Source organism: Hymenobacter sp. B1770 (genome assembly GCF_049896385.1).
Taxonomy (GTDB): Bacteria; Bacteroidota; Bacteroidia; order Cytophagales; family Hymenobacteraceae; genus Hymenobacter.
In genome coordinates, this window is sequence record NZ_JAFCUF010000003.1 from 57,268 (window position 1) to 114,938 (window position 57,671).

At 56.9% G+C, this 57,671-nt stretch carries 47 protein-coding genes (2 of these 47 only partly in view); 28 read left to right on the top strand and 19 right to left on the bottom strand.

From position 1 onward, the window contains the following. From ACP7AJ_RS07150 to ACP7AJ_RS07180, 7 genes are all read left to right on the top strand, one after another. Positions 1-723, top strand: the 3' portion of a protein-coding gene (locus ACP7AJ_RS07150) for a bifunctional riboflavin kinase/FAD synthetase (protein WP_426059901.1). The gene continues 225 nt to the left of window position 1, outside the view; only the last 723 of its 948 coding nucleotides appear in the window; its start codon lies beyond the left edge, outside the window; its stop codon occupies positions 721-723. 32 nt (positions 724-755) lie between these two features. Continuing rightward, entirely contained in the window at positions 756-2,027 is a 1,272-nt protein-coding gene (locus ACP7AJ_RS07155) for a carboxypeptidase-like regulatory domain-containing protein (RefSeq protein WP_426059509.1), read from the top strand. 222 nt (positions 2,028-2,249) lie between these two features. After that, a complete protein-coding gene (locus tag ACP7AJ_RS07160) occupies positions 2,250-3,470 on the top strand; it encodes a carboxypeptidase-like regulatory domain-containing protein (RefSeq protein WP_426059510.1) in 1,221 nt (406 codons plus the stop codon). Next, positions 3,467-4,162: a CoA transferase subunit A gene (locus ACP7AJ_RS07165; protein WP_092677411.1), complete on the top strand. Its 696-nt coding sequence runs from the start codon at positions 3,467-3,469 to the stop codon at positions 4,160-4,162. The genes ACP7AJ_RS07160 and ACP7AJ_RS07165 overlap by 4 nt, the downstream gene beginning before the upstream one ends. Positions 4,163-4,218: 56 nt before the next feature. Further along, on the top strand, positions 4,219-5,550 hold the full coding sequence (locus tag ACP7AJ_RS07170) for a serine hydrolase domain-containing protein (RefSeq protein ID WP_426059511.1): 1,332 nt from the start codon (positions 4,219-4,221) through the stop codon (positions 5,548-5,550). Between the two features lie 78 nt (positions 5,551-5,628). After that, positions 5,629-6,285 (top strand): CoA transferase subunit B, encoded by a 657-nt coding sequence (locus tag ACP7AJ_RS07175; RefSeq protein WP_426059512.1) that lies wholly within the window; start codon positions 5,629-5,631, stop codon positions 6,283-6,285. 259 nt (positions 6,286-6,544) lie between these two features. Continuing rightward, the gene (locus ACP7AJ_RS07180; RefSeq protein WP_426059513.1) at positions 6,545-7,048 is read left to right on the top strand and encodes a hypothetical protein; all 504 of its coding nucleotides are present in this window, start codon (positions 6,545-6,547) and stop codon (positions 7,046-7,048) included. A 71-nt stretch (positions 7,049-7,119) separates the two neighbouring features. Here the strand turns inward: ACP7AJ_RS07180 and ACP7AJ_RS07185 are convergent, their stop codons facing one another. After that, positions 7,120-7,725, bottom strand: a complete 606-nt coding sequence (locus tag ACP7AJ_RS07185) for a hypothetical protein (protein ID WP_426059514.1) — start codon at positions 7,723-7,725, stop codon at positions 7,120-7,122. A gap of 123 nt (positions 7,726-7,848) precedes the next feature. On the opposite strand from ACP7AJ_RS07185, the gene ACP7AJ_RS07190 reads away from it, so the two are divergent. The 4 genes from ACP7AJ_RS07190 to ACP7AJ_RS07205 all read left to right on the top strand — a co-directional run bounded on the left by ACP7AJ_RS07190 (position 7,849) and on the right by ACP7AJ_RS07205 (position 12,808). Continuing rightward, positions 7,849-9,009, top strand: coding sequence for a hypothetical protein (locus ACP7AJ_RS07190; RefSeq protein WP_426059515.1), 1,161 nt, complete (start codon positions 7,849-7,851; stop codon positions 9,007-9,009). 133 nt (positions 9,010-9,142) lie between these two features. After that, the gene (locus ACP7AJ_RS07195) at positions 9,143-10,009 is read left to right on the top strand and encodes a hypothetical protein (protein WP_426059516.1); all 867 of its coding nucleotides are present in this window, start codon (positions 9,143-9,145) and stop codon (positions 10,007-10,009) included. A 261-nt stretch (positions 10,010-10,270) separates the two neighbouring features. Further along, entirely contained in the window at positions 10,271-11,908 is a 1,638-nt protein-coding gene (locus ACP7AJ_RS07200; protein WP_426059902.1) for a GNAT family N-acetyltransferase, read from the top strand. Positions 11,909-12,076: 168 nt separating this feature from the next. Continuing rightward, on the top strand, positions 12,077-12,808 hold the full coding sequence (locus ACP7AJ_RS07205; protein ID WP_426059517.1) for an energy transducer TonB: 732 nt from the start codon (positions 12,077-12,079) through the stop codon (positions 12,806-12,808). Positions 12,809-12,851: 43 nt separating this feature from the next. Here ACP7AJ_RS07205 and ACP7AJ_RS07210 read toward each other — a convergent pair whose 3' ends face one another. Further along, positions 12,852-13,382 (bottom strand): GNAT family N-acetyltransferase, encoded by a 531-nt coding sequence (locus ACP7AJ_RS07210; RefSeq protein WP_426059518.1) that lies wholly within the window; start codon positions 13,380-13,382, stop codon positions 12,852-12,854. Between the two features lie 240 nt (positions 13,383-13,622). Between ACP7AJ_RS07210 and ACP7AJ_RS07215 the strand changes: the two genes are divergently transcribed. The 4 genes from ACP7AJ_RS07215 to ACP7AJ_RS07230 all read left to right on the top strand — a co-directional run bounded on the left by ACP7AJ_RS07215 (position 13,623) and on the right by ACP7AJ_RS07230 (position 21,859). Next, positions 13,623-14,336 (top strand): SDR family oxidoreductase, encoded by a 714-nt coding sequence (locus ACP7AJ_RS07215; RefSeq protein ID WP_426059519.1) that lies wholly within the window; start codon positions 13,623-13,625, stop codon positions 14,334-14,336. A gap of 599 nt (positions 14,337-14,935) precedes the next feature. Continuing rightward, positions 14,936-18,100, top strand: a complete 3,165-nt coding sequence (locus ACP7AJ_RS07220) for a SusC/RagA family TonB-linked outer membrane protein (RefSeq protein ID WP_426059520.1) — start codon at positions 14,936-14,938, stop codon at positions 18,098-18,100. A gap of 25 nt (positions 18,101-18,125) precedes the next feature. Continuing rightward, the gene (locus ACP7AJ_RS07225; protein ID WP_426059521.1) at positions 18,126-19,619 is read left to right on the top strand and encodes a RagB/SusD family nutrient uptake outer membrane protein; all 1,494 of its coding nucleotides are present in this window, start codon (positions 18,126-18,128) and stop codon (positions 19,617-19,619) included. Between the two features lie 251 nt (positions 19,620-19,870). Beyond that, complete coding sequence (locus tag ACP7AJ_RS07230) at positions 19,871-21,859, top strand: DUF4394 domain-containing protein (protein ID WP_426059522.1); 1,989 nt, start codon at positions 19,871-19,873, stop codon at positions 21,857-21,859. A gap of 73 nt (positions 21,860-21,932) precedes the next feature. Here the strand turns inward: ACP7AJ_RS07230 and ACP7AJ_RS07235 are convergent, their stop codons facing one another. Then, positions 21,933-22,664 (bottom strand): RDD family protein, encoded by a 732-nt coding sequence (locus tag ACP7AJ_RS07235; RefSeq protein ID WP_426059523.1) that lies wholly within the window; start codon positions 22,662-22,664, stop codon positions 21,933-21,935. A 174-nt stretch (positions 22,665-22,838) separates the two neighbouring features. Here ACP7AJ_RS07235 and ACP7AJ_RS07240 point away from each other — a divergent pair, with 174 nt between their 5' ends. From ACP7AJ_RS07240 to ACP7AJ_RS07295, 12 genes are all read left to right on the top strand, one after another. Further along, positions 22,839-23,795 (top strand): stage II sporulation protein M, encoded by a 957-nt coding sequence (locus tag ACP7AJ_RS07240; RefSeq protein ID WP_426059524.1) that lies wholly within the window; start codon positions 22,839-22,841, stop codon positions 23,793-23,795. 32 nt (positions 23,796-23,827) lie between these two features. Continuing rightward, complete coding sequence (locus ACP7AJ_RS07245) at positions 23,828-24,778, top strand: hypothetical protein (RefSeq protein ID WP_426059525.1); 951 nt, start codon at positions 23,828-23,830, stop codon at positions 24,776-24,778. Between the two features lie 127 nt (positions 24,779-24,905). After that, on the top strand, positions 24,906-25,751 hold the full coding sequence (locus tag ACP7AJ_RS07250; protein WP_426059526.1) for a DUF4129 domain-containing protein: 846 nt from the start codon (positions 24,906-24,908) through the stop codon (positions 25,749-25,751). A gap of 96 nt (positions 25,752-25,847) precedes the next feature. After that, a complete protein-coding gene (locus ACP7AJ_RS07255; RefSeq protein WP_426059527.1) occupies positions 25,848-27,179 on the top strand; it encodes a DUF4350 domain-containing protein in 1,332 nt (443 codons plus the stop codon). A 133-nt stretch (positions 27,180-27,312) separates the two neighbouring features. Next, the gene (locus tag ACP7AJ_RS07260; RefSeq protein WP_426059528.1) at positions 27,313-27,576 is read left to right on the top strand and encodes a hypothetical protein; all 264 of its coding nucleotides are present in this window, start codon (positions 27,313-27,315) and stop codon (positions 27,574-27,576) included. A 78-nt stretch (positions 27,577-27,654) separates the two neighbouring features. After that, positions 27,655-28,614: an AAA family ATPase gene (locus ACP7AJ_RS07265; protein ID WP_426059903.1), complete on the top strand. Its 960-nt coding sequence runs from the start codon at positions 27,655-27,657 to the stop codon at positions 28,612-28,614. Between the two features lie 27 nt (positions 28,615-28,641). Further along, positions 28,642-29,094 (top strand): hypothetical protein, encoded by a 453-nt coding sequence (locus tag ACP7AJ_RS07270; protein ID WP_426059529.1) that lies wholly within the window; start codon positions 28,642-28,644, stop codon positions 29,092-29,094. A gap of 51 nt (positions 29,095-29,145) precedes the next feature. Next, positions 29,146-30,495 carry a DUF58 domain-containing protein gene (locus ACP7AJ_RS07275; protein ID WP_426059530.1) on the top strand — a complete coding sequence of 450 codons (1,350 nt, stop codon included), beginning with the start codon at positions 29,146-29,148 and terminating at the stop codon, positions 30,493-30,495. Next, positions 30,492-32,546, top strand: a complete 2,055-nt coding sequence (locus ACP7AJ_RS07280; RefSeq protein WP_426059531.1) for a beta-N-acetylhexosaminidase — start codon at positions 30,492-30,494, stop codon at positions 32,544-32,546. Before ACP7AJ_RS07275 ends, ACP7AJ_RS07280 begins: the two co-directional genes overlap by 4 nt. 183 nt (positions 32,547-32,729) lie before the next feature. Next, entirely contained in the window at positions 32,730-34,181 is a 1,452-nt protein-coding gene (locus ACP7AJ_RS07285) for a hypothetical protein (RefSeq protein ID WP_426059532.1), read from the top strand. 48 nt (positions 34,182-34,229) lie between these two features. Then, positions 34,230-34,841: a 3'-5' exonuclease gene (locus ACP7AJ_RS07290; RefSeq protein WP_426059533.1), complete on the top strand. Its 612-nt coding sequence runs from the start codon at positions 34,230-34,232 to the stop codon at positions 34,839-34,841. Between the two features lie 122 nt (positions 34,842-34,963). Next, on the top strand, positions 34,964-35,938 hold the full coding sequence (locus tag ACP7AJ_RS07295) for a hypothetical protein (protein ID WP_426059534.1): 975 nt from the start codon (positions 34,964-34,966) through the stop codon (positions 35,936-35,938). A gap of 9 nt (positions 35,939-35,947) precedes the next feature. Here the strand turns inward: ACP7AJ_RS07295 and ACP7AJ_RS07300 are convergent, their stop codons facing one another. After that, positions 35,948-39,769, bottom strand: a complete 3,822-nt coding sequence (locus tag ACP7AJ_RS07300) for a hypothetical protein (protein WP_426059535.1) — start codon at positions 39,767-39,769, stop codon at positions 35,948-35,950. Positions 39,770-40,063: 294 nt separating this feature from the next. Here ACP7AJ_RS07300 and ACP7AJ_RS07305 point away from each other — a divergent pair, with 294 nt between their 5' ends. Next, positions 40,064-41,629 (top strand): T9SS type A sorting domain-containing protein, encoded by a 1,566-nt coding sequence (locus tag ACP7AJ_RS07305; RefSeq protein ID WP_426059536.1) that lies wholly within the window; start codon positions 40,064-40,066, stop codon positions 41,627-41,629. Between the two features lie 74 nt (positions 41,630-41,703). Here ACP7AJ_RS07305 and ACP7AJ_RS07310 read toward each other — a convergent pair whose 3' ends face one another. The 15 genes from ACP7AJ_RS07310 to nrfD form a co-directional block, all read right to left on the bottom strand. Then, positions 41,704-45,588: a sensor histidine kinase gene (locus ACP7AJ_RS07310; protein WP_426059537.1), complete on the bottom strand. Its 3,885-nt coding sequence runs from the start codon at positions 45,586-45,588 to the stop codon at positions 41,704-41,706. A 379-nt stretch (positions 45,589-45,967) separates the two neighbouring features. Then, complete coding sequence (locus ACP7AJ_RS07315; RefSeq protein ID WP_426059538.1) at positions 45,968-46,225, bottom strand: hypothetical protein; 258 nt, start codon at positions 46,223-46,225, stop codon at positions 45,968-45,970. 66 nt (positions 46,226-46,291) lie between these two features. Next, positions 46,292-46,861 (bottom strand): DUF420 domain-containing protein, encoded by a 570-nt coding sequence (locus ACP7AJ_RS07320; protein WP_426059539.1) that lies wholly within the window; start codon positions 46,859-46,861, stop codon positions 46,292-46,294. Further along, entirely contained in the window at positions 46,845-47,519 is a 675-nt protein-coding gene (locus ACP7AJ_RS07325) for an SCO family protein (RefSeq protein WP_426059540.1), read from the bottom strand. Before ACP7AJ_RS07325 ends, ACP7AJ_RS07320 begins: the two co-directional genes overlap by 17 nt. Positions 47,520-47,522: 3 nt before the next feature. After that, on the bottom strand, positions 47,523-47,864 hold the full coding sequence (locus ACP7AJ_RS07330; RefSeq protein WP_426059541.1) for a cytochrome C oxidase subunit IV family protein: 342 nt from the start codon (positions 47,862-47,864) through the stop codon (positions 47,523-47,525). Between the two features lie 98 nt (positions 47,865-47,962). Then, a complete protein-coding gene (locus ACP7AJ_RS07335; protein ID WP_426059542.1) occupies positions 47,963-48,733 on the bottom strand; it encodes a cytochrome c oxidase subunit 3 in 771 nt (256 codons plus the stop codon). Between the two features lie 21 nt (positions 48,734-48,754). Continuing rightward, positions 48,755-49,342 carry a cytochrome c oxidase subunit 3 gene (locus ACP7AJ_RS07340; RefSeq protein ID WP_426059543.1) on the bottom strand — a complete coding sequence of 196 codons (588 nt, stop codon included), beginning with the start codon at positions 49,340-49,342 and terminating at the stop codon, positions 48,755-48,757. A gap of 93 nt (positions 49,343-49,435) precedes the next feature. Then, complete coding sequence (gene cyoE / locus ACP7AJ_RS07345; protein WP_426059544.1) at positions 49,436-50,287, bottom strand: heme o synthase; 852 nt, start codon at positions 50,285-50,287, stop codon at positions 49,436-49,438. A gap of 66 nt (positions 50,288-50,353) precedes the next feature. Then, positions 50,354-51,499: a COX15/CtaA family protein gene (locus ACP7AJ_RS07350; protein WP_426059545.1), complete on the bottom strand. Its 1,146-nt coding sequence runs from the start codon at positions 51,497-51,499 to the stop codon at positions 50,354-50,356. 122 nt (positions 51,500-51,621) lie between these two features. Beyond that, positions 51,622-53,502, bottom strand: coding sequence for a cytochrome c oxidase subunit I (locus tag ACP7AJ_RS07355; protein ID WP_426059546.1), 1,881 nt, complete (start codon positions 53,500-53,502; stop codon positions 51,622-51,624). 32 nt (positions 53,503-53,534) lie between these two features. Continuing rightward, positions 53,535-54,608 carry a cytochrome c oxidase subunit II gene (locus ACP7AJ_RS07360; protein WP_426059547.1) on the bottom strand — a complete coding sequence of 358 codons (1,074 nt, stop codon included), beginning with the start codon at positions 54,606-54,608 and terminating at the stop codon, positions 53,535-53,537. Positions 54,609-54,702: 94 nt separating this feature from the next. Then, positions 54,703-56,037: a quinol:cytochrome C oxidoreductase gene (locus tag ACP7AJ_RS07365; RefSeq protein WP_426059548.1), complete on the bottom strand. Its 1,335-nt coding sequence runs from the start codon at positions 56,035-56,037 to the stop codon at positions 54,703-54,705. Positions 56,038-56,040: 3 nt separating this feature from the next. Next, entirely contained in the window at positions 56,041-56,835 is a 795-nt protein-coding gene (locus tag ACP7AJ_RS07370; RefSeq protein ID WP_426059549.1) for a c-type cytochrome, read from the bottom strand. After that, positions 56,835-57,362 (bottom strand): DUF3341 domain-containing protein, encoded by a 528-nt coding sequence (locus ACP7AJ_RS07375; protein WP_426059550.1) that lies wholly within the window; start codon positions 57,360-57,362, stop codon positions 56,835-56,837. Before ACP7AJ_RS07375 ends, ACP7AJ_RS07370 begins: the two co-directional genes overlap by 1 nt. Next, on the bottom strand, positions 57,355-57,671 hold the 3' end of the coding sequence (nrfD, locus tag ACP7AJ_RS07380) for an NrfD/PsrC family molybdoenzyme membrane anchor subunit (protein ID WP_234795171.1). The gene runs 1,144 nt beyond the window's last position; only the last 317 of its 1,461 coding nucleotides appear in the window; its start codon lies beyond the right edge, outside the window; the stop codon is at positions 57,355-57,357. Before nrfD ends, ACP7AJ_RS07375 begins: the two co-directional genes overlap by 8 nt.

Consider the following 57,671-nt stretch of genomic DNA (forward strand, 5'->3'; position numbering starts at 1 on the left):
CTCAACACGCTGGACGAGCGGATAGCCAAGCTGGCAAACATGGGGGTCGACTACCTGCTGATTGTGCCCTTCACCAGGGAATTTGCGCAGTGGACATCGGAAGAGTACATTCAAAACCTGCTGCTGAAAACCGTAGGCACCAAGCAGCTGGTGATTGGCTACGACCACCGGTTTGGCAAAAACCGGGAGGGCGGCTTCGACTATCTCAGCCAACACGCCGACCGCTACGGCCTGACCGTGGAAGAAATTCCGCGTGAGGACGTGGATGCCGTGGGCGTGAGCAGTACCCGCATTCGCCAGGCCCTGCGGCAGGGCGACATCGCCACCGCCAACCGCTACCTCGGCTACCTCTACCCCCTCACCGGATTGGTGGTGCACGGCCAAAAGCTGGGCCGCACCATTGGCTACCCCACGGCCAACCTGGTCACGACCGAAGCGCTGAAGCTGGTGCCGGCCCGCGGCATCTATGCTGTGTGGGCCACCACGGTGGCGGGCACCCGGCACCTGGCCATGCTGAGCATCGGCGTGCGGCCCACCATTGGCCAAGATTTGGAACAAACGATTGAGGTGAACCTGCTGGATTTCAGCGGTGATTTATACGACCAGGAACTGACCCTGGAGTTTGTGGCCTGGCTGCGGGGCGAAGAAAAATACGATGGCTTGGACGCGCTAACGGCCCAATTGGCGTTAGATGCACAAGCCACGCGTGCTGCGCTAGGCTAATCCGATTTCCTTTTTATCATAAGTCGCTATTAATGAACCACTCACGAATATTTCTAATTTGCTGCCTCTGGGTGGGCGCCCTGAGTGCGGCGCAAGCGCAGGGCAAACTGAAGGGAGTAGCCCTGGACTCGGTCACGCGGCAGCCACTCGCGTTTGCCAGTGTGTTTCTGGCCAACACCACCCTGGGCGTGACCACCACCGAACAAGGGCAATTTGAGTTTCCGAAAGTTCCGGCTGGCACCTACGATGTGGTGGGTTCTTACGTGGGCTACCGCCTGGCCAAGCAATCCGTCACCGTGGGCCCTACCAACCCGGAGATAAAGCTGTATCTGGCCCCCACCGGCAACCAACTGGACGAAGTTGTGGTGAAGCCCGCTCCCAACAAGCCGGAAGAATACGAGAAATTCGCCAGGCTATTTGTGGGCGGCACCACGTTTTCGGAGCAGTGCCGCATCAGCAATCCCGACCAGGTGCGAGTGCTTTACGACGACTCCACCAAGGAGCTCACCGTTCGGGCCAAAGAGTTTGTGCAGATTGACAACGAGGCACTGGGCTACCGCCTGAAGTATTACGGACTGGATTTCAACTTCGATGAAGAATCTGGCTCCATTTCATACTACGGCCAGCCCGTATTTGAGGAAATGAAGCCGCGCGACGAGAAGCAGCGGCGCCAGTGGGCCGCCAACCGCGCCACGGCGTACAGGGGCTCGTTTATGCACTTTCTGCGTAGCCTGTACACCAACCGGATGCAGGCCGAAGGCTTTATGGCGCAGCAGGTGAGGGTGGTATATCACCCGCAATACGAGCGCGCCCAAGAACTGCGCCGCACCTTAATAGAAAACAAGCCGGATGGCCCGTTCACGGCGGCCGAGGAGGATTCGCTGTCCCGATGGGACGCAATGGCTCCGGTATCGGCAACGCTAAATCCGGCTCCGCTGCCCATTGACAGTGTGCGCCGGATATCGGCTGATGGGCGCCGCACCTACCTGCGTTTCACGGGGGAGCTGCAGGTGGCCTACTTCGGCGAAGCCCCCGACCCGCGTTACAAAAAGCCAATGTCGCCGCTGGGCTATTCCCGCACGCCCTACCCCGCCAAGCGCCAGGTATCGCGCTTGAAGCTGCGTGGCCGCCAAGCTGAGATTCAGGCCAATGGCTCTTTGATGAATCCGCTGGATGCTTACAATGGCGAGTACTGGGGCTTCGAGCGCATCGGCGAATTCCTGCCCGTCGACTACGTGCCGCCTACCTCTGCCGGGGCGGCGCCCGCCTCTTCGGCTCCGCCCGCAAGAGCCAGCAGCAAATAAATTCTGCTGCCTACCCCAACGGCTGTCTGGCTGAGCAGGTGAAGTGCCATTCAACGCTGCAATATCCGTAGCTAAAATGGACTGCTTTGCCCGCCAACCGGACAGCCGTTGGCTTTACCGCAGGCGTGTGCAACGGCAGTCATTACTTTTGAATCGCTTGTCCATACACAGCGGTCCCCGTTTATGCGCCTTTTGCGATTTTGCTTACTACTAGGCTGGGGATTGATAATCGGCAATGCGGTCCTTGCTCAAGGCAAATTGAGCGGCGTGGTGCTGGATTCGGTGACACGGCAGCCGCTGCCGTTTGCCAGCGTGTTTCTGGCCAACACCACTTTTGGGGCCACCACTACCGAACAGGGGCAATTTATGTTTCCCAATGTGCCGGCTGGCACCTATACAGTGGTAGGCTCCTACGTGGGCTACCGCTTGGCCAGGCAGGAAGTGGTGGTGGGAGCAGCGCCCCAACAGCTTACGCTGCAACTGGGGCCATCGGCCAACCGGCTCGGCGAGGTAGTGGTGCGCGCCGACCCCAACCGCCTTCACAATTACCGGACTTTCGTTGATTTATTTCTTGGGCGCACCTCGTTTTCGCGCGCTTGCCGCATCCGCAACCCCGACGATGTACTGATTGATTTTGATGTCGATAAAAACACGCTAACGGCCTCCGCCGCCAAGTTTCTGCAGGTCGACAATCAAGCCTTAGGCTACCGCATCAAGTATTTCGGGCTCCGATTTTCCTGCAACTTCACCGAGCAAGTGCTTCTTTTTTATGGCGAGCCGGTGTTTGAAGAAATGACTCCGCGCAACAAAGGCCAGCAGCGCCGCTGGGTAGCCAACCGCGAACAGGCATATTGGGGTTCGCTTACGCATTTCTTAAAAAGTGTATACGACAACCAAGTAGCTGCCAATGGTTTCCTGGTGCAGCACCTGCGCATGGTTCCTAATCCCAACTTTGGCCGTGTCGACAGCCTGAAGCGCGCGCTGGTTAAAAAACGGTATTTGCAGGAAATGCCCACGGCTGAACGAGACTCCTTAGACCGCTGGCGCCAGGTGCCCCGCACCTTCTCCATCCTATACACGCCTGCACGGCCCATCGACAGCCTGCGCCGACTTTCGGGCGATGGACGTACGTTCCTGCGTTTTACCGACTATTTGCAGGTGACTTACCTACGAGAGCGCCCCGACCCGGAGTACCTCAGAATCCTTGCTGCTAGGCCCGCTACGGATGGTTTGGCAGTTGACATGCGAGCTTTGGAGAAACGCCAGATATCACGGCTCTCCTTGCGGATGCCCGAAAACGAGATTCAACCCAATGGCCACCTCGTGGACCCGCTGGCCGTATTCACCGACGAATACTGGGGGTTCGAAAAAATGGGTGAATTTTTACCCCTGAATTACCAACCGCCGACTACGGGGCCCAGCCCCCAACCTCCCACCCAATGATAGACAAAACCGTTCCCAACGCCCAGGAAGCCCTGCAGGGCATCGCCGATGGCATGACCCTGATGCTCGGCGGCTTCGGCCTCTGCGGCATTCCCGAAAACTCAATTCAGGAGCTGCTTCGCCTGGGCGTCAAAAACCTGACCTGCATCAGCAACAACGCGGGCGTCGACGATTTCGGCATTGGCCTGCTGCTGCAAACCAAGCAGGTGAAAAAGATGATTTCCAGCTACGTGGGCGAAAACGCCGAGTTTGAGCGCCAGCTGCTGAGCGGCGAGCTGGAAGTGGAACTGATTCCGCAGGGCACCCTGGCCGAGCGCTGCCGAGCGGGCGGCGCGGGCATTCCGGCTTTCTTCACCCCTGCCGGCTACGGCACCGAGGTTGGCGAAGGCAAAGAAAGCCGCGAGTTCAACGGCAAAATGTACCTGCTGGAAACCGGCCTCATTGCCGATTTTGCCTTCGTCAAAGCCTGGAAGGGCGACACGGCTGGCAACCTGATTTACAAAGGCACGGCCCGCAACTTCAACCCCATGATGGCCACGGCCGGCAAAATCACAGTGGCCGAGGTGGAAGAACTGGTGCCCGCTGGCGAGCTCGACCCCAACCAGATTCATACGCCGGGCATATTCGTGCAGCGCATTTACCAAGGCGAGCGCTACGAGAAGCGGATAGAGCAGCGCACGGTGCGCAGCTAGTTGCTGCGGTGCGGATAATTGAGGCCGCTTTCTGAATAATTCTACTTCCTTTTGCTATGAAAAAAACTTCCATTGCCTTCTTGCTGCTGCTGAGTGGCTACAGTGCAGTAGCTCAGGTAGCAACCCCAGCGCCAAAGGCACGGCGCCCGACTGCCTCGCGTGTTGCAGCAAAGCCGGCAGATGCTCAGCGCCTCGACCAGCTGCTGCAGGAATACACGGCCGATGGCCGCGTGCCCGGCACCATAGCGCTGGTGATGCGCGACGGCAAAGTGCTGTACCGAAAAGCTTTTGGCGTTGATGACATGGCAGCCAAAACTCCGCTGCGCTCCGACGCCATCATGCGGATTGCCTCACAAACCAAAGCCGTGACCAGCGTAGGCCTGATGTTGCTGTACGAAGAAGGCAAGTTTCAGCTCGATGACCCCGTTTCGAAATACCTGCCGGCTTTTGCTAACCCCAAGGTGCTGGCTACTTTCAATGAGAAGGACTCGACCTACACCACCGTGCCGGCTAAGAGCGAAATCACCATTCGGCAGCTGTTTACCCACACGTCGGGCATCAGCTACCCCGTAATCGGCACCAAGGAAGCCAAGGCCATTTATGCCAAAGCGGGTATTCCCAGCGGCATCGGCACGCCAGGGGGCTCGTTGGCCAAGTCCATGGATGCGCTGGGGCTTCTTCCGCTCATGCACCAGCCGGGCGAGCGGTTCACCTACGGGCTGAGCGTGGATGTGCTGGGCCGCCTGATTGAAGTACTCTCGGGCCAGTCGCTGGACCAGTACCTGCGCACCCGCCTTTTTGAGCCACTAGGCATGAAGGATACTTGGTTCTACTTACCTGCCGACAAGCAGGCACGGCTGGCCAAGCTCTATACCGAGGACGCCGCCAAAAACACCGTGCCGATGGGCCCGCGCGACGGCATGATTCCCGATTACCCCAAGGCGCCGGGCACTTATTTCTCGGGTGGAGCGGGTTTGTCGTCGACCATCGACGACTACGCGACCTTCCTGCAGATGATGCTGAACAACGGTAGTCACAATGGGCGGCGCCTGCTCAAGCCTGCCACCGTGGCCCTCATTACCCAGAACCAAATGGGCGAGGTCAGCCAAGGAAACAACAAATTTGGCCTGGGCTTCAGCATCACCACGGCCCAAAGCGCGGCCGCCAGGCAGCCGGGCCTCTCCGAAGGCTCCTACGAGTGGGGGGGCATTTTCGGCACTACCTACTGGGTCGACCCTAAGCAAAAGCTAGTGGCCCTCATTTATACCCAGAAATACCCCAGCGGCACAGCCCGCGACTTGGCCGACAAGTTTAAGACGGCGGTATATCAGACATTCCTACCGCAGCAAGCAGCCGCAGCCAGCTCCGCAACGCCGGCTGCCAAATAACATCCCACCTCTCTCATTTCCCACCCACAAAATCCGCGAAGTCCGCTAAATCCGGATGAATCCGTGGTTCCGACAATCATGCTTGACAAACACGGCATCGCCCGACGCATCGCCCAGGAAGTAAAAGACGGCTCCTACGTTAACCTCGGCATTGGCATTCCCACGCTGGTGGCCAACTACATACCGGCCGGTATCAACGTGGAGCTACAGTCCGAAAATGGCTTGCTCGGCATGGGCCCTTTCCCCACCGAAGACCAGGTTGACCCAGACCTCATCAACGCCGGGAAGCAGACGGTGACCACCCTGCCCGGCTCCAGCCTCTTCTCCTCGGCCGACTCGTTTGGTATGATTCGCGGCGAGCACGTGGACCTGACCATCCTCGGCGCCATGGAAGTTTCGGAGAACGGCGACATCGCCAACTGGAAAATTCCCGGCAAGATGGTGAAAGGCATGGGCGGCGCCATGGACCTGGTGGCCTCCGCTAAAAACATCATCGTGGCCATGCAGCACGTGGCTCGCGACGGTTCGAGCAAGTTGCTGCCCAAGTGCACCCTGCCCATTACGGGCCTGCACTGCGTGAAGAAGATTGTGACCGAGTTGGCGGTGCTCGACGTGACGCCCGACGGCTTTGTGCTGCGCGAGCGCGCCCCGGGTGTGAGCGTGGAGCAGATTGTGGCCGCTACGGCCGGGAAACTGGTAATCCCCGAAGGCGAGGTCCCGGAAATGGCGCTGTAAGCCAGCCTCTTTGTCAATTGGACTACTTGGGTCAGGCACGACCCGCGTGCGCGGACTGAGTTCGGCTTTTTTAGGCGCCGGTGCCCTCATGGGCCGTAGTTTTTTGGCAGTTTGGGTGGCGCTGCTCACCGTCACCACGGCCTCAGGCTAAGTCAGGCGGCGCGTGGCTCGGAAGTATTTGCGCCTGCACACCGTCTGTGATGCAACCTTGGGGCAAAGCGGACGGTCAACCAGGCACGCACACTTTGTTACCCAGCCCATGAAAAATAGTATTCTTTATACGGCTTTATCCACAAGCTTGCTGCTGGGCGTTGGCTGCCAGACCAAAGAATATTCCGTTTGGCCGCTTGATGAAGTGTGTTCAGTTGAGTTCCCAATTCTCGATAAAGCCGATGCCAAAGCCGCTTTGCTTGGCGATTGGCAGTGGCAGCAAACTCGGTATCCGGGCCAAAGCCGATTGACGGGCGTTGTGCCCACCGAAACGCCGCGCTCGACGGGTCACCAGCTACTGTTCCGTTTTACCGCTGACCGGTACCTCATCCTGAAAGACGGAAATGTGGTACAGGATTTACCTTACGAAGTGAGGTATTGGGGAGAAGGCACCAATACGGTGGACCCAATTTTGCTCGTGCGCACCTACCAAGCGGCAACTGGTTTTTCGGGGGGCAGCATACTGCGCATCGACCCAGGCAAGCAGTGCCTGCAACTTGTCAACTCTTACGGCGACGCAGGCGGAGACCTAAGCTTGAAAAAAACCAAATAAAACTAACGGCTAACCGAGCCGCTGGGCGGCTGGCGGTTAGTTGCGTGGAGTCTTGGTGGCTTTCTGTTTTATCATCGCAGCCGGTAACCCAATCCCACGCCGTAAATGGAGCTTTGTCCGGCCCGTTCCAAGCTCGCGAATTTGAGCTTGGCACTCGCTAGCAATCGTTCTGTGAAAGCGTGCTCGTACTCAACCAGCACGTTGAAGCCGTAGTTGAACTCCTTTACGGAAACCCAATTTATCTGCACGTTTGTCACACTGCCATCCGATAATACGGTGTAGCGAGAAGGCCCCATCAGTTCGTCCTGCCGGTACCAAAGCGAGGGTCCCGCCCCCAGCCGGAGGGCATGACGCGAGTGACTGATAAAATCAAATGCGAAGGTTGCGTCAGTAGTCAGCCGCTCGCGTCGTTTGCCTCTTACGTAAACATTATTTGTTAGCGGAAGATACCTGCTGTTGGGCGCATTTACGTAGCCAAAATCGCCTATTAGCACAAGGCGGTCGTTACGAAAGTGCCTCGCGTAGCGCAATAGATAGCGGTTGCCAGTGGCATCCGGTCCGTCAAGTCCGACGCGCTCAAAGCCGATGCCAAGGGAATTCCGATAAATGGAATTTTGGGCCTGCGCGCCGAAAGCCAGCAACATGATAAAAATGAGGGAATAGAGTAGAGCTTTCACTATAAAAATAGTTTAAATCACCTATTACGGGCTATACAAATGTAGCTTCTTTATAAGCTGAAGTCGTTGTAATTGTGGGGGCCACCTACGCGTATATTCGTAGTCCTTCCCTACCCTGTATCTATGCGTCTGACCTTTATTCTCCTGTTGCTGGCTGCCGCTCCCGCACTGGCCCAGAATTCACCAATTATCGACCGGACCGACATGCCGGCTCCCACCACTGCGGCTCCGCTCGATACTTTGCGCTTGAGCACCGCCAGCAATGCGCTCCCGGCCTCTGCCCCTCCACCAAGCCAGCGCGGCGCCAACCAAACCTGGAACTATGCGGGGTTAGTGGCTACTTCCCAACGCCTGGAGCAGTTTGTGACCGTGGCTACCGTTACGGCCACCGCCCCCGTTTATGCACTGGTGTTTGGCCAGTTTGGCGGCGCGAACCGAGCCACCGTGGCTTCTCCGCAAGCCCTGCCCTTGCCTCCCGCATTTCCCATCCCCCTCACCGATACATACCAGTTTTTTGCTACTTCGGCAGCCACTGCGTCCGCTCAGGACTTTCGCTCTGTAGGGTATGGGGGCTCACTGTCGGGCGTGGCCGTGCCGGTTACCTACGCCAGCCAGGCGCAGCAAGACATCATCTACCGCTTTCCGCTGAGCTTTGCCAGCCAACCCGACTCCAGCAACTCGTTTCTATCTACTCCGGCCGCAGTGGCCAGCACCGGCTATTTCAGCCAAAAGCGCAAGCGCGTGAATTGGCCGGATGCCTGGGGCGCACTCACTACGCCCTTTGGCACCTTCAACACGGTACGTGTGGTGACAACCTTGATGGACCACGACAGCATTTCGCTCAACGGTTTCAACCAAGGCTTCGACCTGCCGCTGACCCGCGAATACAAGTGGCTGGCCAAATCGCAGCGCGTGCCGCTACTCACCATCACCACCCAAATGCTTGCGGGCACCGAGGTAATCACCAGCGTACAGTACCGTGACATCTACCGCCGCATGGTGCGCCTGGCAACCCGCGATGCGGCCACAAATGCCGCCCTGGCTACTTACCCCAACCCTTCGGCCGCGGGCAGCCCACTCAGCCTTATCGTGCCTTTGGGCAGCGGGCTCCTCACGGTGTCGGCTACCGATGTAGTGGGCCGGCAGCTGTTCCAGCGCAGTATGAATGGTAGTTCGGGCACAATCAGTCTGGCGGCTGAGGATTTTGGCACGTTTCGGGGAGTGGCGTTGCTCACCGTGACCACGGCCCGAGGCACGACCACCCGGCGGGTGGTGCGGGAGTAAGGCTTTTTCATTCAGTCGTCGGGGAAATAAGGGTTTTTGCCAAGTTGCAACCCTTGCGATGTGCAATCAGCCGTGGCGTGGCATCAGGAAGGCAGCTGATTATTGCTACCTGTGCCGTAAGCTCCTGGCGAACATGAAAATCCTGCTTCTTCTATTGCTTTTGTTGCTGCAGCTACCGGCCAATGCCAGTCAGATTGTAGTAGGCCTGCGTTCCGATAACCTTATTAGCTGGAGTGTTTGGGAACGGGAGGGCAGTTCCCTGAAACATTATTTGCTGCTCTACAACAAAACTCCTCAAGAGCTGGACATAAGAGCGCTGCTTAAGCGTTTTAAGTCAGTCAGTACCAACTTCGAGGTAGTTCCGACCAGCCGAACGCTTTTCCATGTCCCTTTGGCTGCACATACGTTAGTGCGGTTGCGTTACCCGAAGCACGACACTGGCCTCGACTTCATGGAGTATTTCGAAAACGGCGCGGGCATCGGCTTGCTACCCTTTAATAATGCACGGCCCGATGCTGTTGCTTTATATGGCCTTCAAAATCGGTTCTACTCAAATGAGGGCATGAACAATGGCCTTGCTGGCTATTGGCTGGGCCTTGAAACCATTTATAGCACTCCCACTCAGGTGCAAGCCCTAATAGAACCAACTAATTGTTCTTTTGGCGGTTATCAGTTGCTGAAGATTTGTGCTACTGATGAAGACGCACAGCACCAAGCTGGCAAACTAGACTCCCTGACTGGCGAAGATTCTTCAATCAGGAGGCTTGACAGTACCCACTGGAGTGCCGAAGTACCGGTTCGGCCACTTCGAGCCAATATTGCCACGCCCAATGTGTCAGTATTGGTTCTGCTAATGGACCGGGTGGAAATCATCTCCTGTTACGATGAGAACAGACGCCCAGTATCAGAGAAATCCATCGGCGGAAGCATTCATTTCTTTCCCGTTTTTCACCTTGACAAAAAACACAGCAACAAGAAATGGATGAGGGCCTGCCAGTGAGCGGATGCTTTGTGGGAAGGGCTAATTTTAACGGTATTGCACCGTTCTGATAAGATTTTCGTTTACTTACCCGTTGGCGACGCACGCCAACGGTTTTTTTAATGGGTGACATTCGCGAATTGGCTACTTATCCATCGGGGTAGGCCTGCATTTCGCTTATTTTCTAGCAGCTTCGTTTTCAGCATTATGGCTACTTCTTCCAACGGCAAAACCGCTCCCAGCGGCGGTCACGCCAAAAAGGTGGGCAAACCCAGTCCGGCAATGGCCGGGCTAGAACTTCTCACACCTACTGCCGTGCCGGCCCACAAGCTGGTGCTGCGCACGCTGCGCCGCTCCGATTTTAAGGCGGTAAAACAAATCATGGACAAGGTGTACTCCAACATGGAGGGTGCCTGGGCGGCCGACGAGTTTGCGGCCCTGCTCAAGAAGTTTCCCGAAGGCCAGATTGGCATCGAGGATAACGGCCGCTTAGTGGCGGCCGCGCTGGCCATTATTGTGCAATACAGCGACTTCGGCGACAAGCACACCTACGCCAAGATAACGGGGCACGGCAAGTTCGACACTCACAACGACAACGGCGATACCCTGTACGGCGTCGACGTTTTTGTAGACCCCGAGTACCGCTCCCTGCGCCTGGGCCGCCGCCTCTACGACGCTCGCAAGGAGCTGTGCGAAAACCTGAACCTGCGCGCCATGGTGGCCGGCGGCCGCATTCCCGGCTACGCGGCCTACGCCAGTGAGATGACCCCGGCCAAGTACGTGGAGATGGTGCGCAACAAGGAGGTGGTCGACCCCATCCTCACCTTCCAGCTCTCCAACGAGTTTCACGTGCGGAAAATCATCCGCGGCTACCTGCCCTATGACTCCGAGAGCAAGGCCTTTGCCACGCTGCTGGAGTGGATTAATGTGTACTACGAGGAAGAGGAGAAGCTCATTGGCAACACTAAATCCAACGTCCGCATCGGCATTGTGCAGTGGCAGATGCGCGCCACCCGGAGCCTCGAAGACTTGCTGCAGCAGATTGAGTTCTTTGTAGACACGGTATCGGGCTACAAGTCGGACTGCGTAATGTTCCCCGAGTTTTTCAACGCCCCCCTCATGGCGCTGACCAATGAGGATTCGCCAGCGGTGGCCATCCGGGCCATGGCGGCATTCACCGAGCCCATCAAGGCCAAGATGATGGAGCTGGCGGTGAGCTACAACATCAACATCGTGGCCGGCTCAATGCCGGTGTACGAAAACGAGAAGCTGCACAACGTGGCCTACCTCTGCCGCCGCGACGGCACCGTGGACGAGCAATACAAGCTGCACGTGACCCCCGACGAAGCCAGCTACTGGGGCATGCGCGGCGGCGACAAGCTTAAGTGCTTCGACACCGACTTCGGTAAAATCGGCATTCTGGTGTGCTACGATGTGGAGTTCCCCGAGCTGGCCCGCATGCTGAGCGAGGAGGGCGTAAAAATCCTGTTCGTGCCCTTCTGGACCGATACCAAAAACGCCTACCAGCGTGTGCGCATCTGCGCCCAGGCCCGGGCCATTGAGAACGAGTGCTACGTGGCCATCACCGGCTCGGTGGGCAACCTGCCGCGGGTTGAGAACATGGACATTCAGTACTCCCAGAGCGCCGTGTTCAGCCCGTCAGACTTTGCCTTCCCCCACGATGCCATCGTGGCCGAGGCCACGCCCAACACGGAGATGACTCTCATTGCCGACCTTGACCTCGACCTGCTCAAAGACTTGAACACCAGCGGCGCCGTGCGCAACCTACGCGACCGCCGCCGCGACCTGTACTCGCTGAGCTGGACTATTAAGAAAACCGAGCGTGACGAGGAATTGCTGGAGCAGGGCGTGGAGCGCATGCCGCGCACCAGCCGCCGCAAGGCTATTGCAGCCGGCTAAGTGCCCGCAACCTGAGTAGCCCTTAAAAAAACAAGCCCTGCATTTTCATAATGCAGGGCTTGTTTTTTTGAGGGCGAAAACTGACATAACCAGAGAGTACGAGCACCTTATATTTGTCTCGCAGCCTTACGAGCTTGCTTAATTCATGCGCCCTCTGCCGCTCTTCTCATGAAGCTCCTCTTACTTCTACTAACCGCTTTCTGCTTTATTTTTAGTACTGCTGAAGCGCAGAAAAAACCCGCCAAGTCACAGGATGCTCATCGCCCGGTACTAGAGCAGGGCGCAACAACGCCCGATGGCAAGCGAATTGGCAAATGGAATTTCTATACTCGAAATCAGGAGTTGGAATTGACTTTCGATTACGACTCAAGCCGTATCTCCTTTATGCAAGCCGATACTACCCGCTACTTGGTGCGGGTGGGAGAAGAATGGCAACTGAAACGCATGGCCCGAGTCCCGCATCTGCTGGGCAGCACCGACCATCGCCTGCTGGAACTGACGCGCAACCTGCGCTACCCGGTGAGTGCCCTGCAGCGGCAGTTGCAAGGCACCGTCATAATCGGCTATACCGTGGACGTTAATGGGCATTCCCGGGACTATACAGTTGAAAACAGCATGAGTCCGGACTGCGACCAGGAGGTATGGCGGGCCTTGCAGAAGCTGCCCGACAACTGGATACCCGCTGTCTATCTGAACCGCCCCACAGCTACCCGGTTTTACTTAGCCGTCAAGTTTATGATTACTGATGAAGCAGCCCTGAGGCGCGAACAGCAGCGAAGCACCGAAGCACCAGCGGGTTTGGCTGCGGTGCCAAGCAAGTCGCGCTATGCCCATGAGGTGATTGTTACTGCCATGGCCGTAGAGCGGCAAACCCGCATCGAGCAGCGCCCATCCCGGTAGGTTTGGTTTTTACAATTTGCTTCAATGTTTAGGCTGACTATCCTCAAGCATTGAGCACTTTATAGTAAATTACGGTGGTGTGCAGCGTACCATCGCCGCTCTGAGCATACTTTGGAATAGCTCCGGCCACCTGGTAATCTAGGGATTGGTAGAGCAATTCAGCAGCATCGCCCTGTCGGGTGTCGAGGACCAGCGTGGTGCGGCCCAGCTCAGCCGCTTTAGCTTCGAGGGCGCGCAGAAGCTCTCGGCCTATGCCCAGGCGACGTGCTTTTCGGTGCACCATCATTTTGGCAACATCGGCCCGATGGCTGCCATTGCTTTGCGGGGCCAATACCAGCTGCACGGTGCCCACTATTTCCTGGCTACTCCCGTGGTAAGCCACAAACAAAGCCACTGTACCGGCCCGAACGCCTTCCTGTACGCGCTGCCAGAAGCTGCTGGCCTCCTCCGTGGAAAGCGGGGGCACAAAACCCAGCGCGGCCCCCGAGGCAATGGCGTCTTGAAACAAAGTAATGAGTTGTGGCAATGCTTCCTCGATTTGTTCGGGGGCAGGAGTTGAAATAACGATGCTCATGGGTAGTCGTGATAAGGTGGCATGAACCTAACGGTTGCGCTGAAACCAAGCAGCAGCGGCGCAGCATGCGCTTGAAACGCTAGGCCAGGCACCAATCATGCCCTGAACCTGCCTTCCTAATAGGGTGTGGTAACGGCCGTTCCGTGCTTCAAAGAATCCCGCCAAGATAGCAGGACAGGCTTTTGTGCGTAAACTGCAGCTCCAAATTGTTCTTCTGCTCTCCTAATTTCCCTAAAAAACATGCGCGCTTTCATCACCGGAGCCAACCGGGGCCTGGGCCTCGAGCTAACCCGTCAATACCTGGAGCGCGGCGACCAAGTGTTTGCCGCCAGCCGCAACCCCACTGACGCGGCCGAGCTCCAGCAGCTTCAGCAGCAATACGCCGACCGCCTCGTGCTCCTACCCCTCGACGTAACCGATGCGGCGTCTATTGCGGCCGCCGTGCAAACAGTGAGCAGCAACACCGACGCCCTTGACGTGCTCATTAACAACGCCGGGGTGTACCCGCACGCGGGGTCGGGCGATGGTCACCAGCGCCTGGGGCAACTCACCCACGAGGATGCCATTGAGACCATGCAGGTGAACGCCATTGGGCCGCTGCTGGTGTCGCAGGCGCTGCTGCCGCTGCTGCGCGCCGGCAACAAGGGCCGCATCCTGAGCATCTCTTCGGGCCAGGGCTCCCTCACCTGGAAGGCCACCGGCGACCCCTACCACTACAGTGCCAGCAAGGCGGCCCTGAACATGTACATGCGCAGCCTGGCCGCCGAGGTCGGCCACATGGGCCTGATTTCAATAATAGTAGACCCGGGCTGGATGCGCACCGACATGGGCGGCGACCACGCCACGCAGGAACCCGCCGATTCGGCCCGCGGCATCATTCGCCTCGCCGACCAGCTGCACGCCGAAGAAAACGGCAGCTTCGTAACCTGGCAGGGACAACCTGTGCCCTGGTAGGGTTTTCTCTTTTTCCGCGCTCTTACTCTTTGTAACCGCAGCGGAACAACACCATTCCGCATGCCCCTTGGTTGAGCAATCAGCCGAGGGGCATGTTTTTTATGTTTTCAAAAGGCACTGGCCAACAGTTAAATATCAATGGGCTTTCTGGCAATTGGCAGCCGCTTCGCTGATACCATTTGGCCAGCTTAACCAGAGTAGCTTTACATGCTTTGCCCTGAGGTCAAGAGCAAGGCAAAGAGGTGTAGTACGCCTTTGCTAATGGAATCATTCCTGGTGTATGAGCCGCTGGTCAGGAGGTAAATAAGCTGGTCCTGTCGCTACCCGGCGGGCAAGCGGTTCTTCCAACTTGCTTGCGCTCAATCAGCATTCAGCCCTTCTTATCTGGCTACTGGGCACTGCTTACGCAGATTCCAAACATCTGATACTTTGGCATCTGTTTATTGCCACAGTCCCGAGAATCATGTCAATCATGTAATTACCAGTTTGTTATTTAGTTTAAAGCTGCATGTTTTAAATTTTTACTCAAAAAAGCAAACTTTAGTAAAAAATGTGCGCCTATATTCGCCAATCAACACTCTTCACCAAAAACCATTAACATGAGAAAAACAGTACTATTAATGCTCTTCATGGTCTTGTCGCTGATGGCGCAAGACCTCTGGGCCCAAGGTCGGACGGTGTCCGGCACTGTGACCGGGTCAGATGGCGCCACGATACCGGGTGCAACGGTACTTGCTAAAGGAACCAAGCAAGGAACTTCGACTGATGTTGAAGGCAAGTATTCTCTGTCGGTTCCGGAAGGAACCACCACCTTGGTCTTTTCATATGTAGGGTACGATAGCAAGGAAGTTAGCATTGGTGGAGCATCGACCATCAATGCAACCTTAAGAGTTAATCCCACCGGCCTCGACGAAGTAGTGGTAGTAGGCTACGGCACGCAGTTGCGCCGCGACCTGACCGGCAACGTAGCGTCCATCTCAGGCAAGGAGATTGCTACCGCTCCGGTGCAAAGCTTCGACCAGGCCCTGCAGGGCCGCGCCTCTGGCGTTAACATCACCACCCCTAACGGCGTGTTGAACAACCCGCCCGTTATCCGCATCCGCGGCGTGAACTCCATCAACCTGAGCTCGGCGCCGCTCATCGTTATCGACGGCATTCCGGCTTTTAGCGGTAATAGCTCGGCGGTGGGCAGCGTGCCCAACAATCCGCTGAGTAACCTGAACCCAGCTGATATTGAGAGCATGGAGGTGCTGAAAGACGCTTCGGCTTCGGCTATCTACGGTTCCCGGGCCGCGGGCGGTGTTATTCTGGTAACTACCAAAAAAGGCAGAAAAGGCCAAAGCAAGATTTCCTTTGACAGCTGGGCAGGCTTGTCGCGTCCAGTTCGGCTGTACGAGGTACTTGGCGCCCAGGACTATGTCACCATCAAGAACGAAGCCGTTCGCAACCTCAACGCCAACCGGCGTTCGGTGGGAGCTGCTGCGACCAACATCGAAGGCTTCAAGCTAACCGACGCGAACGGCAACTCCGCCGACACCCGTTGGTATGACTACATCTACCGCACTGGCTTCTCGACTTCTAACAACCTGAACTTTTCGGGCGGCACGGACAAAACCAGCTACTACACGTCGGTGGGCTACACAGACCAGAAAGGCATGCTGGTGCGCAACGATTTTAAACGCGTTTCCGCTCGCTTGAACGTTGACCACAAAGTGTTTGACTCCTTTACCGTGGGCATGCGGGTGGGCTATTCCAACACCAGAAACTCTTCGCCCAACTCTGGCTCGGTGGCCGACGGAGCCTTTGGCACGGCCGGTCTTGGCCGCTTGCCCCTGGTATTGCCCCCCAACGTGTCACCCTTCAACCCCGACGGTAGCTACAACACCAACGGAGCCGGACTCGGAGCCGGACCTAATATTAACCCTACCACCAACTCCCCGCTGCTTCCCGGCTACTACAACCCGGTGGTTGATTTAGAGAACAACTACTTCAACTCCGACGGCAACGAAGTTCAGGGCAGTGTATACGCCGATTGGGCCATTGTCAAAGGGCTGAATCTGCGTACTAGCTATGGTATCAACAACATTTCGTTTCAAGACAAGTCGTTTTTCACGGCGCTGGCTGGTGACGGCTTTTCGACCCGCGGCTCGGCCAGCAACTTCTTTCGCACCAACAACCGCTGGAACTGGCAGAATACCGCTCAGTACGACGTCACTCTTGCCGAAAAGCATAACTTCTCGCTTCTGGCCGGTAACGAACAGCAATACACCCAGATTGAGCGTTGGGGTGCCAACCGCACCGATGTAGCTGACCCATTCTTCACCTCGTTCCAGGGCAACTTTACCAATATTGCTCCCTCGGGCAACTTCCAGGGCGAAAACTACTTGGTGTCGTTCTTCGGCCGTATGAACTACAACTTCGACCGCAAGTACTTGGCTACGGTCAACTTCCGTCGTGACGGCTATTCGGCTTGGGCCAAGAAATACGGCAACTTCTACGGCGCTTCGCTTGGCTACGTCATCTCGGAAGAAGGCTTCTGGAAGAACTCGGCATTTGCCGAAACCTTCTCCTTTCTGAAACTCACGGGTAGCGTGGGCAGCGTGGGCAACAACCAAGGCATCGGCGACTTCGCTGCGCTCCAGACCTACTCCTCGGGCTTGTATGGAGCCAACCCCACCCTGTTCTTCAGCGCCGCTGCTAACCCCAACCTGACTTGGGAAACGAGCAAGAAAACCGACTTGGGCCTGTCCTTCGGCTTTTTCCAGGACCGCCTGCGTGGCGATATCGCTTATTATCAGAACCTGGTTGACGGTCTGATTCTGGACGTTCCCCAGTCGCCTTCCAAAGGCATACCTAACAACTCGATTCAGGGCAACGTGGGTTCGATGAGAAATACTGGTATTGAATTCAATTTGAACTTCAACGCATTCCAGGGCAAAGACTTCACCTGGACCGTGAATTCGAACCTTACCACCCTCAAAAACCGGGTTCTTGCTTTGGCTACGGAAGGCCAGCGCATTGGCACAGCTACGTCAGGCCTCGAAACAGCTAACTTTACCCTGGTGGGCCGCTCGGCCGGCGAACTTCTGGCAGTGCCCTCGTTGGGCGTTAATCCTGCCAACGGCCGCCGTATGCTCAAGAAGGCCGACGGCACGGTGGTGCAGTACGAGCACCTGGGCTCAGGTTGGACCACGATGGACGGCCGCCCAGCTACGGCTCCCAACCAGTTGGTTGACGGGGTGTACTACGGCCCTACCCTACCTACCTACTACGGTGGCGTCGACAACACTTTCCGCTACAAGGCCTTCGACCTAGGTGTATTCGTTCAGTTCTCGGGCGGCAACTACATCTACAATGGCACGAAGGCTGGCTTGCACGACCAGCGTTTCTGGAACAACGAGAAGGATATCCTGGACCGCTGGACCGAAACCAACACCAACGCCAAGTGGCCCCGGGTCGTGTTCGGCGACAACGTTTCGAACGGTTCAACCATCATCATGTCGTCCAATGTGGAAAAAGGCGATTTTGCCCGCCTCCGTCAGGTTTCGCTGGGTTACTCCTTTGGCCAGACGCTGTTGAGCCGCATTAACGTGGCCAACGCCCGCTTGTACGTGCAGGCACAGAATGCTGCCCTGCTGACGAGCTACTCAGGCATTGACCCCGAGATTTCGAGCAACGGTGCCAACAACACGGGCTCCGGTGTTGACCGTAACTCGGTTGGCCAAGCCCGGACGTACACGGTAGGTTTCAACATTGGCTTCTAAATTTAATTACCTGATGAAGATATCGATGAATAAGAAAGCCGCTGTGGCGGTTTGTTCAGCTTTACTGGCTGTTGGCACTTTTTCCTGCCAAACCGATAAGCTAACCCCAGTTCCCATTACCCTGTTTTCAGACCAAGTAGTTTTCAATACGCCAGCCCGCATCGAATTACAGGTCAATAACCTGTATTCCTTTGTAAAGTCGGGAAGCTTCCTGGGTGGTCGCTACCAGATTTTCAGCGACATCCGGGGTAATGACTTCATCAACCGCACGTCCAATAACGTAACTGGACTAGGGGTATGGAACCATACCTTGGTTGAGACCGCGCAAAACGACGTCGTTAACACTTGGGGCGCTGCCTACGCGGCAATCAACCAAATCAACGTGTTTCTGGCTGGCCTGGATGCCAACGCATCCAAATTTGTGGCGCCCACGTTTGCGGCTGATTTTTCGACCAAAGCATCCCAGTATCGGGGCGAAGCCCGGTTGTTGCGTGCCTTATGCTACCACTCTCTGCTGCAACTGTATGCCCGGCCATACACCGATGGCAACGGCAGCAAGCCCGGCTTGCCCCTGCGTCTGATGGGCGAAACCACCGATGCAAATAACGACTTGGCGCGCAGCACGGTAGCTGAAGTTTACACCCAGATTCTGGCCGACCTGACCTTTGCTGAGCAGAACCTGCCGCTGAACTACGGTGCCAGCGCCACCACTCTAAACGTGACGCGGGCCCACCGCAACACGGCTATTGCGCTGAAAACGCGAGTATACCTGACCATGGGTCGCTATGCGGACGTCATCACCGAAGCCAATAAAATTGTGCCGGCTACGGCTCCCTTTGTTGCCCCCAGCGGAGTGCCTCACGCGCTGCAGGCATCGGTGGCTTCGGTATTTGCCGTACCCCAGGAGACAACGGAGAGCATCCTGTCTTTCCCCTTCACTGCTCAGAACGCCCCGGGCACTCAAAACCAGTTGGCGTTTTACTACCTGCCCTCGTCGCTTGGCGGCAACGGCGAGTATGGCTTGAACAACGCAGCAGGCGGTATTTTGAGCAACCCCGGCTGGGCCGCTAATGATGCCCGTCGCACGGCTTTCGTGAGGGCAGTTGGCACAGAATTCTTTTTGAGCAAATACCCTACCGGTACTCCCTACACCGACAAGGCCCCGGTTATTCGGTACGCAGAAGTGCTGCTTAATCTAGCAGAAGCCCGGGCGCGCACCATTAGTGGCGTCGACCCGCAAGCGCTGGCGTTGCTGAACGCCGTCCGCGGCCGTTCGAACCCGGCGGGCGTGTATACGGCGGCCAGCTTCGCCTCCGCAAACGCAATGGTAGATGCCATCTTGCTGGAGCGCCGCATCGAGTTCCTGGGCGAAGGCATCCGGAACATGGACCTGATGCGTCTTAACACGACCATTCCAGCAAAAGGCTCTGTACCCGCTATTGAGCCTAGCAACTCGCTTTACATATGGCCCATCCCGGCCACTGAGCTGCAGACGAACCGACTCATGACCCGCAACTAGCGGCTGAGCCTTACCTAATGCTGCTAAAAAAAGCGGCTTGCCCATTGCTGGGCAAGTCGCTTTTTGGTTTTATGCACTGCTGAAGTTCAGCGACGATGGTGCTACGCGGGCATCTTAGTACTGTCCCCTGGTCCACACTCTTTTGGGCACTCCAACCGGCGGGATATTCCAATTTAGTCAATCTCTCACGTAAAGGCTACGTAATATATTGTATAACTTTTTGTATTCTCCTTTTTATTTATTCCACAGCCATGCGACAACTTTTTACCTTTACACGGCTAGCAGCTGTAGTCGGCCTGCTGCTTCTGGGGCCGGTAGCATCCCGTGCGCAAACGGCCTATGGCCTTATTACCACTTCCCCAACGACCTCAAGCTTGGTTACCTTCCAGGTGTCAGCGCCCACAACGTTTATTGCCACCGTTCCGGTGGTAGGCCTTGCAACCGGCCAGGTTTTGGTGGGCCTGGATAGCCGCCCAAATACGGGCGAACTTTTTGCGCTGGGTTACAACATTGGCGCTACCCAGATTCAATTGTATACCCTGAACCCCATTACGGGCGCTTTGACCCCGGTAGGAGGCACGCTGGTTGTGAACCTGGGCACCAACCGAAACCGCATTGGCTTCGACTTCAACCCGACAGTGGACCGCATCCGACTGACGGGCGCCAACAACAGCAATTTCCGACTCAATCCCGACAACGGCGCACTGGCAGCTACCGACGGCACCCTCGCCTACGCGGCATCTGACCCCAACGCCGCCCAAACCCCGGGCGTGGGCGCCGTGGCGTACGGCAACAGCTCCATTGGCGCTACGGCCACCACGCTCTACGCTATCGACGAAGCCAACTCCCGCCTGACCGTGCAGAACCCGCCCGACAACGGCACCTTGAACACCGTGGGCACCTTGGGCATCAATACCAGTGGCACCACCTTTAGCACCGACTTGGACATCTACACTCACCCTACCACCGGCGCTAACCAAGCCTACCTGTCGGTATCCGATGCCGCTTCCGTTGGCGGTTTCACCAATGCCCTCTACACCGTCGACCTAACCACGGGCGCAACCACACAGGTCGCGGCACTGGGTGTCGGGACCACCATGCCCCTGACTGATATTGCCCTGGCCATTACCCGTACGGTGCCCGCTACCGTAACCGGTAACCTCGCTTACGGGCTGGCTGGCTCCAATCTCATTTCGTTCGATACCGCCTTGCCGGGCACCATTCGCACGTCGGTGGGCATTACCGGTGTCAACGTCGCCCAGACGCTGGTGGGCCTGGACATTCGCCCCCTGACGAATACGCTGTACGCTTTGGGGTACAATGCCACTGCCCAGAGCTACCAGTTGTATGCCCTCAACGCAGCTACGGGGGTGGCAACGCCTGTTAACGCTACCCCCATCGCCTTGCCTTTGGGCACGGGTAAAATAGGCTTCGATTTTAATCCCGTCGCCGACCGCATCCGGGTGGTGAGCACCAACCGCGCCAACTATCGCCTCAACCCCATCGATGGCACCATTGCCGGCACCGATACCCAGCTCGCGTATGCCACCGGCGACCGGAACGCGGGCACTACTCCCAATATTGGCGCGGTAGCCTATACCAACAGCGTGGCCGGCACCACCGCGACCACCACTACCCTCTATGGCTACGACTTGGCAACCAATGTGCTCACCCTGATAAACCCGCCCAACGACGGCAACCTGATTTCGGTGGGCACCATGGGCAATTCGGGCATCACCGTGAACGCCACGGTCCCCAACGTAGACCTTGATATTTATACTTCCGCGGCCGGCGCCCAAACCATGTACTTGCTGGCCAATACAGGCACGGGCCTAAATTCCAGCCTCTACACCATCAGTTCTTTTACCATCACTAGCGCCGCTACCCTGGTGGGCGCCATCGGCAATGGCATTGCGGTGCGGGACATAGCGGTGGCCGCGGGCACTGGCGTAGCCACGGCTGTGCGGGAGCGTCTCGACTTGGCCACGGGCTTCAGCGTTTTTCCCAACCCTATGACTTCGGCCACTCGCCTTGCCTTCACGCTTACTCAACCTGGCCGTGTCGAGGTGGGGGTGTTTGATGTGGTGGGCCGCTGCGTGGGCACCCAAGCCAGCGGACTGCTGGGGGCCGGGCTGCAGGTCCTGGCCTGGCAAGCAGCAGGCCAGAAGCCTGGGCTGTACACGGTCCGCCTAGTGGTGAATGGCCAGCCGGCGGCAGTACGCCAAGTGGTGGTTGAATAGGCTGTTTCTGTCAAAGAAGGCTGATTTGAGTGTACAGGCAAGCCTTCTTTGCTGTCTGAATTAGGCTAAGGCCTCATACCTGTTGGGCCAGATGCAAATGGTCGCGCAACACGGTTTGTAGAAAATCCTCGTCGGGCAAGTCGGTGTAAATACCGGTCAGGAACTTCACCTTGTTGGCTAGTTCATTGAGCAGTTCGTAGTTGTCGCGGGCCTTGGCCTTTTGCACCAGCTGCCGAATCAGGGCCACGTCGTGGTCGGCGAGCAGGGCAGCTTGCGGGAACACTACCTGGTAATCGGGCAGCAGTGCGGCGCCGGTGAGCGGCGAGGCGTGGGCTTTGGGGCGCAGCTTGAGCACGGTGGTGCCAGCCGCAAGGTCGCCCAGGCGCTGCCCGCGCCCGTTGGCAGCAATGGTCACAATGGCCACAAGGCCACCAAAAAGCCCGGTGTCGATGATGCGCAACAGCCAGCGCAGTAGGTAGTCGCCAATGCTGGGAGCCGTGCCATCGAGGCGCATCACCTTGATGTCGCGGGCCTTCTTCCCGATGCTTTGGCCATTAAAAAACACCTCGCATATTAAGTGATAGAACACGTAGGGAAGGGCTGCCAGAAAAGCTACACTATAGAAGACAGCTGTATTACCAGTAGTACTCTTTGCAGTTAATAAACTCACCAACAACAGGCAGGCCACTACCCAAGCAATGAGCACCAGGTTGTCGAGAATGGCGGCCACCACGCGGTCGCCCAGACTGGCGACTTCGTACTCAACCGTTACGTTTTGGGCCGTTTGAACGCGGATGGTGGCCATGAGGGAATGCAGAAAGAAGTAGTCGAAAAAGGCGGCAAGTAACGCGCAAAACCACCAACATTTCCTTTTGAACACCAGTTTGTAATGCGCGGTTTTTTACTTCTGCGCCAGCCCTTGTTCTTGTGCCTTCCCAACCCGGGCACGACCTATCTTTAAGGCCTTCAACTTCGAGAAATGCGAGAAGCAATTTTTTTGCGCCAAAACCAGGAGCGTTGGCAGCAATACGAGCGCCCTGCAGCCGGGCCCGATGAGCTGGCGGCCCGGTTTGTGGCCCTCACCGACGACCTGGCCTACGCCCAAACCTTTTACCCCAACTCGCCCACCACGGCCTACCTCAACGGCCTCACCGGCAAAGTGCACCAGCGCATATACGCCAACAAGCCGCAGCGCCACGGCCGCGTGGGCAGGTTTTGGGCCATAGAGCTGCCGCTATTGGTTGCCCGGCACCACCGCACCTTGGCCGTGACGGCGCTGCTGTTTCTAATTTTTACCCTACTGGGGGCGCTTTCAGCTGCCTACGACGACTCCTTTGTGCGCGTGGTGCTGGGCGACGCCTACGTGAACCAAACCATTGAGAACATTCGCCGGGGCGACCCCATGGCCGTGTACAAGCAAGAAGGCCAAACCCTGATGTTCCTGGGCATCACAGCTAACAACATTTTTGTGGCCCTCAGCATCTTCGTGCAAGGCGTGACGCTAGGCATTGGCACCCTCGTGCAGATGTTTCGCACGGGAATTATGCTGGGCTCGTTCCAGTATTTTTTTTACCACTACCACGTGCTGCAGGCCTCAGTGCTCACCATCTGGATACACGGCACACTGGAGATTTCGGCCGTCATCGTGGCCGGCGCGGCGGGCTTTGTAATGGCGCGGGGCCTGCTGTTTCCGGGCACCTACGCACGGGGCGAGGCCTTAAGACAGGCGGCGCGCGATGGCTTAAAGATGGCCATTGGCCTGGTCCCAATTTTTGTATTAGCGGGCTTTCTGGAAGGCTTCGTTACCCGCCACACCGAGATGCCGATTGCGGTCAGCCTCGCCATCATTGGCAGTTCGGCGGCGTTTATTGGCTGGTATTTTATTCTCTACCCCCGTCAGCTGGTGCGGCGCCTGGGGCAGGGCGCTGCCGCCTAACAGCGAGCTCAGGCTGAATTATTTTACCCATTATGAAACCGAAGTTCACCCACGAATTAGACTTCCGCCAAGAACGGGATTTCGGCCAAAAGATTTCGGCTACCCTCGAGTTCATCTCGGCGCATTTTCGGCCTTTGGGCCGCGTGCTGCTTTACTTGGTAGTGCCCGCGGTACTGCTGCAAGGGCTGGCATCGGCCCTGTTCGATGCGGAGCTTTTTGGTTCGGTACAGGGTGCCATGCGGGAGCAGGGTTTGGGCTTGACCGGCTTGCTTCAGGGAGGCATGTGGGGGACTATGCTGAGTACCCCGGCTTACTGGATAAAAACCATTCTGGGCACAGCGGTTTTTACATTGCTGCTACTCAGCGTATATGGATACGTGAAGCTGTGCCTGTGCCCCCAGCCGGCGAGTGGCGAGGTGCGCGTGGCCGAGGTGTGGGCCGTGGTGCGCCAGGAGTTTGTCGGCACGTTTTTTTCGGCGTGGGGGCTCAGCTTTCTCATCACCGCTGGATTCTTCCTCTTGGTAATTCCAGGAATTTACTTCTCGGTCGCACTCAGCCTTTTTTTCGTGGTGAAGATGGTGGAGGGCACTGGGTTCGGTGAAACGCTCAGCCGCTGCCTGCAACTAACCAGCGGCAAATGGTGGTCGACTTTCGGGTTGATAGCCATCATGTTGTTCATCTTTTACCTGGTGATAGTTGGCATCGGCATTTCCGTAACGCTGTTTTCGGGAGGGCTATCCGCCATGTTTCAAGTTAGCCGCCTGCACTCGCCCGTGTTCAGCATTATGATGGCCAGCCTCAACAGCCTGGTCTTACTGCTGCTGTTACCTCCCCTGCTTGTAGCCCTGGCATTCCAATACTTTAACCTGGTAGAGCGCCGGGATGGGGTTGGCTTGCGGCGTCTGATAGACTCACTGGGCCAAACCTCAGCCCCACAAGCGACTAACAGTACCTATCAGCCCGACGAGGAAGGCGAATATTAAAATTCGGTGCGTTCGTCTTTGATTCATAAATCCAGCTTACTACCATTGGGCTTTTTTGGTCGGCCACTGAGCCAACGGACTGCCTTTGCTTGCCCCTACCCAACTTCCACCGCAACCAGTCCGCTACTTGCTACCATTCTTCGCCAACCTACTGCCCGTCTTGGCCAGCGTGAGCCACGCCGGTAAGCACCTCCGGTGGGTGTTGCTGGCGCTGTGCTTCGCAGCAGTAGCCCCACCGGCAAGGGCGCGTGCAACGCCCGAGACCGGCGGCACCGCCCAGCGCCAGCAGAGTCAGCCGCTGCCGCCCGACCTCAATACAGCCCTTCCTCCGCGCCGGCCCGATGAAAACCGGCTGCGCGAGTTGGCCGGACAGCGCGACTTCCGCTACGAGGAACCCAAAGCCTCTACCGACGCCTGGGATGCCTTTTGGGCGCGGGTGTGGCAGCGGCTTGGGAAGCTGCTGGACAACCGCATCGGGAATTTCCCCTGGCGATATATTATCTACGCCCTTGCTCTGGGCATTCTGGTGTTCGCAGTGCTAAAGCTGCTGCAAGTCGACATCACAAGGGCTTTTGGCCGCTCGGCGCAACGCCGGCCGCTGGCCTATGACACCGCGACGGAAGACATTCACGAAGTAGATTTTCCCACCCGAATTGCTGAGGCCGAGGCTGCAGGCAACTTCCGCTTAGCCACGCGCCTGGGCTACCTCGAAGTACTCAAACACCTCACCGACGGTGGCCTTATTCGCTGGCAGCCCGACAAAACCAACCACGCCTACCTCTCTGAATTAGCATCAGGCCCGTTGCGCGACGCTTTCCGCAGTGCCACCCGGCAATTTGAATACGTGTGGTACGGCGACCTACGCCTGACTCCCGCGCTCTACCTCGAAGCCCGAACCGGCCAACGCGCGGTGAGCAGCTTGCTGAGCAGCCACCGCCGCGGCACCCCGCGGGCCACGGCACTTCCCAGCTGAGCAGCAAGCACGAGGCCACTCTTCTCGTAACCCGGCGCAGCAGCCACCCCCGCTGCTTCTTATTTTTCTCCTGGTACTAAATACCTTGCTCACCTGATGCCGCAGCTTACCACTTTCCGTCTTTACCTGCTGGGAATTGCGGCGCTGTTCGCCGGCTACGTCACGCTGGAGTATAACCGCCCCAAGCCCGTTGACTGGAGGCCCACGTACGTCAACAAGGATAAGATTCCCTTTGGCACCTATGCCCTCTACGACCAACTCCCCCACCTGCTGGGCACCGACTCGATTCAGGCCGTGCGCCTGCCTGTGTACAGCCACCTCACCAGCCGCGCGGTAGCGCAAGCCACCACCAAAGCAGGCGCGACTCCACCAGAATCGTACGCGCAGGACCAGAGCTTAGAAGAAATCTTTGGCAGCGTGGAGTTGCCGCGCGGCCATGGGCCCAGCAACTACTTATTTGTTAACGATGGTTTCGAAGTCAGCCCACTCGACCTGCGCACCCTGCTAAAATACGTGGCGGCAGGCAATGATGTCTTTGTAGCTACCCAAAGCATCGGCAGCGCCAGGGGCAGCAAGCTGCTCCGCGACAGCCTGGGTTTGGCTTTAAAGGAGACCGATTTGGTTACCCACAAAGGCCCCAAGGGCTTTCCTGTGGTCGACTCAGTAGACCTGCGCTTTACCAATACTGCTTTGGCCAAGGCCCATATCCGCCTGCCCGGCACCGCACTCCGGCACTACCTTGCCGTGGACTCGGGCCGTGTGGGGCGCACCCTGGCAACCAACGACGCGGGGCAGGCAGTACTGGTCCGGCTCGACCACGGCCGGGGGCATTTTTATTTTTGCTCGGCTCCGGTGGCCTTCACCAACTATTACCTGGTGCGGCCGCGCAACACTGCATTTGCTGCCGCCGCGCTGGCTTATTTGCCCGCTCGCCGCACCTGGTGGGATGAATTTCAGAAGCAAGGCCCCCTGGGTGAGCAGTCATTGCTGCGGGTGGTATTTGCGCACGATGCGCTCCGTGTGGCTTATTACCTCGTTCTGGCCGGGGGGCTGTTGTTTGTGCTCACTGCCGCTAGGCGCCGCCAGCGCATCATTCCCATCATCAAGGCGCTGCCCAACAACACCCTGGCCTTCACCCGCACCGTGGCCAGTCTCTACCAGCAGGGCAGCAGCCATGGCCTCATTGCCGAGAAAAAAGTGAGCTTATTTCTTGACTACTTGCGCACTCGCTTTCAGGAAAACAACCCAGATTTAGGAGATGAAGAATTTCGCGGACGGCTAAGCCAGAAGTCAGGGGTGCCCCGCCCCCGCGTGAACGAACTGCTGCGGCAGGTAAACTATGCCCGCACGGCCCCAAAAATGACCGACCAGCAACTCCTGCTGCTGAGTAAAGCTTTGGGCGATTTTAAACAAGAAGCCAGCCGCTAAATCAATATTGCACTGTACTTAGAAACGTTCTTTTTAATGATTAGGATTTATCTAATAAATCACCTTTGAAGCTCATTGAGCGGCTTTTTTTTGCATCATTTACCTCTGTTTATAAGAAATAAGTCGTTTCAAAATGCTCACTGTTGATAAGCTGAAGGTTTTATTGAAATTTAATTGGGACCCTGACCATTTCATCCGAGGTGGTTCAGCCAAGGAAAAAGCACTTATGGCGGGTATTGACTGGAGCGAATATGCAGGATTGCTCCAGGACTTGATGCTTGTGACGAAAAAATTGGTTTCAACCGAATACGCCCTCAATGTCCATCGGAAGCTGCTCGCAGTCTGCGCCGATGAAGCCACAACCCAAACCTTTATTGGTTACGCCAGCACTTTATAAATGGAAAACGAGAACACGTTTCAAGCACCCAATGCCCAAGCACCTTTAGATTCCCCGACTACCACCGAAGTGGCCTTTATGCCACGCACCGACTTTGCCCGCCTCACGGCCCAAACCGACGCCATTCGGGCCGAAATCGGCAAAATTATTGTGGGCCAGCAGGAATTGCTGGAGCTGCTGCTAACGGCTGTGCTGGCCGATGGTCACGTGCTACTCGAAGGGGTGCCGGGCGTAGCCAAAACCCTTATGGCCAAGCTACTGGCCCGTACCCTGGAAGTGCCATTCAGCCGCATCCAGTTCACGCCCGATTTGATGCCGTCGGACGTGTTGGGTACGTCGGTATTCCGCCAGAACAAGTCAGATTTTGAGTTTCGTCCCGGCCCTATTTTCGCCAGCGTGGTGCTGATTGATGAAATTAACCGCGCCCCCGCCAAAACTCAATCAGCTCTGTTTGAAGTGATGGAGGAACGCACCGTGACCCAGGACGGCACGGCATACCCCATGACCGAGCCCTTCCTGGTGCTGGCCACCCAAAACCCGATCGAGCAGGAAGGCACCTACCGCCTGCCCGAGGCCCAGCTCGACCGTTTCCTGTTTAAGCTGCACGTGGGCTACCCAACGCTGGCCGAGGAAGTGCAGATTCTGAGCAGCCATCATGCCGGCCTGGGCAGCACGCATCTGGAAGCGGTGCAGCCCATTCTTTCGGCTGCCGACTTGCAGGCCTTGCGTCAGCAAGTGCGGCAGCAGCGCGTGGAGGCCAATATTCTGGAGTACATCGCCAAACTTGTGGGCCAGACGCGGGCGCACAAATCGCTGTACCTCGGGGCTTCCCCCCGCGCCTCGCTGGCCTTGCTCAACGGAGCCAAGGCCTTGGCTGCCCTGCGTGGCCGCGACTTCGTAACGCCCGAAGACGTGCAGTTTCTGGCTCCCAGTGTGCTGCGCCATCGCATCATGCTCACTCCCGAGCGCGAGATGGAAGGTGGCACGCCCGACGATGTGGTGAAGCAGATTATGCAGGCAATTGAAGTGCCGCGGTAGAATCGTAACTATTTAATTCTATCTACCATGCATCTATCTACCATGCATCCTAGCACACTATTAGCTAATCAGTATTTGCAAAAAGGTCTATTAGGTGCTTGTGTAGAAAGCTTTGGCTTAACGAATCAAGTATTGACATTGACATTCAGGGATGGTAATACAGACGACCATTGTCTTTGGATAGAAACTGCAGTTTCTGCTAATACCACAACCTTCGATGACCTGTCCATTGATGCCACAGCTCGAGCTTTATTATTTTTCAATAGCGTGAATTTACAAGAGGTCACTGCCATTTCATGTACTGACGAAGGGGACTTAGATATTCAATTCGCTAACAACATAAAGCTTAAGCTTGACGGTTCAGGAGATGAATATGGTGAACCCTGGCAATTTAACTTATCCTTCTATGATTATGATGTCTCTATCATAGCATCTGAAGGCGGCTACTTAGTATTTGATTCTCGTGATAAGCCAGCTTAGAAGCTTTTTTAAGGTAATCGATAGTCTGCACCTCGCCACGCGCCGCACTCCATGAGCTTATTCCTAACCCAGCGCTTCTTCTTGGGTATGGCAGCAGTTGCTGTCGGGTTCGTGGTAGCCTTTTTCCTCCCATGGCTGCTCGGGCCGATGCGCATAGTTCTGGGCTTGCTGGTGGTGCTCACGCTGCTGGATATTCTCTTGCTTTACGCGCCCACCAGAAACCAAGCTGCACCCGTATTCGGCCGCCGCGTGATGGGCGACAAGCTCGCGAATGGCTCGGACAACGACATTCAGATTTACACCGAGAACAACTACCGGTTTCCCATTCAGACCGAAACGATAGATGAGATTCCGCATCAGTTCCAGCGGCGCGACGTACTGTTTCATGCTTTGGTTAGGCCAGGCGAAACGCAGATTGTCAACTACCAGCTGCGGCCTACCAAGCGCGGCGAGTACCATTTTGGGGCAATAAACATTTATGCTGCCTCTCCCCTGGGGCTGGTGCGCCGCCGCTTTCGCTACGACCAGGACCGGACCGTGCCGGTGTATCCCTCCTTTCTGCAAATGCGGCAGTACGAGTTGCTGGCCATTCACAACCGCCTGACGGAGGTCGGCGTGAAGCGCATTCGGCGGGTGGGCCACAGCCTGGAATTTGAGCAAATTCGGCCCTACGTGCCCGGCGATGACCCGCGCAGCATCAACTGGAAAGCCACCGCTCGCCGTGCCGGCACCGGCGCTGCCGATGAGCTGGTGGTCAACCACTTTCAGGACGAGCGCGCCCAGCAAGTGTATTGCCTCATCGACAAAGGTCGGGTGATGCGCATGCCGTTTGAGGGCCTCAGCCTGCTTGACTACGCCATCAACGCCACGCTGGTGGTGAGCAACATTGCCTTGCTTAAGCACGACAAAGCCGGCCTGCTCACGTTCTCAAACCGCCCCGGCACCACCCTGGCCGCGGACCGCCGCCCCGGCCACTTGCTGAAACTGCTGGAAATCCTGTATCGGCAAAAAACCAAGTACCTCGAAACGGATTTCGAGTTGCTCTACGCCACGGTGCGGGCCCGCATCAAGCAGCGCAGCTTGCTGGTGCTGTTCACCAACTTTGAGACGCTGCACGGCATGCAGCGGCAGCTGCCCTACTTGCGCCGCATGGCCAAAGACCACTTGCTGCTGGTGATTTTCTTCGAGAACACCGAGTTGCGGGAGTACCTGGACGTGCCCGCCGCCACCGTCGAAGACGTGTATAATCAAACCATTGCCGAGAAGTTTGCCCAGGAAAAGCGGCAAATTGTGCTCGAATTGCAGCGCTACGGCATCTACTCCCTGCTAACCGCGCCCAAGGATTTGACCGTAAACACGATTAATAAATACTTAGAATTCAAAGCCAGGGGACTAATATGAGGAGTTTGACACCGGCCGTGGGGCTATTTTGGGGGCTGCTGCTGGCCCTGTGGGGGCCGGGCTATGCGCTGGCCCAAACGCCGCACAACCTGATGCCGGTGCCCGCCGAAATGCGCTGGGGCAAAGGCCGCCTGAGCCTGAAAACGCCGCTGAAGCTTCAGGTAGACAAGACGGCCGACTCGGCGGTGGAGGCCGCCGCCCGCCGCTCGCTTCTGCGGCTGCAAGGCCCGGGGCAGTCCGCCACGGGGCCTCTGCTCCAAATCCGCTACGGCCGCGTGGGGGTGCCGGAAAAGTTTGAAGAAGAGCGCTACAGCCTGCGCGTGACGCCAATGGGCGTGACCATCGATGCGCCCACCAGCCTGGGTGTGCTTCGGGCCCTGGCCACCCTCGAGCAATTGGCTTACACTGAAAAGCGCCAGCGCTACCTGCCCGAAGTCGACATTCAGGACCAGCCCCGCTTTGCCTGGCGCGGGCTGCTGATTGATGTGGCCCGGCACTTCATGCCGGTGCCGGTCATTAAGCGTAATATCGACGGCATGGCCGCCGTGAAGCTAAACGTGCTGCACTGGCACCTGACCGACGACCAGGGCTTTCGGGTAGAGAGCAAGGTGCTGCCGCGCCTGCACCAGGTAGGCGGCGCCGATGGCTACTACACCCAAGAGGAGGTGCGCGACGTGCTGGCCTACGCCGCCGCGCGGGGCATTCGGGTGCTGCCCGAGTTCGACGTGCCCAGCCACGCCACCAGCTGGATTGCGGCTTACCCCCGGCTGGCCTCCAACGACTCCATTTATGGCGTGTACCGCAGCTTCCGCACCTCTAATATTGCCATCGACCCCACCCGCGAAACGACCTACACGCTGCTCGACTCGCTGCTTACGGAAATGACGGCTCTCTTTCCGGACCCTTACTTCCACATTGGCGGCGATGAAAACGACGGGCGCCAGTGGCGGCGCAGTCCGCGCATTTCGGCCTTCATGCGCGAGCGTGGCATGGTGAAAGCCGACGGCAAAACTGTAGATAAGCACAAGCTGCAAACCTACTTCAACCGCCGGGTGCTGGCCATGCTCCAGAAGCGCAACAAAATCATGGTGGGCTGGGATGAAATCCTCGGCCCGGACCTGCCCAAGGAAATCATCATTCAGAGCTGGCGCGGCAAAAAGTGGCTGGACGACGCCGTGAAGCAGGGTCACCCTGCCCTGCTTTCCGACGGCTACTACCTCGACCTGAACTATACCGCCGCCTCCCACTACCTCCCCGACCCACTGCCCGCCAACACCACCCTCACCCCTGCTCAACAGAAGCTGGTGCTGGGCGGCGAAGTGGCCATGTGGGCCGAATTTGCCGATTCGGTGATTCTGGATTCGCGCATCTGGCCCCGCGCCGCGGCCGTGGCCGAGCGGCTGTGGTCGCCGCAGGCTACTACCCAGGATGTGGCCGATATGTACCGCCGGCTCGGTGCTATTTCGACCTTTCTCGAAACTGTGGGCCTGCGCCACCGCCGCGCTCCCGAACTCCTTTTAGCTCAAATGGCCGGCACCAGCAACGTGGCCCCGCTGCGCACCCTGGCCGCTGTTATAGAGCCTGTGAAGGAGTACAAGCGCCATTTTCAGGGCATGGTTTACACGCCCCAAACACCGCTGAACCGGTTGGTCGACGCCGCGCCGGCCGAGTCGGTGGTAGCCCGTCGCTTCGCCGTGCTCGTCGACAGTGTGGTGGGGACCGGCGCGGTGAAGCCTCCCCGGCCGGCCGTTTCGCTCCGGCAGCTGGCGGCGTTGCGGGCCCAGCTGCTACAATGGCAAGCCAATGACCAACGCTTGCAGCTGCTGCTGGTTCTCAACCCAGCGCTACGCGAATACGGGCCGCTTTCTACCCAGCTGGCGTCGGTGGCTACGCTGCTGCTGGAGCGTCTGAATCAGCTGCAGTCACATCAGGCGCCATCTGCCGCATGGCTGGCGGCGGCGCGCACTACCCTCACGGCCGCACAGGCTCCGGCAGGCCAAGCCGAGCTGGCCATTATTCCGGCGGCGCGCAAGCTGGTGGGTTTGCCGTAACGGAGATTGGTGCTGCGCCGACCAGACGTGTTCATGGTCAGACTTCGATAAGCGCTAGATTCGCCTCTTCATTCCCCTTCAGATAGGCCAGGCAACCATTCTCCAGCCTCACGCTTGTGGTCACTGGCGTCCCCCATCTCCGCGTCAAACGCTCTTTTATTGAACGCCCTCAACCTCCGCCTTTTGCTGCTCCGGCTTGGCTTGCTGCTGGCGTTAGCGCCTTTTCTGCTGCTCACGGCCTACAACCAACCATTTTTCGACGATTTCCGCAATGCCTACTGGACGCGGGCCCACGGCACCTGGGGCGTGCAGGCCTGGCTGTTTCAAACCTGGACCGGACGTTTCACCTCCACGTTTTTCATGACCGTGCTCAACCCCGTCACCTACGGCTGGCTGGGGGGCGTGAAGCTGGTGGCGGCCGTGCTGCTGGTGGTGCAGTGGGCCAGCATTGCGCATTTTCTGCGGGCACTTTTCCATACTGTCCTCCGAGTTGCTTTTTCCTGGCAAGACGCTTTTTGGGGTGCGGCGCTCCTGCTGGCGCTGTTTTGCAACGCAGCGCCCGCGCCCTTTTCCTTTTTGTACTGGTTTTGCGGCGCCGTGGCCTACCAGATACCCTTGATTGGCTTGTTAAACTTCACCGCTCTGGCGCTGCGTTCGGGCTGGGGGCCACCGGCAAACCACTGGCGAAATGCCGTTCTGGCTTGTGGCCCGCTGGTGCTTGCCCTTGCTGGCAATGAGCTGACGCTGGTGCAAGCCTTGCCCATTTTGGCCCTGTTAGGCTACGCCCTGCCCGCGGGTAGCCGCCCCCAATGGTGGCTTTGGCTGGCCACCGGCGCGCTGGCGGCTGCGCTGGCTACCATGGCACCCGGCAACTGGGCCCGCGCCCGCGCCATGGCTCCCGACGATGCCCTCCAGGCCTACCGCTGGTTGGTGTTGCTGCCCCGCACGGCGTATTCAGCAGTGCTCTTTCTGGCGCGCCCCCTAACGTTCCTTAGTGTGATGGCGGCCGCGATTATGGGCTTGTGCCTAGGCTACCGGCAGCGGGCCATGGGTGAGGCTTCGTGGCGGCTATCGCGCTGGCAGTGGGGAGCGATGCTGCTGGCTTTCGTGGTTTTGAATGGCATCGGGTTTCTGTTGTTTCGCTACCTCACCGTGGCTACGCCCTTGATGCGGGCCCAAAATGAAATTCTGCTGGTCATGTTGATTTCGGTGGCGGCATTGGCTTGGTTCGCAGCCCAGCAGCTGCCGGAAACGCGCTTTTGGCTCCCGCGCTGGCTGCGCCATAGCAGCTTGCTGGGGCTGGCACTGTTCGGCCTGTTTGCCGCCGGGCACGTGCCCGAGGCATGGCGGGAACTGCTGACCAGCGCCGCGCCTTTTGATGCCCAAATGCAGGCCCGCTTTGCCCGGCTTCGAAGCGCCAGCCGCGCCCACGAGCCAGCCGTGACGCTGCCGCCTTTGCGCTTGCCATACGGCCACGTTCTTATCCCACTCCGTCAGTTCAGCAATTTTATTGAGTTTAATATTGACCTCACGCCTGGCTGCGAAGGCAACATTAACGGCGTGATGGAGCGCTATTTCGAGGTACCCGAGGTGTGCTGTGACACGCGAGCGCCAGCCATCGAGACGCCGAAATAAGTACCCGCTTCCCTGGTGCTTTCCGGCTGCCCCGGTTATCTTGGCACTATGCAAGCAGAAATTACCCAGGCCCTGGCGGGGCTCAACTTCACGGCCATCGATTTTGAGACCGCCAACGAACGCCGCTCCAGTGCCTGCGCCGTGGGGGTGGTGCGGGTGCAGAGTGGCCAGATTGTGGAAACCTACCAGACCCTGCTGCGCCCCCGCGAGCTGCGCGTGGACTGGCGCAATTACCAAGTGCACGGCATTGCCGAAACCGACCTGCACAACGCTCCCACCATGGCCGACGTCTGGCACGAGTTGCTACCCTACCTGCACCGCCAGCCCGTGGTAGCGCACAACTCCGCCTTCGATGTGAGCGTGCTCGAGCACACCCTACGCGACTATGGCCTACCCGTGCCGGCCTTTCACTGCCTGTGCTCTGTGAAGCTGAGCAAGGTGGCCTGGCCCCAACTCGAGCGCCACAAGCTCGACCACGTAGCGGCCTTCTTCGGCATTCCGCTCAACCACCACGATGCCCTTTCCGATGCCCGTGCCTGTGCTGAAATCACCATGCAGGCATTTCGCTCTGGCACTCATTTGCCGCTTTGCTTCAAGCAGCGGGAGCTTACGGCCGGGCTGGCGCGGCGGGTGGCGGCCCCCTCCTACAAGCACGCTTAGCCACTGGCACCTTTTTGCTTGAGTTGGCGGCTTCCCGCGGCGCATCCCTGCCGTATAAGGAGCAAGCCGACAGCGCCGTGCTGCCTTGCTTGTCGACTTTGGTCTTTTCAAACCCGTTCAAGATGAAGCGTCTACGTCTTACCCACTGGGGTGGCTTATGCCTGATGTTGGCGCTTAGCAACGCTTGTCAGTCTTCTAAATCGGAAGAAAAGGCCACGAGCGGCGCTACCGAAGAGCGGGCCAACTCGCCAATGGCCGTTCCTCCCGTGGGCACTCCCCCCGTGGCCGTGGCCCCGCGGCCGGCCAGCGCGTCCCAACTCCAAACGCTGGCGCAGCGTTTCGACCCCATCATACGAGGAGCCTGGGTCACAACGGGCTACCTGAAGGCCTTGCAGCAGTCCAGGTCTCCGCTGAAGGCTGCCGATGCCGTGGGCGCGGTATCTGAAATCCATATCAATCCGGCGGCACGTGCCGGCGACAGCCTCGTGCTCACCGTTGGGTTTGGCAACCACGAGGGCGGCGCCATCACCCTCTATTACCGACCCGGCCAGCAGCCCAATTCACTGGCTACCCGCTACCGCGACTACGAGTCGCCGGGCAGCTACGCCGAGCTGAGCTACCGCCTCGGCACCCGCGACACTACGTTGCTGCTGACTACCTACAGCCGGAGCCGCCGAGCCTTACATCGCGCCGGTTATCGGCGCGTTGCGGGAGCTCAGGTCGGCACACTGGGTGCCCTGAACCGCGCCGTAAACCAGCTGCTTTTCGTGGGAAGCTACACCGGTGCCGACTCTTTGGGCAAGCCCGCGGCTCTGCAATTTGCCGCCAACGGCCGAGTGAAAGGCCTGAAAGGGTTCCGAAACTATTCCGTGAACACCGACTTCAGCGGCGGGCCCGGCAACGACATCGACCACCTCGTTCTCGACTCCCACACCAAGCACGCCCGGCTGATGGGCTACAGCCATCGGGCGGATACCCTGCGCCTGTACGCGGCTGGCACAGTAGAGCCGCAGTTGGTGGCCGGCACCGAAGACGAATACACCCTGCCCGTACTAGTGCGGGGCCGCCTGCTCTTCACCTTGGTGCGGCGTCGATAAAGAGCGATTTTAGAACAGCACGGCCACCTGCATGCGGCCGGTGTGCACGGTGTTCAGGCCACTGGCTTTGCGGCCGTCGTAGGCCAGCGTGATGTTTAGGCCATTGCTGAGGCGCTGCTCCACGTTCAGGTTCCAGGTATAGTTGCTGCCGGGACGCAGGGCGTTAAGAATTTCCACGGCCACCACGGAGTTGGGGTTGGCGCCCTCAAACTTGACGTTGGTATAGCGGGTGGCCACCGTGATGATGCGCTTGTTTACCTGGCTGAGGCGGGTTTCGAGGCCCAACTCGTCGAAAATACCGGGGTTAAGTTCGGCGCCTTCAGTAGCAAGGGTGTTTTGCTTACGGGTGTGCAGATAGGTGCCCGTGAGGCGCAGGCTGGGCGTGGGCTGGTAGCTGACTTCGGGCTGCGCGGTGTAGATGAGCAGGCGGTAGTTGCGGGAGAGCAGGTAGGTGCTGTTCGACTCGCGAATCTCGCGGGTGCCGGTAAGGCGGCCCGTAAATGATGTGGCCAGGGTGCGGCGCACCAGCAGGCTTTGGGTGCTCAGGTTGCGCAGGTCGGCGCCCTGGGCCAGCAGCGTTTTCTGCTGGGTTTGCTGCACCGTTAGCTCGGCCCCAAAAATCGGATTGGACCGATTGAAGTATAGCGTATTACGCATCAGCTGATTGAAGGCAATTAGCTGCTCATCCTCCTTATCGTAGCTAAACGGACTGAGGCGCGAAACCAGCGAAGGGTCGGTGGTGCGGCGGTCTACGGTGATGCTGGTGAGGGTAGCAAAGCGCGAAGCGGCTGCCCGCAGGCCGCCGGCTTCGCGCCAGCCACGCGGGGCGGCCGTGGTCAGGCGGTAGCTGAGACGGTTGGTGAAGGCCGTGATGTAGTCCGAGGTTGGCAAATACACTTTGATGAAGGTCCGGTACTGCGCGTCCGAGGTCTGAGCTTCAAAAAACTCGTCTTTGTCCTGCTGCCCGTCGCCATCGGCATCGCCGCCGTAAAAATGGGTACCCTGGCCCGCTGGCACGGCGATAAACGAAAAATCTCGCTTCAGCTCCCGGCCCGTGGCTACGCTGTAGCTCAACTCGGAACGCACCTGGTTTTGCAGCAGGCTGGCGTTGTAGAACACCTGCCCCAGCACCGTGCGGTTACGGGCCAGGCCCAAGGAGTCCAGGTCGCGGTAGGTGGCCAACAGGCGAATGTCCTGGGTTTTGCCCAGCCTCGAGGCCAGCGTGCCGTGCCAGGTTTGGGCCGTGCCGCGCAGCTGCAGGGCGTTTTGCTCGGGGTTGGGGGTTTGGTCGCGGCGGTAGCTGTAGTCGAAGCGGTACTGGGTGCGTGCCGAGTCGCGGCTCTGGATGAACACGTTGTGCTCGTCGAAATAATTGGCCGACCGAACGGTATCAGTGGTAGCCGAGCTCACCCGGTTTTTATCGAAGCGGTAGGTGTAGCCCGGCACTACCTTCCCGCTCACAAAGCGGCCCGTGGCCTCGCCCCTGGCCCAATCTGACTGGAAGCGGCCGGCCCTGGAGTTGAGTACGAACAGCGAGCCGCGCAGCTCCAGGTTGCCTACCTTTTTGGCCGCATCTACCCAGTGCTGCAAGCCGCTCACCTCGCCGCGCCTAAAGCGGCGGCTGAGCCGGTAGCTCACGCCGTTGTTGGCGTCTTTCATCAGCCCCAGGCTGAGATTAAAAATATTATCGGACCGCGCCGTTTGGCCACTGGAGTTGCTTTGCAGCGTGTTGGTGGCGCTCCAGTTGCGGTCGAACTCAATATCGCGGTAGCGGTCTATCGGCGAGAAGCGCTTGCCGGTGTACTCATAGTCCAGGGTGGAGCGGAAACGGTAGTTGCGCAGCATCCCCTGCGCCAGGGCGTCGGGCAGTTGCCGGTCCTGCACCACGTAGCCCATGCGCATAGCGCCGTCCTCGTCTCGCTCGGTCGAAAATCGGTTGCGGTCTAGCCGCGAGCGGGCGGCATCAAAAAACACGGTGGTGCTGCTGTCAACCTGGTAGCTCACGCTCCCCGAAATCATCTGCTTCAACAGGGGCGTGGGCAGCCGCCGCAGTGGTGCGTAGCGCCCCTGCCCAGGCCCCACAAATCGGTAGACGCGGCCGTTGCTGCTCACCTCGCTGGGGTCGTTGGATAGGGCGTAGTCGCCATTGCCCTGCCCCACGTCCGTAAACCGCACTTCGAACACCACGCCTAAGGTATCGGCCCCCACCGCGCGGCTAAACCGGCCCGTAGCGGTATCGCGACGATACAGCACTTTCGTGCGCGTATAGCCTACCACTTCCTCGCCGCGCGTCACCGCAAACGGCACGTTGCCTGCCTGCTGCAACTGCACACGCTGGGTACTGTCTAGGTTGAGGTTGGGCGAATTGTCGGGGTTGTCGGCTTCCTGGTAAAAATTACCCTGCACGCGCAGCCGGCCCAGCTGCTGGTAGTGGCTCAGGGCATAAAGCGAGCGGGCGTAGTTCAGGTCCGAGTATTCAAAATCAATCTTAATTCGTGAGTTGCGAGTGATGAGGTGGCTCGGCGTAAACGTGACTTCGGCCAGGTTGTAGTCAATGGTGTAGTCGGCGTCGAAGCCCCGGGTTTGCAGGCGGCCGTCGAGGTACACCCGCTCGGAATTGGCCAGCACAATAATGAACTGCTCGCCATTGGGTCCGTTGAGGCGGTAAGGGCCCTGCACGTTTTCGATGGGTGGAATCTCAATACTAGCAAATTTTCCCTTGGCCACCCCGCCTGCGGCCGCGGTCGACGACTGCCACGCCACGCCCCGTCGCACGCCCGCACTGTTCACAGTAGCCCCCGCCACGGGAGCGGCGTCGCCTTGGGGCAACGGCGGCTCATCTACTCTGCCAACGCCCTGCCCATTGGGGTCCGTGAGCTGGGGCTGGCTGATGGCTGGCGGATTCAACGTAACGGGCGAAGGCCCATTGGGCAAAGAGTTGGGCATGCCCCCGGGCACCTGCCCGGCCTGCCCATTCAGAAACACGGCGTTCGACACGCCCTGCATGGCTCCCAGGCCGGCCAGCCCCACGATGGGCGGCCCAAAATTGGCCTCGGCCGCTGCCCCCTGTATGTTTTTGTAGTAGCGCAGGAAGTAATCGGGCTTGTTGCGCAGCACCACGTCACCGGCCGTCAGGTTCCAGTTCGGGTTGGTCAGGGTGATGAAGATTCTGTCGAACTGCTGAAGCTGCTGGGTGTTACCCTCTGGCTGAAAGGGCACGTTCTGGTCGCTGATGGCTGCCGTGAGGTTGATGTTTTCTGCCAGCTTGCCCTCCAGTTGCAGGTTGAGGGCTGAATTCACAAAGACGTTCTGGGTGTTACCAAAGCTGATGCCCCGCGCCAGATTGCCGGTTTTGTTGATGCCCGGCGTGCTCAGAATCTGCTCTTTTACCGAGAAGTCTTCGTACCGCATGGCATCGCGACGAAAGCTCATGCTGTCCATCAGGCTCAGGGGCCGGCGAAAGCGCGCCGCTGACAAACGCAGCGGCAGCACTCGGTAGCATAGCAGCAGCGAATCGGGCACGGGCACATCGCTGGTATCGTGCGGGGCCGGTCGAATCCAACTATACCGGTTGGTGCGGGTGTCATAAGCCACCATTTGGCCCTGCACCGTCACTGAGGATGGCACCACCGTGAGCGTATCGACAAGGGCAAAGGTGGTGGTGTCCTGCCCCAGCGCCAGCGGCACGTAGCGGCAGCGCCGGGTATTGGGCGGGGTAGCTTCGCCCGGGCGGGCGGGCCGCACCTGTGCCTCCGCCCGCCCGGTCAGGAATAGTAGCGCCGCAACGAGCAGGCCCGCGAAGGGTAAGCACAGGCGTAAGCGGCGAATCATGCAGTAAAGGTCGGGAGAAGTGTCGGCACAACGCCTAAGCCCTAAGGTTTGGTGCCCAGGCACCGACACGCCCAATCCGGTTCTGCTATAACTTACAGAGACGGCTGTATTATGGATGTTTCAATGGGAATTACCTTTCGCCCTAATTTACTCTTTTCTCAAATTATGGTCAAAATTCTACCTTGGCTTAACAACAATCGCAGCGCACTCTTTTTAAGTACCCTGCTAACCTTAAGCGTTGCCGGGCCAAAATGTTGGGCGCAGGGATTCGACCCAGTAGTTGAATACCGGATAGTGGCCGGCACGCGACCCTACGGCTTGGCTTTGGGCGACCTGAACGGCGATGGCTTGCTTGACATTGTGGCGGGCGACAACGCTAACCAGCACCTAACCAGCGTGCTGCTGGGGCAACCAGGAGGACTTTTCGGGCCGGTTACCGCATACCCATCAGCTGCCGGCTCTTTTGACCTGGCACTGCGCGATGTAAATGGCGACGGCCGGCTCGACCTGATAACGGGAGGTAACGGTCCCATTTCGGTGGGGGTGCAATTAGGACAAGCCAGCGGGTTTGGGTCGATGAGTACGTATCAAACTGGAGGAGGCATCATCCAAAAAATTGCCTTGGGCGACCTGAACGGCGATGGATTACCTGATATTGTATTGGCAAACCTTGGCACGAACCACGTGGATGTGCTGATGGGCCAAGCCGGTGGCTTTGCGCCGGTCATTAGGTATTCAACTGGCGTAGAAAGTTCGCCCTTTGCCGTAGCACTGGGTGACTTGAACGGCGACGGGCGGCTCGACATCGTCACGGGAAATACCAAGTCCGCCACCATTGGCGTACTTCTCGGACAACCCGGCGGGGGATTTGCGCCGGTAGTTACCTACCCTGCGTTTCGCAGCAGGGTAAACACGTCGACGCTTTACCTCATGGGAGTGGCCCTGGCTGACGTAGACGGCGACGGGCGACTCGACGTGGTCACATCCAGCGACGATGCTCCTACCGGCCCCACCCTGGGTGTACTATTAGGAAAGCCCAATGGCCTTGCTCCCATCAGTTACTTCCCGACTGCTGGCCTGTCGGCTCATGGCTTGGCCGTGGGGGATGTCAACGGGGACAGTTGGCCCGATATCGTGCTGGCAAGCCCCGGAGCCAACGCCGTTGGGGTGTTGCTGGGGTACCCAGGCGGCTTCAGCACACCTTTTTCATATTCAACCGGCGCTAATAGGGTTCCGTGGGAGGTGGCACTAGGTGATGTCAACAGCGACGGCCGCTTGGATATTGTGACAACGAACTCCGCCGCGTCGTCCGTCGGGGTGCTGCTAAATTCGGCTCCGCTAACGCTGACTGCAACGGGTACTACGCCGGGCAGCGGACCCGCAGGCAGCACCATCACCCTCACTGGCAGCAATTTACAGGAATCCGTAGCCGTGGTTTTCGAGGGCACCGGCAATCATACCGTCAGCAGCGGCTTTGCTGTGGACCCGGCCGGCACCCAAATCACGGGTATCGTAGTACCCAGCGGGGCCACAAGCGGCCAGTTGCGGGTAGTAACGCCCAGTGGCACGGTCACCAGCAGCACCAGCTTCGCGGTGCAGACGCCTACTAGCGTCTTTGCCAGGAACCCCGGCAACACCATGGCGCTCTATCCGAGTCCGGCCCGAAACAGCGCCACGGTATCGCTGCCAGCCGCTTCTACTGCGCGCTCGGTGCTATTACATGATGCACTGGGCCGGTTGGTACGTCAACACATGCTCCCCGCGCAAGCCAGCACCACGGCTCTTGACTTGGTTGGTATGCGCCCAGGCGTTTACTCCGTTCACTGTGGGCCTTTCACATCCAAGCTCGTGGTTGAGTAGGCTACCGCTGGTAGCTCTTGGTTTGCAAATCCTTGCTCTAGAAAGGAATTGCCAGGATGAAATTGGGTGCCTCCTTACCCAGCCAGCGGCAGCTCAATATGAAATTGCGTGCCTTCGTCCACTTTGGTTTCAAACCAAATGCGCCCCCCCGCACTCTCGATGCCGCGCTTGGCCACCGCCAGCCCAATGCCCGACCCGGTTTCCTTGGTCGTGAAATTGGGCACAAACATCTTTTCGCGCACCTCATCGGTGATACCCGCCCCGTTATCACAAATGGTCACTCGCAGGCGGCCACTGTCAGCCGGCGCCAGCGACACGCCTATGTGCGGGTCGCGGCCCTCGGGCACAGCCTGCCGCGCGTTTATCAGCAGGTTGTTGAAGGTCCGCACCAATAGGTTTTCGTCCGCGTACACCACGTAACGCTCGCTCTCCGAGTCCGGGGGCAAATGCAGCTCCAGGGCACCGTCGTTGGTATCGGGCTGGTGCAGGGCCGCGCAGCGGCGCAGAATCGCCGCTACGTCCAGCCGCTCGGGGCGCATGGCGGGCAAGTTGGTAAACGTGCTAAACGACGTGGCAATGTCGCTCAGCACGTCAATTTGAGTGATAAGGGTTTGCGAAATCCGCCCAATCAGCTCCTCGGCGTTCGGTCGGCGCTCGTTGATGGCTTTCTGCAGAAACTGCAGGCTCAGCTTCATCGGCGTGAGCGGGTTCTTGATTTCGTGGGCCACCTGCCGGGCCATCTCGCGCCACGCAGCCTCTTTTTCCTGGGCAGCCAGCTCCCGTTTACTAGCCTCCAGCTTGGTAAGCATGGTATTGTATTCGCGCACTAGCAGGCCAATTTCGTCGTCGGAGCTGCGGTAGTCCAGCAGCTCGTTTTCGCCGGTGAGGGTGGTTAGCGTCAGCTTTTGGGTGATGAGCTTGAGCGGAGCCGTGAGCTGCCGTGCCGCCACAAAGGCTAGGCCTAAGAACAGCAAAAACATCAGGGTAAAGATGTTGAGAATCGTCGTAAATAGCTCGGTCAGCTTGGTGTTGAGCTCTTTTTCCGAGTCAAAGAACGGAATTCCCACGTACCCCAGTATAGGCCCGGTAGGCAGGGCGGTGTCGTCGGCCGAGGCCTCGTTGAATTCATTTTGCAGGGAAGCGTCTTCATCGAAGTTCGTAGCTGGCTTGGCTCCTCCGCGCGGTCCTTTTTGTTTGATGGCGTGCCCTGCCAGGTCGGTTATTACCACCTCTCCCGCCCCAGCCCGCACCGGCAAGTACAGCGCGTTGAACGAGAGCGACCCCGCCCGCTCTGTGAGCAAAGCACGCTGCCGGTTCTGTTCGCGCAGCGCCACCACGGCCTGTGGGTTCAGCAGCGGCCCCAGCAGCCCGGCATCGAAAATCAAGGGTTGGCTGCTAGCTAGCAGTTCCCCGTGCACATCGTAGAGGTTTAGGTCGGTTTCGGTCAGGCTGGCTACGTTCTTCGCCAGTGCAGCCAGCGTAGGCCGGGCTGTGCTGTCCGAGAGCAAGTGGCGCTGCCGGCGGAGGCTCTCCAGGGCCAACTGCCCGCGGCGCTCGTACGTCCGAGCCAAATCGCGCTGGTAAGAGGCAATAAGCTGGCTGGCCGTCGCAACGCTCACCACCACCAGTGGCACCACAATGCCCACGTTCAGCAGCAGCTGGATGCGCGCACTGAAATTAAGCCGCAGCCGCGCCATTGACTTTCCACGCAGCAAAAGCAGGAGCCCCACCACCAACAGCCAGAAAAGCGACGACATCAGAAACTGAAACGAGAAGTTGGCCAACCAATCGCCCGGTGAGTAGGTAGCTGTAGTCACCACCACGGTCCGGTCCAGAGAGCCGCGCACGGCGTAATGATGGTACCCATTGCGGCTTACGCCTGCTTCGTACAGGCGCGGCTCGTTCAGCAAGCTGGCTGGCAGCAGGTTCGCATAATCAAAGTCGCCTTCGCTATACATAAGCCCGCCCTTTGTGTAGCCCGCGTAGCTGAGCTCCGTGGCCAAGCCGGGCTGAAAGAACTTTTGGTCGACCAGCAATTCAGGCAAAACGCTGTAAGTCGTAAGTTTTTTCAGCGTCAGCTCCACCCGTACCGCGCCCAGGGGCAAGCCGGAACCACTCACGCGGTTGCCGGGCACCTTGATTTGAGCGACGTAGCGCCGGGAACTGAACGGATTGACCGAATGCATCAAGTATACCCCGCGCTGGCCGGTTGGGGTAGCCGTGCGTTCCAGTTCGGCCCGCGCCTCTACAAAGCCGGGAGTGCCGGGCACAGCACCCAAGGGTTCTCCGGCTTCGTCGTAGAGAATGATGTTACTCTCGTATTTATCGAAATAATCACTCAAATACTGCCGGGCAATGCGTTGGCGCACGGCCTCTGATTGGCCAAACGCGGCCGAAAGCGAACGGCGCACAAAGGGGTCCCGGGCAATTTCCCGCATTCGCTCGCCCAGCTCAAACTCCCCATAAAAGTCATTTTCAATCAGCAAGTTGCTGGCAACCCGCTGCTTATCAACCAGCAATTGTTTCTCGAAATGAGCATAAAGTGCCAGCGCACCCGTGGCCGACGCCAGCGCCAGCAGCAGCACTATCAGCACCGAAGCCTGATAGCTTCCTGCAAGGGGTTCGGCGCGCAGGTTCACGGCCTTTACCAACGATGCAAACAGCAGCAATACCCCAGCCAGTAGCATCCACGGCAGCTCCCACGCCAGCCCCACCCCCAATAGGGGCAGCGCAGCCACAGCCGGGCCCAGCAGCAAAGTTCGCCGGGGCACATGCTGCAGCAGTGCGCCGGCCAGCTGCGTCAAACCATAAAAACCGACCAGCCACGCAGCCGTGTGCAACAGCACCGCCAGCCCCAGCAACACCCAAAAACCTGTTACCTGCAGGTTCCGGGTTATATCCAAACTCAATTGGGAACTGCCAAAAGCCGTGGTGTAGTACAGGAACAGCAGCACCAGCCACACCCCAAACGCAACTCCCACACCCGCAGCCGCCAGTGCCTGCCCACCAGGGGTGCGAGGCGCCCGCACCCGCTCCAGCACCCGCAGGCTTCGCCAGAGGGCCATGCCGCCTGCTGCCACCAGCAAACCCAGCATTGAACTCAGGAGCAGGTCGCCCAACGACGGCGCCCACCAGGAAGCGGCGTACACACGCGGGTCGAACAGCGGCAATTCAATAAATGAATACGGCAACCCCAAATACAGCAGCGCTGCGCGCAGCAAGACCATTGGCAGCACCAGAACTATCGCGGCCACTCCTGGCCGCCGCGCCCGCCACCACCGGCGAGCGAGCAGCAGCCAGCCCGCTGCATACAGCACACAGCCCAAGGCCAGCAGGGCCAGCGGCACGTATTGGCCCGTTAGTGGGTTGGGCTGAAGTCGCTTTATTGAGAACAGGTAGCTGCCGCTAGCCGATTCGAAGCGCGCCAAACCCTTGGCGGTGCTGTCCACAACCACCTGCAGTTCCAATCCGCGAAACAGGGCCTGCTCTCCCCCCTCCCGCAAGTAGCGGTTGCTGATGCCGTAATGCCGCTCCAGGGGCAAATAAGTAAGAATATTGTACCGGCCAGCTTGGCGCTGCAATAGCAGAAAGTGTCCTACTGGCGTCTCCACCACCTGCTGAGCAGCTAAAGTGGCTGCGTCGTATTCGGGTCGCAAAGTAGCATCAGACCAGTACCGTAGCTCGCCGTTGTCGAGCACGCAAGTAGGATACGTAGTTTGATCCAGCAGCTTTTGAAAGCTGTAATTACCCCGTGTTAGGTGCACCGCCACGGTATCGGCCTCGCTCCGGGCTTGGGTCTCGGCATTCCGCACCAGCTTCTGCAAGCGCGTCAAATCGGTTCGCTGCACCACGCCCGGCTCCTGAGCGTAGCGACTGGCCAGATATCCATTCACAAAACACAACGCCGCGGCCAGCAGCAACAGCCAGTGCAATCGACGCCGCGCGAGAAGGTAAGCCACTCTTATGCTTGGGTTTTGAGAGAAATGCCGAAAAGAAATTGCCGGGCCGAACCCATGAGCACGAGCCCGGAATCATTACACATGGGAAGCTGAGACAGTATTATGCAAAGTAATAGCCGAATAAACGGCAGCCTGCAGCTTTTTGGGTAACCAGCCAGCAACACCGCTTTGGGGCAGTTCGCTCTCTGCAAAATCCACGCCTAACAAAAATGCCACTCGAAGGTGGCATTTTTGAATTCAAAAAAAAGATATTAGTCAACCCTTGGCGAGTACCGAACACCGTACGACGTTCCACAAACGCGTTGAACAAATGCGAAACCAACTACCCCTGATTGCGGCGTGGGCAACGTCAACATTGCAATCAGCGTCGAATTACTTGCTACTGTTTTTTAGCTGGTTTGGGATGCGTCCGACGGTACCAAAAGTATCCAACTGCGCCCATTAGGATATAAGGCACTGTCATCATGTACACAATGCCTTTATTGAGGCCAGCCACATCGTAGTCATCACGCTCCTGCCGCGCCGATTCTACCTGGGTTTTACACATTACGCATTGCGCATTGGCCGCTAGTGGAGCCAAGCTGAGCATCACACCCAACAACAGAGCAAATGCAGCCGCAAAAAATGTCTTTTTCATATTATTAGAACACTAAGATAGAAGCAAAGTTTCCCGCCTCAGGATTGGTTGTATTCCGACCGCTGATTAAGTGTAATACGGTGAAATCATAAAGTATACGATAACCCCGGTCACAGATACATACAGCCAGACAGGAAAAGTCCACCGCGCAATAGACTTGTGCTTGGTATACTGGCCAGTGAGGGCAAAATACAAGGTAAACAGCACCAGTCCCACCGTCACCACAGCCAAGGCAATGTGGGTAAGCAGCAGAAAGAAATAGGCATACCGTATGGCACCCACGCCCCCAAACTTCACACTATCCACCTGCGAGTGGTAGGCTACGTAAGAGAGCAGGAACAGCCCACCCAGGGCGAAAGCCGTACCCATCATCGCGCGGTGACGCAGTACTTGCTTTTGCCTGATAAAATAATAGCCTGCCAGCAAGCATACCGCCGTGAGCGAATTCAATACCGCATTTACGGCTGGCAGAAACTTTACCTCTGCGCCCGGTATGCGAAATAGCTGGGGAAAGGAAAACAATACCGCCACCAGCAGTGGAACTACCACTCCCAGGGTGCCCAGAATAATCTTATAGCGTGTGTAGTCGCCCGGCGCCATTACAGGCGGGTGCAGTTGTTCAGTGGGGGTGTTCATAATCGTAAAGCTGCACGGTTACTTCCGTGAGTAAGCGGTCAATTTCGCGGCCGTCGGTGCCGTCGTAGATGCCACGAACCCGACGCTGATTGTCGACTAATAACAGCCGACCCGCCGGGATGTTGGCCGTATAAACGGCACCGGGCAGTCGTTTAGGGTCTGCTGTGAGACGAAATTCCTGATGCGTCAGGCGCCGCAGTGTATCGGGCGCACCAGTGAGAAAAAACCACTTGCCGGCAATGGTGCCATACTGCTCAGCCAAGCGGGTTAACGCAGCTGGATTTGCAGCGTCTGCGCTCAACACAAAAGTGACCAAGCGCACTCGCTGTTCCTTGCGGAATTTTTCCTGAACGCGCAGCAACTGTCGAGCCACGCGGGCGCTGGCTTCATCGTCGGCGTAGAACTGAGCTATATACAGGCCCTGGCCCAACTCCTGGCTACTCACTTGCCGGCCCGTAGAGGCAGCCAACTGGAAAGGCGCAATTTGGTGAAAAACAGTATCGCGCCGCCACTTACCGCCAACCTGCGTGGAATCCACACGGTCGGGCAGGTAAGTGGGCAGCGCGTAACGGTTTTTGCCGAAGCTGAACAGGAATAAAAATGCCAGTACCGGCAACAACAGCAACAGCCCCAGTAACAAGGTTTGGCGGGGCCGCATCTGCTACTTGAACATGTTTTGCAGCACTTCGCCTACGTAGGAGCCTTCAGTAACCAAAGCAACCAGCAACCACACCAACAAAGCCATCGGCACAAGAATGGTCCAAATAAGCCCTTTTGTCTCGTGCTTCAAGTGCATGAATTCTGCTACAATGAAGAACGCCTTCAAAATTGTAAGCACAATGAAGATGCTATTTCGGAAAGTGCTGGGGTCCATCAGGAACACAAACACGAATTCCACGGCCGTGATGCCGACCAAAATGAAAAAGGTTCTCCAAATCCAAGCGGTATTCGGCTTGGCAATCTCCCCTACTGGGGTATTTTCGTCAGTTGCGTGAGCAGCCATAATTGGTAATTGAGTAATTGAGTGAACGAGTGAGTTTGCGGAGAATAAGTAACCAGAAGCCAAACTGCTACCCGGTTACCCATTCGCTCATTCACTACTTATACGAGGTAGAAGAACGTAAATACGAATACCCAGACCAAGTCTACAAAGTGCCAGTACAAGCCAATCTTTTCAATCATCTCGTAGTGACCACGCTTGTGAAAGGTGCCGTTGGTAGTGGCAATAAAGCACCAAACCAATAGGCAGACCCCTGAAAGCACGTGCGTGCCGTGGAAGCCAGTGATGAAGAAAAACAGGTCAGCAAATAGCACGGGCCCGTATTCATTCATCGCTAGGTTAGCGCCATGAAAAGTCGTGCCATCGGCCATCAACATGCCCTTCTCGGTGCCGTGGATGAAGTGACTCCACTCCCAAGCCTGGCTGAGCAAGAATGTGGTGCCGAACAGGATAGTCCACAGCAGCCACTTCTGCACATCGTTCTTGTCCATGCGGTGGCCAGCCTCTACGGCCAATACCATCGTCACTGAACTTAAAATCAGAATCATCGTCATCAATGCCACGAAACCCAACGGCACATCCATGCCGTGCAAGCCCGGGAAAGCGTTGAATACACGGTCCGGAACAGGCCACCAGCGGGTGCTGAACACGAACTCTCCAGTCCCTGTAAATACTTCGTGCTTATGACGAATGAGGCCGTATGTGGTTAGAAATGCGGCGAAGGTGAATGCGTCAGAGAGCAGAAAGAACCACATCATCAGCTTGCCGTAGCTCGCTTTGAAAGGTTCGTTGCCGCCATCCCAGTTGCCGGTGCGTGGGGCGTCTTGGGTAGCGGAAGCAGCGGGTGACTGCAAAGTGGTCGGTTGGGCCATAGCGGACAGCGTAACGTCGTTTTAGTGGTTCAAAAGTAAGAACAAATACAGGTACAGCCAAAGCCCACCCAGGAAGTGCCAGTATAAGGTAGCGTTGCCAATCGAAAGCAGTGCGCGCGAATGCACCTGATAATTAAGGACCCTCCTCAATACAATGGCCAGAAAAACTAGGCCAGTAACCAAGTGAAAAGCGTGCACGCCCATCAGCACGTATACGAATGAACCGGAAGGATTGGCGTCTGCTCCCCCAAAGTACGTGTTGCCCGCAACAAGGTCACCGAAGCTGTAGTACTGCCCTACCAAGAAAGCCAGGCCTAAAACCAGTGCCACTGTCATTCCGGTTTTTACGCGGCCAATCTCATCTTTCCGTGCCGAAGCATAAGCCCACTGCATACTGGCGCTGCTCAAAGCAATGATAATTGAATTAATCAACAACGAGAAAGGCAAATCAAACTCGCGCCAGTTGCCTTCATCGCGGCGAACAATGTAACCGCTAGTAAAAGCAGCAAACATCATTACAATACTGAAAATAAGCAAAATAAGCAGCACCCGCTTAGGATGCCAGCCAAGTCCGACTTCTTTATCGGATAACGTTTCGGAAGGATTCATAATATTGGTAACGCCCGCTTACGCCGACGCAGATTATGGATAAAAATGAGAATGCGCCCGCTAATGTGTGCGCTCATTTATAACAACAAAAGGCTACATTTTGTCCAGTACCAAAGCAATTTGTACGATGGGCAAGTACAAAAAAGAGGCAAACATGATACGTAACGCAGCCTTGCGCGATTGGGTGCGCATCAGCTGCACCGTGAGCAACAAGAACAGCACCCCGCACACCACCGCCACCAATGCCGAGACCCGACCCGAGATATTAAAAACCAACGGCAATAAGCTCAGCGGGATGAGCAACAGCGTGTAGGTCATAATCTGAAAAGCGGTGCGCAAATCCCGATTGCCAGGCGATGGCAACATTTTGAAGCCAGCCCGCTTGTAATCGTCATCAGCAACCCAGGCAATGGCCCAGAAGTGTGGGAACTGCCACATAAACTGAATGCCAAACAGCACCCACGCCTCTACTCCAATGTAGCCAGTGGCTGCGACCCAACCAATTAGGGGTGGCAGTCCGCCCGGGATGGCTCCTACTGCCACACAAACCGGCGAGATGGTTTTGAGCGGTGTGTAGATAAAGCCATAAAGAATAAGCGAAAGCAACGATAACGCTGCCGTAAGCGGGTTGAAACAATAAGCGAGCAAGCCCAACCCGCTAATTCCTAATAGCACACAAAATACCCAACCCTCTGCTGGGGAAACAATGCCCAAAGGAAGTGGCCGCTTGGCCGTTCGGGTCATTAGCTTATCCAGTTCCCGCTCGTGAATTTGGTTGATGATGTTGGCCGAACCCGTCACAAGCAGGCCGCCCAGCATAACAAGCAGTGTCCGGCTCCAGCTAAAGTCTCGCGCCCCCAGCATGTACCCGATAGCGCTGGAGAACGCAACCGTGAGCGAGAGCCGGAATTTAAGCAGCTGAAAATAGGCGCGGGCCTTTACCATTAATACCTGTAAAAATTTCGTTGTTAGGCTCAGCGTTGCGAGCCTTGCCTAAACGGGGCCGCAAAGTTACGCAACAACGCGCCGGGCGGCATCCGTAGGGGCAATAGTTTCCGGGGTTTTTCGTGCTCGGGCTATTGCAAGTAGCGCTAGAAATTGCACCCCAAATAAAACTGTTGCCAACATAAGGTGCACTGGCTGCACCGCAGCCGGCAGTGCAAAGTAGGCTAGAATGATACCAGCCACTATTTCCATCCCAACAACCCCGAGCATTATGATGGCCAATTTGCTAAACCGCGCGCGTCCCAGTTGCCAAAGTTCATAGCATACATATACGTTTACCAAGAGCACCAACGCAGACATGGTGCGGTGTACGCTGAATGTGGTCCCTAACTGCTCTACCCACGTTTCCCGACCTAAGTGACCGGCTGCAGCCGATACTATATCAATCTGCTCCCTCACCTGCGTTCCAAGCACAATTTGCCAGAACGTCAGCAATAAAGCTGCCCACAAACCCCATTGCAGGCTGGCAGCGGGCATCTTAGGCAAACTATACGCAGCGTAGTCTTCGCTCTGCTCTTCACCAACAATGCCGAGCTTCTCAAGTCTCCATTGCGCCCGGTCAACTGCGTGCAGTAACAGGGCCACAATAACTAAGGCCAACGCCATATGGATAGTAACCATTATAGGCAGCAGATTCGTCGATACTACGAGCGAACCTAAGTAGCCCTGCACGCCAGTCAGCACGAATGAGCCAAATGCTAGCCAGAAAATAGGCCGGTCGCGGCGCCAATACGGCAAAGCAAAAACTACCGTCAGAAAGACAAATACCCCAATCAATGCACCTAGCAAGCGATTGACGTATTCAATCCACGTTTTTACGGCGTTAAAGTCCGTCTCAATGTACTGGGTTGGGTGGGCGAAGATGCTTCCCGCCACTTGAGCAAAACCTAGCCGTTCTAAGGTCCTAGCCAATTTTTGGTTTTTCGCCACACGCTGAGCGGTGTAAATCTCTTTATAATCAGCAGGCAGTTGGCTGGCCTCAGTAGGCGGAATCCATTGGCCAAAGCATTTGGGCCAATCTGGGCACCCCATTCCGCTGCCAGTGCTACGCACGATACCGCCAACCAAAATCAGCAGATAAACTGAAACGACAGTTAGAATTCCTACAAACCGAAAGCGGCGAACGGCTGGACTTATCTGTAAACTATTCATCTCTTTATGAACAATGTTCCCTCTCAATTGTGCCTGAGAATCACTGGAACTGAAAAGACCTTTAAAACAAAAGCGGGCCGCCGGTCAGGCGGCCCGCTTTGGGACTTAATCAACGTAGCAGACTATTCTGCCATGTCTTGCTCATAGGGCAGGTTAGACGACTGCGTCTTCGAGTACGGAACGTTTTGCGGAATAAAATCCACTTCTGAACCAGGCTTGCTGTAGTCGTAAGGCCAACGGTAAACAGCTGGAATTTCGCCAGGCCAGTTGCCGTGTCCGGGGTTGATAGGCGTAGTCCACTCCAAAGTAGTCGAGTTCCAGGGGTTCTGGGTAGCGCGACGGCCGCGGAATATGCTGTAGAAGAAGTTGAAGATGAAAATGAACTGGCCAAAGAAAGCAAGGATGGCTGCAATCGAGATGAACTTGTTCATATCAGCGAACTGCGAGAAAGCATCAAAGCCAGTCCAAGCGTAGTAACGACGGGGGAAACCGGCGATACCTACATAGTGCATCGGCATGAAAACGAGGTAAACACCTGCGAAAGTCAACCAGAAGTGGATGTAGCCAAGCTTTTCATCCATCATACGGCCGAACATCTTCGGGAACCAGTGATACACACCAGCAAACAAGCCAAAGAACGCCGAGCTGCCCATTACCAAGTGGAAGTGAGCTACCACGAAGTAAGTGTTGTGCATCTGAATGTCGAGGGTTGCGTTGCCAAGAATAATACCGGTCAGACCACCCGAGATAAACAACGACACGAAGCCGATAGAGAAGAGCATTGCCGCAGTGAAGCGGATGTTGCCACGCCATAGTGTAGCCAGCCAGTTAAACACCTTCACACCCGACGGAACGGCAATAATCAATGTCAGGAACATGAAGACCGAACCAAGGAATGGGTTCATCCCCGTCACGAACATGTGGTGAGCCCACACGACGAACGAGAGCAGCGAAATGCCAATCAACGAGCCAATCATAGCGCGGTAGCCGAAGATAGGCTTTCGGGCATTAGTGGCCAATATTTCCGAAACCATACCCATGGCAGGCATAATCACGATGTATACCTCAGGGTGACCCAAGAACCAGAACAAGTGCTGGAACAATACCGGCGAGCCGCCTTGGTTGCTGAGCGCTTGTCCCGCGATGTAGATATCGGACAAGAAGAACGAAGTGCCAAAGGAGCGGTCAAAAATCAGCAGCAAAGCAGCCGAGAACAGTACTGGGAAAGACAGAATACCAAGGATGGCGGTCAGGAAGAAAGCCCAGATAGTGAGCGGCAGCTTGCTCATGCTCATACCACGGGTACGCATGTTGATAACCGTGGTCACATAGTTTACACCGCCCAATAGCTGGGAAACGATGAACAGAGCCATGCTAACCAACCACAAGGTCATACCAGCGCCTGAACCAGGAATCGACTGGGGCAGTGCGCTCAGCGGAGGGTAAATTGTCCAGCCAGCAGCAGCAGGACCGGTTTCAATGAACAGGGAAGAGAACATCACGATGCTCGACAGGAAGAAGAACCAGTACGAGAGCATGTTCATAAAGCCCGACGCCATGTCGCGGGCACCTACCTGCAATGGAATCAGAAAGTTTGAGAATGTACCACTCAATCCTGCTGTCAATACAAAGAACACCATGATGGTACCGTGCATTGTCACCAAAGCCAAGTAAAATTCCGGGTTCAATTTACCAGCCTGAATCCACTTGCCCAAGAATGGAGTTAACCACTCCATCGAGCCTTCGGGCCAGCCCAACTGCAGACGGAATAAGCTAGAAAGTGTGCCACCTAAGATGGCCCAAATCATACCTGTAATCAGGAACTGCTTGGCAATAATCTTGTGGTCTTGACTGAACACGTACTTCCACAGCCAGTGTTGGTCGTGGTGCTCGTGGTCATCGTGGTGCAGGTGGTCGCCGTGCTCGGTAGCGGGCACTGGCGCAGAGCCTCTACCGCCTTTTGCTTCTTGCACGCTGGGCGACAGATTAGGTTTGGCTGCCATGTCTGACATAAATGGATACCGTTAATAGTGATTTAGTAGGAAGCAGCCAACGGAGACGGGGCCACTTCTTCGGCTTCAGCAGGTTGAGCTACTTGTGAAACCGGTGCGTTGAGCTTCTGTTTGAGAGCTGCCAACACTTCTGGGTTTTTCTTTGAGAACGACTCCTGAGCGGCGTACCAGTTCTGGTAATCGTCTGGCTCATCTACAATAACGGTTGCCTTCATCGCGAAGTGGCTACCACCGCATACCTGATTGCAAGCCAGCTCATAGTTAAATGCCGGATTGCCCAATTTGGCACGCATCTCATCCGTTGTCATGGTAGGCGTAAACCAAAAACGAGTGGGCATACCAGGCACAGCGTACATCTGCACGCGGAAATGCGGCATATAAACTGCGTGCAGTACATCACGCGAACGAATCTTAATTAAAACCGGAACACCTTTGGGCACATGGATTTCATTGGTAGTGAAATCATCAAGAGCTGCATTATCGCTCAAGTCAAACCCAAATTCATTGACTGCATCAATCATGCGGTAGTTAACAACTCCCAACTTCATGTCCCGACCAGGGTAGCGAACCAACCAGTTGAATTGTTTGCCCATCACCTCAACCACTACCGATTCCTTGGGAGCGGGCCCGGTGATGCGAGTCCAAGCCTTCCAGCCAGCGAAAATTAGCGCAGCCATTACAATAGCTGGAATAATTGTCCAGATAACTTCAATCTTGTTATTATGGGCAAAGAAGTAAGCACGACGATTTTCCTTGTATTGGTACTTGTACGAATAGACGAAAAGCAAAACTTGAGTGATAAGGAAAGCAAGCCCAATTACAGCCATAGTCGTCCAAAACATGCGCTCCATCTCATGTCCATGCACCGAGGCAATAGGCGGATTCATTTTGTTGAAATTCTCAACGAATGAATAGGCAAACCAAGCGCCACCAAAGACCATGAACACTAGCATCAGAATAGCATTCACGCTATTGCTCATGCCGATGTCCCGGGTAAAAGTGCCTGAAAAAATAGAAGTCAAAATCTGTAAGCGGAACAGCAAGCCGAAAACGACCAGCAGCAACACCAACACCAACACAATAGTAAGAGCCGTCATTATCTGGAATTTATGAGTTAGGATGTAGGAGTCAGAGGTTGAGGAAGGATTTTATACCAATCTCCAGTTTCTCTGACTCCTATATGCCAATAGTTTACGTGGTATGGTGAACGCTCTCGTCCAGGAAGGGGTGATGAACTGGAACGAGAGAGGCAGAAGCCAGACGGCGAGCAAAGAGCATAAGGAAAGCGCCCAGGAAGATGGCAGCAATGCCAATCTCTATCAAGAACCCGCTTTCAGCTTTCAAAGTGCCCGGCATGAACATCAAATAAAAGTCTGACCAGTGGCCAATCAGGATAGCAATGCAGACGATTTTCATGATAATCATCTGACGCTTGGCATCCCGTGTCATCAAGCCCAGGAAGGGAAATACAAAGTTGATAATCAGGTTGAAAAAGAAGATGCCAGTATAGCGACCTTCAAACCCTCCCAAGCGTTGGTTGTAGTACACTGCTTCTTCAGGCAAGTTGGCGTACCAGATTAGCATGAACTGTGAGAACCAAACATAAGTCCAGAAAATGCTAAAACCGAACATCAGCTTGCCCAGGTCATGCAAGTGGTTTGAGGTTAAAGCCTTCAAATAACCAGCTTGTTTCAAGAAAATTGCAGTAAGTGCAATAGCTGCAATACCCGATACCCACCACGAAGCGAATACATACCAACCAAACATGGTGCTGAACCAGTGCGTGTCAACCGACATCACCCAGTCCCAGGCTGCCATTGACGAGGTCACAGCATATAGCACCAAGAATAACGCGGAAACATTAATGCTTTTGTGGAACCATACTGTACCACCCAACTGGTCTTCCGCCAGCGAGAGCTGACGCAGCTTCCAGCTGAAATAAGCCCAGATGCCGAGGTAAACAATGGTGCGGATGAGGTAAAAAGGCAAATTCAAGAAGCCGCTTTTACCCGCGATGATTGCATCATAATTAGGGTTGCCTTTGTCCATGATGCCATCATGCGTCCAGTGGAAAATGTCGTGACGACCCAGCAGGAACACTACCAGCATAATGACAGCTCCTGGGATAATCCAAGCGCTGAGTGCTTCCGCAATGCGCTTAATCATTACTGACCAGCCAGCGTACGCTACATAATTGATGGCTAGAAACACCGTACCAATAGTTGATACGCCAAGGAAGAATACGTTGCTGTGCCAAAGGCTTACCAGTACCCGCTTCAACCAAACTGGGCTGCCTTCATGATGTAGCGAAGCACCGACACCATGGCCGGCCGAAGCGCCTAAATGACCAGCAGCTTCCCCAGCGGCAGCGTGCTCACCTTCTCCAATGTGGAAAATGGCAGCCAGCAAGCCAAGAATGAGCAGCACTACGCCAGCGACGATAATGGTAATAAAGGTTTTACGGGCGCCATCCGTAACGACGAGCTGTTCAGCCGTGGCGCTTTCTTGATGCGTCAGAGTTGCCATAGATTATTTCGTGCCGGAGAAGTGAGTGACGCCCGAGCCATTGGGAGCAATGGAGTGCATTTGCCCGGGAGATGCCGAGCCTTGGCCCGGGGTTGCGGACGCTTTATTAGCTTGAGCCTGGCCTACTGGCCCCTGATAGGCGCGGTCAGTCAATTCAGTTGGGCTGGCTGTGTTACCTGCGCTTGCAGCAGGACCTTGTGCCACTAACTTGTCTAGTGCCTCTGGGCCTTCGCCACGCTGGAGTACCCGTACGTACATGGCAATCTTCCAACGTTCTTGAGGGTTTACAATCGAACCATGGGGCATCATCCGGTTACGTCCCCACTGAATGACATGGTAGATATGACCCTCGTTCATGGTTTTGTAGGCCCCGACTGCGTAGTTGGGCACACCCTTGAACTTTACCCCTACTGGCCCATCGCCTGCACCAGCTTCACCATGGCAATGCGAGCAGACGCGCGTGTACAGAACTTTGCCCTCTTCTAAGTTTGCCTTAGTGTAAGGAAAGGGATTGCGAAGCTTGCGCGAAGCAATGCCGACACTATCCTTTGGAATGTGATTGTAGTAATCAAGCTTACCCAGCGGAACCGTAGCAATCGGGGGAGTCCGCATATTAAGGCCGAACGCATTGACCTTATTAAAATTTGTTTGCTTTAAAGGCTCGTATGGAATAGGGTCATACATCTCCGGCGCATATTGCAAACCGGGGTCGTCAGGCCGAGGGGTACAAGCCGGAGCAAGCCCTAGGGATAAGAACAGCGCCGAGACGCGCAAGCTCAGGTTCAGCGGATGCTTCATTATTTAGTGGTCATTTCTTTTTGGTTGACTTCTGAAGCGCCGTTATCGCGCAGCAGTTGGGTCAGCCGAGAAAATTGCGAGCCGGTTTCATCCAGTTCGATGGCCATTACGAATTTGTCGTCGGTTGCACGCACGTCCATCACCGGTACTTTAGGACGGGGATACAGGCCCGTAATAGTAAAGAAAGTGAGCGCCATGCCATGGCAGGTAAAGAACACAGTCAATTCGAAAGCAACCGGAATAAAGGCGGGAAGCGCGATGTGCGGTTTGCCACCAATAATCATGGGCCAGTCGAAACCCAGCATGTAAATCTGCATCCACAGCGCGAAAGACAGACCGGTCATGCCAAAAAAGAAAGCGGCAATCGGGAGTCGCGAACGTTCAATGCCCAAGGCATCGTCGATTCCGTGAACGGGATAGGGCGAGAACACGTCGTAAATCTTCACACCAGCGGCGCGAACATTTTCTACGGCGTGCAGCAGCACGTCTTCATCTTCGAAGATGCCGAGGGCATAGCGCTTAGTCATGCTTGTTGTAGTTTACGGGTGCTGAAGCAGGAGCCCCGTGAATGGCAGGTTGAGGAGCGGGGGTAGCGTGGGCAGCTTTCTGCGGATTGTAAGTCGGACCGTTGTCCACGGTATACTTCAGGATAGTCTTCACTTCTGCCATGTTAATCACGGGGAAGAACTTGGCGAAGAGCAGAAATAGGGTGAAGAACAGTCCGAGAGTACCCACATAGAGACCAATGTCGATAATGGACGGCGAGAACATAGCCCAGCTCGACGGCAGGTAGTCGCGGTGCAACGAAGTCACAATGATTACGAAGCGCTCGAACC

Coding starts and splice junctions, on each gene's coding strand:
- ACP7AJ_RS07335 (WP_426059542.1), bottom strand. CDS start 48,733: ATGGCCCAACCGACCACTTTGCAGTCACCCGCTGCTTCCGCTACCCAA.
- ACP7AJ_RS07165 (WP_092677411.1), top strand. CDS start 3,467: ATGATAGACAAAACCGTTCCCAACGCCCAGGAAGCCCTGCAGGGCATC.
- ACP7AJ_RS07240 (WP_426059524.1), top strand. CDS start 22,839: ATGCGAGAAGCAATTTTTTTGCGCCAAAACCAGGAGCGTTGGCAGCAA.
- ACP7AJ_RS07260 (WP_426059528.1), top strand. CDS start 27,313: ATGCTCACTGTTGATAAGCTGAAGGTTTTATTGAAATTTAATTGGGAC.
- ACP7AJ_RS07355 (WP_426059546.1), bottom strand. CDS start 53,502: ATGGCAGCCAAACCTAATCTGTCGCCCAGCGTGCAAGAAGCAAAAGGC.
- ACP7AJ_RS07280 (WP_426059531.1), top strand. CDS start 30,492: ATGAGGAGTTTGACACCGGCCGTGGGGCTATTTTGGGGGCTGCTGCTG.
- ACP7AJ_RS07275 (WP_426059530.1), top strand. CDS start 29,146: ATGAGCTTATTCCTAACCCAGCGCTTCTTCTTGGGTATGGCAGCAGTT.
- ACP7AJ_RS07155 (WP_426059509.1), top strand. CDS start 756: ATGAACCACTCACGAATATTTCTAATTTGCTGCCTCTGGGTGGGCGCC.
- ACP7AJ_RS07320 (WP_426059539.1), bottom strand. CDS start 46,861: ATGAACACCCCCACTGAACAACTGCACCCGCCTGTAATGGCGCCGGGC.
- ACP7AJ_RS07180 (WP_426059513.1), top strand. CDS start 6,545: ATGAAAAATAGTATTCTTTATACGGCTTTATCCACAAGCTTGCTGCTG.
- ACP7AJ_RS07300 (WP_426059535.1), bottom strand. CDS start 39,769: ATGATTCGCCGCTTACGCCTGTGCTTACCCTTCGCGGGCCTGCTCGTT.
- ACP7AJ_RS07210 (WP_426059518.1), bottom strand. CDS start 13,382: ATGAGCATCGTTATTTCAACTCCTGCCCCCGAACAAATCGAGGAAGCA.
- ACP7AJ_RS07365 (WP_426059548.1), bottom strand. CDS start 56,037: ATGGCAACTCTGACGCATCAAGAAAGCGCCACGGCTGAACAGCTCGTC.
- ACP7AJ_RS07265 (WP_426059903.1), top strand. CDS start 27,655: ATGCCACGCACCGACTTTGCCCGCCTCACGGCCCAAACCGACGCCATT.
- ACP7AJ_RS07220 (WP_426059520.1), top strand. CDS start 14,936: ATGAGAAAAACAGTACTATTAATGCTCTTCATGGTCTTGTCGCTGATG.
- ACP7AJ_RS07190 (WP_426059515.1), top strand. CDS start 7,849: ATGCGTCTGACCTTTATTCTCCTGTTGCTGGCTGCCGCTCCCGCACTG.
- ACP7AJ_RS07215 (WP_426059519.1), top strand. CDS start 13,623: ATGCGCGCTTTCATCACCGGAGCCAACCGGGGCCTGGGCCTCGAGCTA.
- ACP7AJ_RS07375 (WP_426059550.1), bottom strand. CDS start 57,362: ATGACTAAGCGCTATGCCCTCGGCATCTTCGAAGATGAAGACGTGCTG.
- ACP7AJ_RS07175 (WP_426059512.1), top strand. CDS start 5,629: ATGCTTGACAAACACGGCATCGCCCGACGCATCGCCCAGGAAGTAAAA.
- ACP7AJ_RS07370 (WP_426059549.1), bottom strand. CDS start 56,835: ATGAAGCATCCGCTGAACCTGAGCTTGCGCGTCTCGGCGCTGTTCTTA.
- ACP7AJ_RS07245 (WP_426059525.1), top strand. CDS start 23,828: ATGAAACCGAAGTTCACCCACGAATTAGACTTCCGCCAAGAACGGGAT.
- ACP7AJ_RS07230 (WP_426059522.1), top strand. CDS start 19,871: ATGCGACAACTTTTTACCTTTACACGGCTAGCAGCTGTAGTCGGCCTG.
- ACP7AJ_RS07315 (WP_426059538.1), bottom strand. CDS start 46,225: ATGAAAAAGACATTTTTTGCGGCTGCATTTGCTCTGTTGTTGGGTGTG.
- ACP7AJ_RS07270 (WP_426059529.1), top strand. CDS start 28,642: ATGCATCTATCTACCATGCATCCTAGCACACTATTAGCTAATCAGTAT.
- ACP7AJ_RS07170 (WP_426059511.1), top strand. CDS start 4,219: ATGAAAAAAACTTCCATTGCCTTCTTGCTGCTGCTGAGTGGCTACAGT.
- ACP7AJ_RS07350 (WP_426059545.1), bottom strand. CDS start 51,499: ATGAATAGTTTACAGATAAGTCCAGCCGTTCGCCGCTTTCGGTTTGTA.
- ACP7AJ_RS07325 (WP_426059540.1), bottom strand. CDS start 47,519: ATGCGGCCCCGCCAAACCTTGTTACTGGGGCTGTTGCTGTTGTTGCCG.
- ACP7AJ_RS07360 (WP_426059547.1), bottom strand. CDS start 54,608: ATGACGGCTCTTACTATTGTGTTGGTGTTGGTGTTGCTGCTGGTCGTT.
- cyoE (WP_426059544.1), bottom strand. CDS start 50,287: ATGGTAAAGGCCCGCGCCTATTTTCAGCTGCTTAAATTCCGGCTCTCG.
- ACP7AJ_RS07290 (WP_426059533.1), top strand. CDS start 34,230: ATGCAAGCAGAAATTACCCAGGCCCTGGCGGGGCTCAACTTCACGGCC.
- ACP7AJ_RS07255 (WP_426059527.1), top strand. CDS start 25,848: ATGCCGCAGCTTACCACTTTCCGTCTTTACCTGCTGGGAATTGCGGCG.
- ACP7AJ_RS07235 (WP_426059523.1), bottom strand. CDS start 22,664: ATGGCCACCATCCGCGTTCAAACGGCCCAAAACGTAACGGTTGAGTAC.
- ACP7AJ_RS07195 (WP_426059516.1), top strand. CDS start 9,143: ATGAAAATCCTGCTTCTTCTATTGCTTTTGTTGCTGCAGCTACCGGCC.
- ACP7AJ_RS07200 (WP_426059902.1), top strand. CDS start 10,271: ATGGCCGGGCTAGAACTTCTCACACCTACTGCCGTGCCGGCCCACAAG.
- ACP7AJ_RS07330 (WP_426059541.1), bottom strand. CDS start 47,864: ATGGCTGCTCACGCAACTGACGAAAATACCCCAGTAGGGGAGATTGCC.
- ACP7AJ_RS07340 (WP_426059543.1), bottom strand. CDS start 49,342: ATGAATCCTTCCGAAACGTTATCCGATAAAGAAGTCGGACTTGGCTGG.
- ACP7AJ_RS07225 (WP_426059521.1), top strand. CDS start 18,126: ATGAATAAGAAAGCCGCTGTGGCGGTTTGTTCAGCTTTACTGGCTGTT.
- ACP7AJ_RS07205 (WP_426059517.1), top strand. CDS start 12,077: ATGAAGCTCCTCTTACTTCTACTAACCGCTTTCTGCTTTATTTTTAGT.
- ACP7AJ_RS07295 (WP_426059534.1), top strand. CDS start 34,964: ATGAAGCGTCTACGTCTTACCCACTGGGGTGGCTTATGCCTGATGTTG.